We start from the raw sequence: 56,539 nt of genomic DNA, 5'->3' as shown, positions 1-56,539 counted from the left end.
CTCATCGAGGGTGAGATCCCCGACAACCAGCACCCGTGCTTGGGCAAAGTTATCCAGTAGCTGAATTAAGCGCTCAGATGAATTTTGCAGCTGAGCCAAGAAGGAAGCATCTAAAGCCATAGAGGAAGTCGCAAAAGTCCAAGGGTTTATTATCCTGCAAGAGGGCGCTTTTAATGAATCCAGATGGATTCCAACCACTAGCCGCTTACTCCCACGTGAGTTTTGAGTTTATTGAGAGTTGTAGGCTAGCTTGAAGAACGAACCTCAACACGCATAAGTATTGATTGGGGTTCGTTCCTCAACCCAACTGACTGTCTAATACTGTCTTCGCTTCTTGTGAACTATGTTCAGGGTGTCTGTTGAGAATTTTGAGAATCCGGAGATTCTTGTGGTTTTCTCGGCTCAGGTGAGTTTTGAGAATTTTGAGAATCTTGCGGTTTTTTGGACTCCGAGGATTCTTGAGATTCCCGTGGTTTTTGAGACTCAGAGGATTCTTGAGAATCTCGTGGTTTTCTAGAATCTTGAGCTTCTTGAGAATCTCGTGGTTTTCTCGGCTCAGGGGAGTTTTGGGAATTTTGAGAATCTCGTGGTTTTTGAGACTCAGAGGATTCTTGAGAATCTCGTGGTTTTCTAGAATCTTGAGCTTCTTGAGAATCTCGTGGTTTTCTCGGCTCAGGGGAGTTTTGGGAATTTTGAGAATCTCGTGGTTTTTGAGACTCAGAGGATTCTTGAGAATCTCGTGGTTTTCTAGAATCTTGAGCTTCTTGAGAATCTCGTGGTTTTCTCGGCTCAGGGGAGTTTTGGGAATTTTGAGAATCCCGTGGTTTTTGAGACTCAGAGGATTCTTGAGAATCTCGTGGTTTTCTCGGCTCAGGGGAGTTTTGGGAATTTTGAGAATCCCGTGGTTTTTGAGACTCAGAGGATTCTTGAGAATCTCGTGGTCTTCTAGAATCTTGAGCTTCTTGAGAATCTCGTGGTTTTCTCGGCTCAGGGGAGTTTTGGGAATTTTGAGAATCCCGCGGTTTTTGAGACTCAGAGGATTCTTGAGAATCTCGTGGTTTTCTAGAATCTTGAACTTCTTGAGAATTTCGAGCTTCTCGTGAAGCTGTCATCGGCGGACAATCTTTTTCGTTGTACGCAAACTTGACCTGAACAACATAAACTTGTTCCTTTGCACCAAAGGAATGAGCCTTAACGACTTCCTGCGCTTTCTCATTCAAAATGTTGTAACCAGAACTCCTAAGCAGTTCGGTCGTGACACTACCTTTAGCATCCACCTGCGCCCCAACTAAAGCAGTTACTTCCGGCTTCTTAATAAAGCACGCACGAAATTGAGAAGTCAGCGTAATTTCTTGTTCTTTCGATGGGACTTTGTTGAGTCTAGAACCCCAACCCGCTAACTTTTGTCTGTAATCGTCATCACGAGTGCCATTACCGTCATAGGCGTAGTTTCGACGTTGCTGCCGTATATCAGCAAGGACTTGCTGCCGTTGCAGTTCGCGCCGCGCCATTGCTATTTGTTGTGGAGAAAGAGGAGGCGTCTGTTGTCCGGAAGTCGCTGGAGGTTGTTGCTCAGAATTTTTAGACGTTTGTTGTTCGGAATTCGCTGCTATTTGTGATTCCGAATTTGGCGTCTGTTGTCCAAAATCAATCGACCTCTGTGGCTTGGGATTGCTAGGCGTCTGTTGTCCAAAATCGATAGGGGGCTGTTTTCCAGAAGATTCCTCAGAAGGGTTGAAAGGTGTCTGTTGATCGGAAGTGGGCGGTGGCGGCGGAAACAGACTGGAAATGTCGTCCTGCCCCGGCTGGACACCAGCGGGCAATCCCTGAAACAGGCGACGGCGAATCTCTTGCTGTGTCACCTTCCGAGAACCTGATTGGGGAACTTTGGGGGGATCGGGAAGCCGTCCTACGATAAAGTTTGGGTTGTTGGGATTGAAAGGATTTTGCCTAGCTCTTTGCTGACGGCGATCGCTCGATCTCTGAAAAATCTCCGGCAACCCAGCCCCCGTGTTAGGTTGCGGTGTGGAGTTCAGCGGAAATTTGTAGGGTGGGGAGCTAGGGATCGGCGGCAATACGGAAGACGGCGGCGGCAAAGGTGGCAACATCTGGGTTTGGTTGGGACTCGGTGGCAGCGACACGGGCGGCGGTGCAAGTTGCGGAATGCGGCTTTGCTCTGCCGGTGTTAACTCCACAACTTTGACAGTCCCTCGCGGCTTCTGCTCTTCCGGTTTGGAGGACGCGGATAAACTGGGAAGGGTCATCGCCAGCACTCCGTGGATGCCCACGGAAGCCAAAGCTGCAATCAGAGGCGGCTGAGTTAACTTTTCAGGCAGGTTTCTAATGAATGAGAGATAGGACATAGCAGGTAAGTTACACTCCTCAGCGACAGGACAGGCTGGGAATCAGGTCAGGTGGGTACGTGCGGCAAGCACGCGATCGCGATCAAAACAAGCACTCCGCTTTTATATTAGTTTCAGATTCTGAATTTTAATCTCAATTATTTCAGTCTAAAATGCTTAAAAGTTAATTTTCAGGTTCTCTAACCCAATCGCCAAGACTGGAAAAAAAGCCCAAAAGTTGCCACTCTCCTCAAGTTCCTGAAGAAATTAATCCACTGACTCGTTTACTTGCACAATTAATAAAGAAAAGTAAGGCAATTTCAGATTCGGGCGATCGCTTAACCCCGCATAAATTACCTGCTCTGGTAGCGTTGCCCGTTCCACAACCCAGCTACGTTCCAGCAACCCGCGCTGCTGCAACACTTTCCAAACTTGCTCGTAAACTGAACTCACTTTCATCAGCACCACCACATCTGCCCATTCTAAAACGGCTTCCAACTCTCCTACCGTGTAGATCGCTGGTAACACGACGAGGCGCTGAGCGCGAATTGTCAGTGGAATTCCTAACACCGCTGCCGCCGCCAAAGGGGAACAGATTCCCGGCACTGTCTGCACTATTACTTCAGGATGCAGTTGTTGCAGTGTCTGCGCCAAATAGGTAAACGTGCTATAGAAACTGACATCGCCTTCCGAGACAAAAGCAACATCTTGACCCAATTTTAGAGATTGCCAGACTTCTTGGGCTGCGACTTGCCACGCCTGAGTCAAAATCTCGCTTTCTTGTACGTAAGGAAAAGTTAAAGCTAATTGCACTTGGCGGGGATTCAACCATTGAGCCACCATCTGCTGAGCGATTCCTGGCTTACCGTGTAACCCAGCGGGAAAAGCCACCACTGGCACCCGTTGCAAAATGCCGAGTCCTTTCACTGTAATCAGTTCTGGGTCGCCGGGACCCACGCCAATGCCGTACAAGATACCTGATTGCACAATAAAATTTAAAATCTAAAAGCCAAAACCCAAAATCTCAAATGCCTTTACCGACTGTCATTTTGCCCGGATATCTCGAAGGCGCGATCGCCTACCGTCCACTCGAACAATCTCTACAAGAATCGGGTTTCCCCACTGTAACCGTACCCTTGCGAAGTCGGGATTGGGTGCCCACTGTAGGAGGACGGTCGATGATTCCGATTTTGCGGCAACTCGACCGCACGGTAAAACAAATGTTGCAGCAATACAACGTTTCTCAGCTTAACCTGATTGGTCACTCCGCTGGCGGCTGGATTTCCCGGATCTACCTGGGGGAAAAACCTTATTCTATTCACGGAGATGTCACAGAAGACGCTGGTTTGTGGCACGCTCACCCTTATGTTGCCACGCTTGTCACCTTGGGAACGCCCCATATCAGCGGGGAACGCTGGACGCGGAAAAATCTAGATTTTGTCAAAATGAACTATCCAGGAGCCTTCTACTCAACGGTGCGTTACATCTGCGTTGCCGGTAAATCTATCTTCGGGGCGAGGCGTCCGGGGCAGTGGCTAGCCTACAGCAGTTACAAACTTACCTGCGGGATTGGTAACACTTGGGGAGATGGGATTACGCCGATTGAAGCGGCTCATCTGGAGGGAGCAACCAATCTGGTTATCGAAGGTGTCAAGCACTCACCCAGAACTCCTGGCATTTGGTACGGTTCGCCAGTCGCTTTACCGTCTTGGGTGGAGTATTTGGCATGACATGGGTAATGCTGATGAGTCATTGACCCTTGGCGAATCACTCATGACTCATCACAACGATTCAGCCTTTAGGCATACGCTGTTAGGACAACGAAATTCCTTCTGTAACTGGCTAGCATTTGACTAATGTTAAGAAAAGTAAAGTTTAGCCATGAAAACCGAGCAGTATGAATTTGTCCTTCGGCGTCTGGCTACGATCCTGGCTGTTGGGATTCTAACCTTGAGCCTAATCGCTGCTGTGACTGGAATTCTGTTAGCTTTCTACTACGAACCGGCGGCGGGTGGTGCTTATGATTCCCTGCAAGCGATCGCAAATGAAGTTTCCAATGGCTGGGTGATTCTCCGCGTTCACGATCTCGCGGGAAATGGGTTAATTGCAGTGTCTTTAATCGAAATTGTCGTGATGTTTCTGGGGCGACAATTTACGAATAGTTGGCTAACTGCTTGGATTAGTGGCATTCTATTGACATTAACCGCGATCGCGCTCGGTTGGACGGCGATGATTCTCGACTGGACTCAACTCGGCTACTGGCGTCTGAGCATCGAATTGGGAACTATCGAAGCCATTCCTTTTATTGGCTCTCAACTGCGAGACATCGTTACAGGTGGTGGAGCCATTACTACTGCTACTGTCGAACACCTCTACACCCTACACAGCTACATTTTATCCGTGGGAGCGATCGCGATCGCTCTGATTCATCTAGGCGGGTTATTAGTCCAGGAAAGACAGCACAAGCGGCTTCAGATAAAATTAGCCGCCACTAACTTAGCCACCGAGTCAGAATCCGCGCAGGCAAAGAACGATCCAAAATCTCTCAGCCTCAGTAGTGCTGAGTCACAGAAATAGCAAATTTATAGTCGCAAATCTAGTTCCACTTAGTAGCCTGCTCCTGGCAGGTTTCGGTTGTGTGCTTGCTGTCGCTGTGCGGCTTCAACCGCCGATTGCAAGAATATGCGATCGCTTTTCTTGCTTTCCAGGCAGATTGGCATAGTCGCGACTGTCTTGTGTCACGCTTCTGTAGGTTCTGTTTGAGGTTCTGGTTTGAGTTCTTCTAAAAGGACACCCACACTTGCAGATGAGATGGGTACCTCTTCAACTTCCGGCAGTTTCTCTAGCGCCAAACGAGAAGATGGACTCGCACCCGATAAACGCTTCAAGAGTTTTGGTCGAGGGTCATGCAGCACATAAATAATCTGATCTCCCGCTTCCCAATCCTCTGTCGCAGGTACCACTTGGAAACGCCCCTCCCGTAAAAATAGTAAGGGTACTAGCTCCCCGGAACGAATCAAGGCTTGTAGATGAGCTTGTTGAAACGAAAAACCAGGCTCTTTGAGTGACGTTTTGCCTAACTTCACCTGTCCATCGTTCAGGTATTGATTCCAATTCTTAATTGATAAATTAGGAATGAAAGCTTGGTGAACCTTACTATTATTAGTCGGTGTGTTTGCTTGGGGAAATACTGCCAACACACGAGGAGGACGAAACTCCTCAGAAGCACGCTGCGCCAACACTAAATTCACCTCCCCATTATTGGTCATTGCCAGGAAGGTTCCCATCGAGTCGAGTCCCGCCTCTTCCAGAACTTCCGTATCCAAACCACTGCTTAAGAATACCCGCAGATTTTCCTGCTCTGCTTTTTGGCACGCTTCGGGGTCTGTGTCAATCAGCACTACAGACTCTCCTTGTTCTTGAAACAAACGGGCAATCAGGCGGCTTAAGGGATTACAACCAATAATCACAGCGCCCGTTGCTTCCTGGAGGTTAATTTGCAGCCAATGAGCGACCCAACGTGCTGTCAGTCCTTGCAAAAATACGGTCAGGATAATCGTGAGGAAGACCAACGCTTTGATAGAATCGCCGCCGTTGATGCCCCGCTGGGTCAGAAAAATGGCAAATAGAGAAGCAACCGACGCTGAAACAATTCCTCTAGGAGCAATCCAGCACAAAAACAGCTTCTGCCGCCAGTTCAGGTCGCTATTGAAGGTACATAAGCCGATGTTTATCGGTCGCACGATAAACATCAGTGCCAGAACTGTAAACAAACTTCCCCACCCCAGCGCAAATACACTTGCGATGGACAAGTCAGCTGCCAGCAGGATGAACAAGACCGAAACGCCAAGAATCGTTAATTGTCCTTTAAATCGCCGCAACATCCGTTCCTCTGGGATTGAGGAGGCACCCAGAACAATTCCCGCCATCACGGTTGCCATTAACCCCGACTCGCTGCGGATTGTTTGCGCCAAACCAAATAAGCCCCACAACCCAGCCAGAACGACCAGGTTATTTAAGTCTTCTGAAAGAAACTTGGCGCGTTTGATAATCCAACCCATCAACCAGCCACCGACAACGCCGATGCCGCCGCCGATGCCTAAGCGCAAGACGAGACCGATGAAAGCTTCGATGGGGTCGGTATCGGCGTTCAAAATGGTGTCTAGCACGACGACAGCCAAGATAGCCCCTACCGGGTCAATTAAGACGCCTTCTCCCTCCAGAAGTGCTGCCACTTGCCGATCTACTTGCACCTGTTTCAGCAGAGGACTGATCACGGTTGGTCCCGTTACGACCACTAAGGAAGCGTAGAGAAAAGCGATAGGCCAGGGAAATTCACCCAGCCAGTGAGCTGCCATACCGCCGCCCAGAAGCGTGATCAGCGTTCCCAGCGTCACTAAGTTTCGCAGGCTGCCGGAAACCTTTCCCAACTCTCTCAGCTCTAGGTTCAGCCCCCCCTCAAACAGAATCACTGCCACTGCCAGGGCAGTAATGACCTCTAAGCCAGTACCTAGAGAATGCGGGTGTAGCAGGCGCAAGCCATCAGGTCCCAGGAGAATGCCAAACAGCAGCAAAAAGACGATGCTAGGAACCTGAAGATATTGGGCTAAAACCTGGGCGCTGATACCTGCAACAACCGTGATAACGATTTGCAGGGTTAGTTCAAAGGATGTTTCCATGTTGTAGATTTTGATAAAACCAACGAAGTTTTATCAATATCAATATCTTTGGTAAAGGATAGTAAATATTAACCCTTCCTGGCTGCTATGCAATAGTCAACCTGTCTTTGCATCGGATATTTTGAGACAAATATCTGTAGTCTATGATACACGGTCGGTCTAAAAATCTACTGAAAAAGCAAAAATTTGTCTGTGATGCAAACAAGGTATATAGAGTAGATGCCAAAAGCGCACAGAAGAAAAGTGCGATCGCTCCTTTACTGAATTGCTTGCCCTTTCAACCACGCTTTTCAATCCGTTTGTTGAAAAAAATCCAGCAGCACCTTCCCTAAATCTTCTGACTGGACAACCGTTCCTGCACTCAGAACGCAAAGAACCTCTTCCTACTGTGCTGGTTCGATCCTAGCAAGCTGTTCTAAGAAACACTGCTTCTTGCTGGCATTCAACTGGAGTAAGGGTGTCAGTAAACCCGGTTAGCTGCACTTGTGTTACTTTTATCATTTCTACGGTATCTTTTCGGATATCACCACTTGCTCCAGACTTGTAAACTTGATCAGCACACGACTTGGATGCCTAAGACCATGAACGCATCTGCGAATTTTGACTTCGACGACGACAAGTTCAATGCACCACCTTCTCAAGTTATCCCTTGGTGCCAGATGATCAATCCTCGATATGGGAAAACTGGCATCCAGCCGCACGGATTGGCAATTAAGCTAGATAACGCTAATGCGGTTGGCTTTAAACCGGATGCCACTTGGGAACAGGTGCAGCATGAGTTTAGCACCGGAGTCGAAACGCTATTTATCACTAGCACCCCACGCTTAGTCATCGTGCGGCGGGGGCCATTGTCTGTGAAAGACCGTGAAACCGGAATGAAACTGGGTACGTTTAAAGAAAACTACGATGCTTTCTTGGCAGACAAGCTCAAGTTTAAGACTTTCACTCGTCACCTGATTTTTTTCGTCGGCGAGAAACAAAAGCTTTTGCATCAATTGCCACTGCAATTGACGGTGAATGGTGCAGCGGGTGCTAGTTTTGGAAAATCCTACTGCGAGATGAAACAAGGTCAAGTAGTTGGTGGGTTTATTGCTGAATTGGAAAAGGCTTATGCTCAGTACCGCAAGCAGCCTTTAACACCAAAAGGGCCATTGTTTCATGCTCATGGAATTTTTTGCCCGTTAATTGAAATGGAGGAAAGGGGCAGTGGCACAAATACGGCTCTAGTGGCTAGTACCGTAGATTATGAGCATCCCACTGCTAAGAATTTAACAGAATATCTAATTTCTTCCAGTTCTCAGGAGTCTGCGCTTATCTGCAAGACTTTTGAGGAGTACGAAGACTTCGGAAAGGAAAAACCGAAAGAGGAAATCCCCGCCCCCAAACTGGAGATGGCAGGGGTTTCTAGTTCATACGATTATCACGATGAATTTGAGTACGGCGAACCTCCTTATTAAATAGGGCAAAAGTTAAAAGTAAAAAGGCAAAAGTTTTTACTTTTGCCTTTTTACTTTTAATTTCTGGTTGGGATTGGGACGCGATCGCCTCAATTTCTTAGGTTGGGGGACGCTAAAAAATTTACTGTTTTAGCAGCAGGTAATACAGTTGCCCGTTGCCGCCGGTAACACCCGCGCGATCGCCCGCCCGTTTACCCGTTCCGATAAAATAATCTACGCGACCGGGACCTAGAATTGCACTTCCCTTATCCTGGTCGAGTACGTAGCGACTCACCAGACGCTGTTCGATCTTACCAGCACGATTAAAGTAGGGAACTCTTGTATGAATTAAAGCTAAGGCACCCGGAGGCATCAAAGATTTATCCGTCGCAATCGAACGCTCAGCTGTCACCGGCACCCCAACGCTTCCCATTGCTGGGGCACCATTGGTTTCGTTGAAGAAAACAAAGCGCTGATTGCGCGGGATATAGTTACTCAGCTCTAAAGGATTTTGCTGGAAGTATTTGATCAGCACAGGTAACGTCAGACCGGATAGGGGCAGTTTGCCATCTTTAGCGAGTTCTTTCCCAACACTGGTGTAGGGGTAATCGGTTCCACCCGCATAACCGACCGTCATCACGCTTCCATCGGTCATCTGGAGCTGAGCAGAACCTTGGATTTGTACCAAGAATGCTTCCAGGCGATCGCTCATCCAAGCGATTTCTAGCCCTTTTAGCGGACTGTTCGCTCCCAGCAAGCCATCCTCCCCTTCTAGCTGAACCCGTGTGGGGTGGGGTTTGGGCCAAGAGTTGAAGTTTGACGGCATCCCATAGAGAGGATAACGATGCTCTGCCGTCTGCTTGCGGCTGGCTGTATAGGTTGGTTCGTAGTAGGCGGTGTACTGAACGTTCCCCTTATTGTCCTTGCCTACAGACTGGTACAAGACAAACTCACGCTTGATTGCGGCTTGCAGTTCGGCAGCCGAACCAGAGTTGAGAACTAGCTGCCGAAAGCGAACCAAAGATCGGCGGACGCGATCGCGGGTGATTCCCGGCACCGGATACTGCTGGTAGGCTTGAGCGGCACTGTTTGTCTGTAAATATCGCAGACTGTTATCAATCGAGGCGATTAAAGCTTTTCGGTCTCCGGCTTGACCGTTTTGCCCCCAGATTTGCTCATCAAGTCCCAGTGCATCTGACCGGCAACAGACGAGATTTAAAAGGTTTGAGTTGACTGGTATCAGCGGAACGGACAGGGGATCTTTAGCGAGGGCAGGCAAAGTGACATTTCCCAGAGTTACACCAAAACTCAGGGACAGTAAAGCCAATGTCTTTCTCATTACTTACACCAAAAGGGAAAGTGATAGCTATTCGTAGTCACTTCTATCGACACTTCCGGCGAAGACAGGTTCCACTCGGATTGCCCTAATGCTGACGGGACGTATAACCATGTACTCGCCCTGGATATTTTTGATCGGCACACTGATAAAGTCCGTGGAGGCGGCTTTGGGCATCAGCTCGCCGCTGTACCACTTCTGAAACTCTTGAATGGTTGCAAAACGCACTTCTGCTTTGTGACCACCTTCTATCATCAGGTGTACAGCGTATTCGGTGGGAGTTCTCGGCATACAGTCGATTGATTTTCAATCCGTCCTGATTATTATGAGCTGAGAATGGTCGAAAATAACAGGCTATTTCTACAGAATTTTCTCAAAAGGTCATTCGTTATTAGTCTGTAGCAACCAACGAATGACGAATAGCACTGGCTTCAGAGCCTTGAATTAAAATTCAGGCTTCACGGCTAGAACCTGTTTTCACAGGTTGAAATTTATATACTGTAATGACCAGTGACGAATGACTAGGAAAACAGATTAAACCGATGCAGCAGGGTTTCTAGCAGGGGCGGTAAAGTCTGATGCAGTTCCGACGCACTGTTAAACAACAGTTGTTGATGGTTGGGAAGATCAAAGGGAAACTGTCCCGACATCTCCGAACGCTCCATTTGAGCTAGCAGAATTTGTTCAGAACGCTTACTTTGAAAGGCGTAGCCAATTTCTACACAAACATTCGGACTGGGAATGAGTAGGGGCGTTTCTTCCCTGGAAATGCTAGTGATAGGTGTCCCATCAGCAACAAATAGCAGACTCTTCCGAATTTTTCGCATCTGCGTGGTGTTGAGGCGATTTGAGGCACCTGTGGGGCGGTTGGATACTTCTAGCGTCAAAGGAAGACGCGATCGCGTGTTTAATACTTCTAGGGCGTTAGCCAGTCCCTCTCGCAGGGCTTCACTCGACGCCGCATATTCAGTCTGATGGCAGAGGAAGATAATCGGTTCCAGATTCGCCATCACCGTCTGTTTAGTGAAATAAATCTCGTGGCTTGTCAGGTCAATGTTGGAGATTATGTAGCCACCGCTGCCTTCGATGTAAAACTCTACCGATTCCCCTTCTAGATAACGACCAAACCAAGCTGAGCGCTTAACATCCTGGCTGTCTTCTAAAAAATCTGCCCGTAATCCAGACTTCAGCAAGCTATTTTTGCTCAATCGCAGATCGTGGGGACGTTTCTCTAATTCTTTAATCGGCTCATACTCTTGGAGATACCAGCCTCTCAGGGCAATGATAGCCATGATGTCTTATCAATAATGCACAGAATCTTCACGTCTTTAATTTAAGACGTCTGAGAAGGAATCTTAGCAGTATGCGGTGACATCTTCTCCACATTCATCTGCTAGATAGCATAGTGCCCGGAAACGCAGGCTTACGACTTCTTCGTAAAGCGGATTCAGCTTGCACATTGGAGGAATGTGAAACAGGGTGCGACCAAATACTTTGATATCGCGCTCAAAGGGGCACTGGGAGGGGATTGACTTGCACAGGCGATGAGCGAGTTCGCGATCGCGCACTTGTATGTTGTCAATCCACTCGCGCAGAGGTTGCAGAAAGTTCAACCGCGTCTGTGCTTTTGTGGGTTGTTGAATCGGGGCTACCTTTTGGGAAACCTCTTCTTGAGGCATCCAGAACCAGCTTGTCAGGGAAATATTTTTTACTGTATACTGGGATACATTCATGATGCTTCTCCTGTGTTACGTTTTCAAGTCTTCAAAAAGCTAAATTTAACTGTCTGTCCTTTATCTACAACTGCGACTCTGCTTTTACCGGATGCTGGCTGTGAGATTTGAGCGTTTCTAGAAACTTTGACCGTTAGACTTACTTAATCATTGACGCGCGATCGCTATTTTTTGTTCTTTGCTCGGTTAATCTCGGATGCCGACTTGACAGACAAAAGGCTTGTGAGAACTCTTCTGTTATCATCCTCCCTAATTTCCTGTCTATATTGCGTGAGGAACATCACTGAATATTTGTGAGTGTCCCTTCCAGGTTTCAGTGATTACACGCATATATTGCCACTGCACTCTCGCATAAACTTGTCTGCATAAAGGCTGTAAGGTCTGTGGTTGCTTTGGTTTCGGCAAAAATGCCCCTACACGCTTCGCGGCTCGCTCGCTTCCTAACTTTTCTTAGAATCAGAGCCATTTATTTTCCTTTAACGACGAGAAAATAATCACTCATTGAAAACTCTAAGGAGAAGTGAAAGACAGTGAAAGAACCTAGCCAAGTTGATAAAATCATTTCCCGTCTACCAATTTGAATTCAGCAATTTTGCTGATGAAATAAAAAATAAAAATTGGTAATAAATTACCTATTTCACTGAGGAATAAAAAAATAGAGATAGAAATCTTAAGCTACAGCTAGTTGATTCAGTTTTTGCCCTATTTTCAAAGAGCAATACTTAAAAATCATTAAAAATAAATTTCGTAAAAGTACTTGCAAAGTTATACTGCAAAGGTAAATTATGATCGCTCTACAAAATATATGTGAGTTCAAGGTAAAGATGAACACCCGAACTTTAAAAACAACTCCAATTAAGACAAATATATTGGGAATTGGAGTCAGTCGTACTAAATATAAAGACTGTACGGATTTGATTATTCAAAGTGCCCAATCACGCCAATCTTGTACCGTTGCAGCAGTGAATGTCCATAGCATTACCTCCGGTTATCTTGACCCAGACGGTCATGGTTATCAACTCAATCAATTTACTCTAGTTGCCCCTGATGGTCAGCCGGTGCGTTGGGCGCTCAATCTTCTTCGTAATCGTGATGAAGAGATACTCCCGGAGCGAGTGCGGGGTCCAGAGCTAATGTTAAATATTTGCGAACAAGCTGCTGCTAAAGAAATAAGTATTTTTCTATATGGCTCTACGGAAGCAGTTCTGGAAACTTTACAGAAGAATCTACAAGAAAAATTTCCCAGCTTGATAATTGCGGGAGCGGTTTCTCCTCCGTTTCGCCCTTTAACGCCGCAAGAAGATGCGGCATACACCAAACAAATTCGGGAATCAGGTGCGGGAATTGTCTTTGTTTCTTTGGGTTGTCCGCGCCAAGAAGCATGGGCTTTTAATCATCGCCATCAGCTAGATTGTCCGATCGTTGCTGTGGGTGCTGCTTTTGATTTTCATTCTGGCAACATTCCTGAAGCTCCGTTCTGGATGCAGAGCTTGGGTTTAGAATGGCTTTTCCGCTTTTTACAGGAACCCAAACGCCTGTGGAAGCGCTATTGGTTACTTAATCCTCTTTATTTGATTCTCTTGGGTTTACAGCTGCTCAAATTACTTCCTGTCGAGCAAGACTCAATAGAAGTAGAAACTAGCAGTGCCGAGCGGCACCCAGAAGCAATCAATCGCTAGTTACAAAGTTGTGTAGCTGTTACGGATTGAAGTCACTAGCGTTTTGGAAGGCTCATCTAGCTTAGTCACCCGCGATGTGAACAACAATTTCTCGATAATGACCGCGCTGCCGATGTTCCCAAATATAGATTCCCTGCCAAGTTCCCAATAGCAATTTACCGCCAGCGATGGGGATTTGTTCAGAAGTATGAGTCACAGCAGTGCGAATGTGAGCTGGCATATCATCAGGGCCTTCTGCATTGTGGAAGTAGCGATCGCTTTCCGGCGCGAGTTTTGTTAAAAAGTTCTCTAAATCTTTGAGAACATCTGGATCGGCATTTTCTTGAATCAGCAGACTGGCTGAGGTATGACGCAAAAACAGGGTGCAAAGTCCAGTCTGTATACGCGAATCTGCAACGATCGCTTGAACTTTGGGCGTAATTTTGTATAAAGATTTGCCAGGAGTTTGAACGGTCAGGATCTGTTGGTAATGAGTCATTGCGGCTCGAAAAAATTAACGGTTTTGGAAATAGCTGACGACAGCACGGGCGATCGCTTCGGTTCCATCTGTCGCCACCATCTGAGATTGATGGGGTGGAAGCATTGGTTGATGCAAAAACTCCCAGTTGCTTTGGAAGAACTCAGCAGGTTGTAGAATTTGATGATAGGTATGATTTTGGATGCCTTCAAGTAGCAGAGGCGCTTCGGCAAAGTCTTCTCGTGTTAGCGTCACAATGGGTACTCCCAATCGCAAAGCTTCGGCAAAAGTGCTGTATCCAGGTTTGGAAACGACGCGCCCGCATATTGGCATAAAATCGACTGGGCGGTAAGATTGGTCTGTAATTTTTATAAGATTCGGTAAATCGGGTGCATTCCGGTCAAAGGTGATAAATTGCCAATCGGAAAACTTCAGCAAATTGTTGTAGGGAATTTCTTGTAACCCTAAACCGCCGAAGGTGAGCAAGATGGTTTGCTCGGTTGGTGTGGTAATTCCCCATTGAGATCGTAGTGCGTCTTGGCTATGACGAGGAGTGCCGCCGGTTAAACCGACATCGACGATTTCTGGGAAAGCACTCATCGATTCGTGGAAGGGCAAGCGAAACAAGCGATCGCACTTTGCATAACATTCGCTTATCCAATCCGCAATTGCAATAAACTCTCCTCCCCACGCCCGATAGATAAAGTCCCAGCCAAAATTACTCAGCATCCAGCAAGGAATCCCAGCCGCTTTGCCAATTGGCGCTGCCAGCGGTGGAATATCTGCCAAAATCAAACCTACTCGGTTTTGACGGATAAAGTTTACTTCACTCGCAATCATCGATTTTTCTTGGGCGCGAATTTGTTGCACTTTTTCCAAAGTGGCAGCTTTATCCATTGCGAAACTATCAGCTTGCACAACGCCGATATCAAAAGCGCGGGGGCGATGAATAAAATCTCCTGGAATATAAGATTCTAGTAACCAGCGGGGTGCTGTTGTTACCAGAATTAGCAAAATTTCCGGATACATTTTCTGAACTGCCGCCGCGACGGATGCCGCCCGGACTGCATGACCAAAGCCATGATTGGTGATAGCGATGTATAAAATTGGGTGTTTAGCAGTCATTAGTCATTAGTCAGTAGTCAGTCGTGATTAGTCATTAATCTAGTTGCCAATTCCTAAGGTCTAATGACCCGTGACTACTGACTCAATTTTTGAATGGCTTCAACAAGTTGGTCAATGTCAGATGGCAGGGTGAAATAGTGAACGCAGGCGCGTACACAGTCGGGATTGCGGATTGTCCGAACCAGCAAGTTTTGATTTTCTAAAGATTGTACTAATTGCTGGTGATTGCCCCCGCCTGAAAGCTGGAAGGAGACAAGACCGGATTCTGGCGGTGCATTTCGCAGACATTTGATGTGAGGAAGTTCGGCTAAACGTTGCCAGAGGTATTGGCTCAACTCTAGGATTTGTTGGAAGCGAGATTCTGGGGTTCCCCATTGCTGATGAAGGGCGATCGCTGCCCTAAGCCCAGCATAGAGGGGATAGGCAGAAGTCGCGACTTCATATCTTCGCCCATCCGGTTGCCAGCCAATTGGTTGACCGGATGAATTGTAAAGAATGCTGCGCCAGCCGATAAACGTGGGATTCAGGCTTTCTAAAGCTTCCGGTCGCACGTACAGACCACCGACGCCTTCTGGCCCGCACCACCACTTGTGACCCGTGAAAGCATAAAAATCAATCCCCAATTCTGTCAAATTTAGCGGCATTGACCCCACAGATTGAGCTGCGTCCACCAAAATTCTGATGGGGGGATTCTCGGTGGAATGGTTGCGGCAGGCGGCAGCAATTTCAGCCAGCGGCAAGACTTGACCCGTGTTCCAGAGGATATGACTCAGCACGACCATTCTGGTCTTGGGGCGCAGATATTCTGCGATCGCTGCTACGGGATCGCCTTCATTCAAAGTTCCCATCAGCGGACAGCAGGATACTTCAATACCAAAGCGGCGTTGGAGTTCCTGCACGGTTGCTACAATGCCTGGATGTTCGCAGTCAGAAATTAGCAGATGGTCTCCGGCTTGCCAGTCCATGCCCCAGAGGGCGATATTGCAGCCGACGGTGACATCTTCAGTCAGGGTAATGGTTTCGGTGGGAACACCCAGGGAAGACGCGATCGCACCTCTCGTTTCCGTTGCCTCCCGTACTACCCAACTCCCTACCTCATTAGAAAACGGCCCCACACGCTGCACGTATTCATAGGATTGGAAAATCGCATCCAATGCTGCTTGAGGCATTGGGCCTTGACCGCCATAGTTGAAATAGGCTTTATTCGCGAGAGCTGGAAATTGCTGCCGATGGCGTTCTAGCAGCGTTTGTCCTGGAGAAATGCTCGTCATAGTATCAATATTAGACTTCACTGGAACAAGGAATTGTCACTTTGTAGCTTTGCTGGATACGGCAGCAGAGGCGTTGCAATTAGTTATTGCTGTGACCGTTGCTAGATAATGTTAACTTTTTTAAAAATTCGCATAAATCCGGTGTTTGGACTTGACAAGTTTACAAGAGTGTGAATTGAGTTTCACGAAGTCTCTGTCTCAGATTTCCCTTGTATGCAGGTTACAAAATGGCGCTGAGTGTCGGTTAAGTTGCTGTGCGTCTAATACCAAGTTTTCTTGTTGATGCTACACAACATTTAAAACCCAGTCATTTCCCTAGTCAATAACAAACAACAAGGGAGAATCAAAAATCAGTTCAAAGTTCATTTTAAGACGAGTAAAGGAACTCGCTATGAATCAGCCAATTGAATTATCTTTAGAGCAAAAATTCAGTATTAGAAGCTTCTCAGACCAAGTGCAAAATATGTCCCGCGAACAAGCACAGGAATTTTTGATTATGCTGTACGAGCAAATGATCGTCAAAGAAAATATGTACAAGTCCTTTCTGAAGCACGAGTGGGGACTTGATTCAGGCAAAATGTCTGCATGAATCTTATCCGTAGTGCCACATTCGGGATGAGAAGTTAATGCTGGGCGATCGCACTCTCTTAAGCGAGGGACGGCAATGGTGGTCAACCAGGTTAGGTAGTATGGGATAGCCTTGCTAAAATACGCTCTTGCGTCGCATCCCTCCAGTTGAACCATGACCACCACTACTGACTTCCTTAGCCACCTCAACCCCTCCCAGCGCCGCGCTGTTGAGCATTTCTGCGGGCCTTTGCTGGTTGTTGCCGGTGCTGGTTCCGGCAAAACGAGGGCGCTGACTTATCGAATTGCCAATCTCATTTTGAAGCACCGGGTCGATCCGGAAAATATCCTGGCGGTGACTTTTACCAACAAAGCCGCACGGGAGATGAAGCAGCGGATGGAAAAGCTGTTTGCTGAACAGCTCGCTGAAAAAGAATATGGGAAGCCACTGACAGCGTTACCAGCGGATGAACAGACAAGATTGCGATCGCGCGTTTATAAAATTTACATCAAAGACTTGTGGATTGGTACTTTCCACAGTCTCTTCTCTCGTATCCTTCGATACGATATCGAGAAATATCAAGACGAAAGAGGACGTAAGTGGAGCCGCAATTTTTCGATTTTTGACGAATCCGACGCTCAAAGTTTGGTGAAAGAGATTGTCACTAAACAAATGAACCTGGATGAGAAAAAGTTTGAGCCGCGTTCGGTTCGTTATGCCATCAGCAACGCCAAAAATCAGGGATTTTCCCCCAAAGAATTTGAGGCAGAACAGGCGAATTATCGCGGACGGGTAATCTCGGAAGTTTACAGCAAATACCAGGATAGACTGGCAGAAAATAACGCCCTTGACTTCGACGATCTAATTGCGATTCCGGTAAAGCTCTTTCAGCAAAATGAGCACGTTTTAGGTTACTGGCATCGAAAATTTGGTCACATTTTGGTGGATGAATATCAAGATACCAACCGGATTCAGTACGATCTGATTCGCCTGCTGACGACGAATGGAGAAACTAGGAAGAATGAGTGGGATTGGAAAAATCGCTCGGTTTTTGTCGTCGGTGATGCGGATCAATCCATCTACTCTTTCCGCATGGCAGATTTCACTATCTTGCTAGAATTTCAAGAAAATTTTGGGGATGGTTTGCCGGATGACGATACGCGAACGATGGTAAAGCTGGAGGAAAATTATCGCTCTAGGGAAAATATTCTCCAAGCGGCAAATAAACTCATTGAAAATAACACTCAGCGGATTGATAAAATTCTCAAAGCGACACGCGGGGCAGGCGAGCAAATTTTTTGTCACAAAGCCGACAACGAGATTACAGAAGCTGAGTTCGTCGTGCATCAAATTCGCAACCTGAAACATAAAGATCCAGAGTTAGACTGGGGGAGTTTTGCGATTCTCTACCGCACGAATGCTCAATCTCGTGCTTTTGAAGAGTGCTTGGTGCGTGCGGGTGTTCCCTACAACATTGTTGGGGGTTTAAAATTTTACGACCGCAAAGAAATTAAAGATGCGATCGCGTATCTGCGGCTCATTGTGAATCCAGCGGATGCGCTGAGTTTGTCGCGAATCATTAATACTCCACGACGCGGTATTGGCAAAGCGACCTTGGATGCGATCTCGGATGTCGCCCAAGAATTAGGCGTATCGATGTGGGAAATCCTCAAAGACGAAACCTCTGTGAAGACTTTAGCTGGACGGGCGGCGAAGTCTATTAACAGTTTTGTGCAGATGATTTGCCACTGGCAGCTACAATTGGACACGCTGCCAGCTTCGGAAATCGTGCAGGGAGTGATGCAAGATTCTGGTTATATTCAGGATTTGAAAAATCAAGGCACCGACGAATCGCAAAACCGATTGGAAAACGTCCTCGAACTCAAAAACGCTGTTCTGCAATTTGAGGAAGAAAACGAAGATTCAAGCTTAGAGGGTTTTCTCGCAAGTGCTTCCCTATCTTCTGATTTGGATGATGTGAAAGAAGAGCGATCGCGCTTGTCGCTGATGACGTTGCACTCTGCCAAAGGACTAGAATTTCCAGTCGTCTTTTTAGTAGGAATGGAGCAAGGATTGCTTCCTCATACTCGGACTCTCAACGATCCGGCGCAGCTGGAAGAAGAACGCCGCCTCTGTTATGTGGGCATCACCCGCGCTCAAGAACGACTCTATCTCACCCATGCCCGCGAACGTCGCCTCTGGGGTTCCCGCGAACCAGCCATTCATTCTCAGTTTCTCAAGGAGTTACCCGCAGATTTGCTGAGTAGTAATTTACCCAAGGCAACTGCTAATAGTCGCGCTGGTATGGCGTCAACATCTCCGAGACAAACATCCAATGGTGCCAGCAGTCTAGGGCAGAATTGGAGCGTGAGCGATCGCGTCCTCCACAAAGCCTTTGGTGTCGGTCAAATTACGAACATTTTCGGGCAAGGAAGCAAAATTACTCTCGCCGTGAGATTTCCTGGCATCGGTATAAAAATCATCGATCCTAAGATTGCTCAACTGCAACGAGCGGAATAAACAGTCAGGAGAGCTGATTCATTCAAAACTCAAAACAATTGATTGAGTCGTGAGTAAAATCGCCCCAAAGGAATACCACTCGAAAACTGGAGATGTTGTTACAGTCCGGAGTGCCTTGATTGAGGATGCAAAAGCTCTCGTCGATCTTCAATTTTCAGTCGCTCAGGAAGGCAAGTATATGGTGACTGAGGCTGAGGAATTTAACTTAACCAAATCGGAGGAAAAAGAAACAATTGAACAGCATTCTCAGCAACCAGGGCAACTTTACTTGGTGGCTGAGATTGACAACACAGTTGTAGGATTCGTTGAATTTGAGAACGGAAACCGAAGACGCACATCTCATAGCGGGATACTCTCCATTTTTGTTGACAGAGAATGGAGAGGAAAAGGCATCGGATCGTTTTTGCTGCAAGAACTGATTGATTGGGCAGCGAATGAGCCGCTGATAGAAAAGGTGACTCTAGCAGTGTTCTCTACAAATCGCAGCGCGATCGCTCTTTACAAAAAATTTGGCTTTGAAGAAGAAGGAAGATGTCCTAAAGATATGAAATTAGCAATAGGTAAGTATATCGATAGTGTATTGATGTACAAATTTGTAAAAAAAATGTAGAGACGCAATATATCGTGTCCCTGCATTAATAAAGGAAAGATTCTCACTTTATATCAAGTCCGCGCATAGCTAATAACGCCGAACCATACGCAGCGGCTGTGTGCATTGGCGGAACAATTGGCACTTGTAGATAACGACCACGAATTTTTGTCCAAGCGGGATTTTTCGCCCCACCTCCAGCCGTATAAATGCGAGTTAGAGGAGTGCTACCGAGTTGTTGTAAAAGTTGATATCCTCGTGCTTCAATACGGGCGATACTTTCGAGCAAACCGTGTAGAAATTCTACTGGGTTATCAGGACGGGGTTCCAGTCGCGGCGGTAGATGGGGGTCGTTAATCGGGAAGCGATCGCCTTCTTTTAACAACGGATAATAATCCAGTAAGCTCTCTTTTTCTGCATCAATCTGACTGCTGAGGCTTTCTAACTCAGCATCGGTGAAAAATTTTCGCAGCACTGCACCACCCGTATTAGAAGCACCACCAACTAACCACAAATCTCCCAGGCGATGACTGTAAATCCCGTATTTTGCATCATCTACGCGAGTGCGACTTAACAGCTTCAGCACTAGCGTTGAACCGAGGGAGGTACTCGCTTCACCGGGCGACTTGGCACCGCTAGCGAGAAAAGCCGCAATACTATCCGTGGTGCCAGCACACACTACGCAATCTTTGGGTAATCCCGAGTTAGTAGCAATTTCAGGTTTTAATTCAGCAATAGATGTGCCTGGGGCAATAACTTCAGGAAGATGAACGGGTAACTTGAGATTTACTAACCATTCTGGATAACATAAATTTTCGACATCGTAGCCTAATTTTAAACAATTGTGATAGTCACTTATGCCCAGTTTTCCATGTAATAAAAATGCCAGCCAATCTGCCTGATGAAGGAAGTAATAATTTTGAATTATAGGAGTAGACCCTTGTACCTGCTCTGAATTTTGAAGCAACCACAAAAGTTTGGCGAGGCTGGAGGTAGCGCTTAATACCGTGTGGTTTGGGGGCGCAATTTCCTGCAACTGCGCCATGACTTCCACCCCTCGCGCATCGTTATAGAGGATAGGTTCAGTAACAGGTTTACCAGCGTCATCGCACAGCAGCACTGTGGAAGAAGTTCCATCGATAGCGATCGCTTTAATTTCCCCGCGTACTTCCAAAGGGATTTGCTCAATCAAGGAAAACAAAGCTTTCTCCCAGCTTGCAGCCAATGCCACTCCCTCAAAGGGATATTCCGCCTCAGCTTGGATCGTCCCATCCGCGTGAATTGCGACGGCTCGTGCGCCAGAGGTGCCAAAATCAATGCCAAGGTAGAGGTTCATAATGAGATTATTGATTCAGGTTCTAGAGAGACTCAAGTTATTTTATTTGCTATCTCTAGTTAATTAAATTAAAAAATAGGTCTTTAGAGATAGGATTTTAAAATTTTAAAATTGCAAGTTAGTATTACATGAATCAGGTGATTAAATTTATGCCTTATAAACAAACTGACGAATTACCAGATTCGGTAAAAAATCACCTACCCAAGCACGCCCAAGAAATTTTTCTCGCTGCCTTTAACAATGCTAACGAAGAGTATAAAGAGGAAGAAACTGCCTTCAAGGTTGCTTGGAGTGCGGTAAAGCGCGATTACGAAAAGGGAGATGATGGGAACTGGCATAAAAAGCCGGAATAGATATGACAACAATAAAATCAGGTTTGCCTGAATGGAGCTTATAGGGAGCTTTTTCCAGGTAAATGGGCGCAATGCTCGATCGCTCTCTCATGTTTGCGAGCGCTGTGTAGAAAATAACATTAACTGGTTTATCGATGCGATCTCCTCCTGAAGAGCCAGCTGAAGCCGCTCAAGCGGAAGTGACAACAGCTCAAGCCGAAGCTGCTGCTCAAGAAGCAACGAACAGCACTTCATGCAAACGCGATCGCATCTCTTTCCACTGCGATCGCGCTTATTAACATCTGCAAACAACTCTGGAGTCTGGTTCCTCCAATAGGTAGACAATAGTGCTTCATACCCAAAGTACAGAGGTCACAATGTCTGAACCCACAAGAAGTCCCCAACCAATCATTTTAATTCGAGGTTTTGGTGGACTCGACGTTGCCGACGAGAAAAAAGACACCTACCAGAGATTTAATGTTGGTACCGTTTACCCTCAAAAACAAGGTGAAAACTACATCTACGAGGGGCTAATTCTGCGGTTTATGAAGTCGAACTGGAAGTACCAAGACACCACTAACGTCGTCGGGTACTACGGTAAAACTTATGCCTACGAACCGCTGCTACCGGAGAAACTGAAGCGCTCCACAGATAAGGATATCGTGGAAAAATTTATGCGCTTGAAGGAGTTGGGCTATTTTTCTGGCAATAAGATCATTATCGACCCCGGCATGGCGCTACATCTGCTGGAAACGGTTGAGCAACCCTGGCAAACTCTCTGGGTATTTCGTTACTACGACTTGGACGAGCGAAAATTCAACGTGTATGGTGAAGCACTGGTTCGCTTGATCGACTTTATTCGGGAACTTACAGTCCAAAAGGAAGGCTTTAAGCCCAAGGTGAATATCATTGCCCATTCAATGGGTGGACTCATCGCACGCGAGGCAGTTCAACGCACTTATCCAACCTCGAAGCAACAGAAGGCAGAGAATTACATTAACAAAATTGTCACCCTCGGTACGCCGCACCAAGGCATCAGTTTCCAAATTCTCAAAAATTGGATCAATATTAGTGCGGAAGATGAGTTAAAGCATTTTAATCCTGATTTTCAAAAAGACCCTAGAAATGATGCGGCTTTCGTTAATTTTCACAACTATTTTCCCGCAGAACGACTGCTGACAGTGGTTGGAACAAACTACCGTAGCTACGACGCCGCGATCGCATCCCGGTTAAATCGCGCCTTCTCCCTAGAAGGCGAGTATGGGGCAAACTACAATCGCAGCGATGGTTTAGTCAAACAAACTTCGGCGCAAATCCCCGGAACACCGCGCACTTTCGTTCACAAGTGCCACGGGGGTGACGACTCGCTGATTACTTCACGAGAAGCGTTTGAAGTGGCAACCCGCTTCTTTTTTGGGAACGTGCGATCGCGTCTGCGCTTGGTGAAGGGAAAAGTTACTCGTGGTAAGGATTTCTTCGGCAAGAGCGAATTTTTTCTGGGCGTTTCTATCAAGCCGCGGGGTGTAGACTTCGAGCTTTTCCATCAAAGTAAAGATGCCGAAAATTGCTATGGCCCGTTTAGTCAAGTTGATCCGCTTGACAAAAATGTTAACTTCTCGGAAGCCAATCAGAGTCTCGGCTTTCCTTGGGCAGATAATAACAAACTCATCTGGCAAGGATACCTCGACACGAAAAAGAGCCTCAGTTCCAAAGATATGGTGTTGCGCGTAGAATTTTATATTGGCGAACGCGATCTTTATGGCTTTGGGTTCTCGGACAACAAGATTTTCAACAAGCAGTACTACGTCCGTGCCTTGCTACCAACCAATCTACAGCCCAACCTGAAACTCTACCTCCATGCCGATGAGCAGTTTATGCGGGAAGGCTTCCAGCCTTCGCCGCAGGAGGAGATGCAGAAGGTGAACGGCGGCTGGCAGTTTGATGTCAGAGAAACCGGGTTTGAGGGGACTTTCCGGATCGAACTGGATAGAATTCCCGAAAATGGGCTGCCAATCCCGTTTGTATAGGTAATTCTTGTCACCTCTCCCCAACCTCTCTCCAGAATGGGAGAGCTTTCAATTGTCCTCCTTCCCTTGTAAGGAAGGGGATTAGGGGGTTAGATGTATCTTAAGTAGCGATCGCAGAGTGGGGGCTGAGGACAGTTTGCTTTTCTTTACGAAACTCACAACACTTTTGGTCGGATCTACCTCCAGAATGGTTTTGAGTAACAACGCCGATTACAGCAATCATCATGTCTCAGCCCACAATAGAATCCATCCTTCAAGAAAAACGCTTATTCCAGCCACCGGCTGAATTTTCACAAAAGGCACATATTAAAAGCCTGGAGGAATACCAGCAACTTTATGACCGCGCCAAAGCCGATCCGCAGAAGTTTTGGGCAGAACTTGCAGAACAAGAGTTGCACTGGTTCCAGAAGTGGGATACGGTGCTGGATTGGCAACCGCCTTTTGCCAAGTGGTTTGTGGGTGGTAAAACAAATATTTCCTACAATTGCCTGGATAGACACTTAACTACTTGGCGCAAGAACAAAGCCGCTTTGATTTGGGAAGGGGAACCGGGCGACTCGCGCACCCTGACTTATGCCCAGTTGCATCGGGAAGTTTGTCAATTTGCCAATGTCCTGAAGCAGCTGGGTGTGGAAAAAGGCGATCGCGTCGGGATTTATATGCCGATGATTCCGGAAGCCGCGATCGCGATGTTAGCTTGTGCCAGAATTGGTGCAGCCCACAGCGTTGTTTTTGGCGGTTTCAGTGCCGAAGCCTTGCGCGATCGCTTAATCGATGGACAAGCCAAAGTAGTTGTCACGGCTGATGGCGGTTGGCGCAAAGATGCGATCGTTCCCCTTAAAGATCAAGTTGATAAAGCTTTAGCTGATGGCGCTGTCCCCAGTGTGCAAAATGTTCTGGTTGTCAAGCGCACTGGACAAGAAATTTATATGCAGACAGGAGGACGCGACCACTGGTGGCATGAGATGCAAAAGACTATCTCCGCCGATTGTCCCGCCGAACCGATGGATAGCGAAGATTTGCTGTTCATCCTCTATACCAGCGGCAGTACCGGCAAACCGAAAGGCGTTGTGCATACCACTGCTGGTTACAACCTCTACACCCACATGACCACCAAGTGGATTTTTGACCTTCAGGATACGGATGTCTACTGGTGTACTGCTGATGTGGGCTGGATTACCGGACACAGCTACATTGTCTATGGTCCCCTATCCAACGGTGCCACCACCGTGATGTACGAAGGTGCGCCTCGTGCCTCGAATCCCGGCTGTTTTTGGGATGTGATTGAAAAACACGGTGTCAACGTTTTTTATACCGCACCGACGGCAATTCGCGCTTTCATCAAGATGGGCGAAGACTTACCCAACGCCAGAAATCTCTCTTCCCTACGATTGCTGGGAACCGTAGGCGAACCAATTAACCCGGAGGCGTGGATGTGGTATCACCGCGTTATTGGTGGCGAAAAGTGTCCGATTGTCGATACCTGGTGGCAAACTGAGACTGCTGGCATTATGATTACGCCGCTACCAGGGGCAATTCCCACTAAACCCGGTTCTGCTACCCTTCCCTTTCCTGGAATCCTCGCTGATATTGTGGATTTGGAAGGCAACCCAGTCCCCGCCAGCGAAGGTGGATATCTGGTCGTTAAGCATCCTTGGCCTGGGATGATGCGAACCGTCTACGGCGACCCCGATCGCTTTCGTCGCACCTACTGGGAACACATCCCCCCCAAAGATGGGCAGTATGTCTACTTTGCCGGAGATGGTGCCAGACGCGATGAGGATGGTTACTTCTGGGTGATGGGACGTGTGGACGATGTGCTAAATGTTTCAGGACACCGCTTAGGCACGATGGAAGTGGAATCCGCTTTAGTTTCTCATCCTGCGGTTGCTGAAGCTGCGGTTGTGGGTAAGCCGGATGAACTCAAAGGGGAAGAAGTAGTCGCCTTTGTTACTTTAGAAGGTACCCATAGTCCCAGTGAAGAACTGAGCAAAGAACTCAAAAAACACGTTGTCGCGGAGATAGGCGCGATCGCCCGTCCCGGCGAAATTCGCTTCACGGACTCGTTGCCCAAAACTCGTTCGGGTAAGATTATGCGGCGACTGTTGCGAAATCTCGCTTCCGGTCAAGAAGTCTCCGGCGACACCTCTACGCTAGAGGATCGTGGCGTCTTGGATAAACTCCGAGAAGAAGCGTAATTTTTTAACGCAAAGGTACGCAGTAGGGCAGGTTTTAAACCCGCCCCTACCCCAAACGTTCGCCAAGGAAATTCTCTGCGAACCTCTGCGATTTCCTTAGCGTACCTTTGCATTTAAAAAAGTGTTGGCAGACATTGCCCACTCTACAATTCAACTATTTTGAAAATAGGCTATTTTGGCATAGCTTCATAAGAAGCTAAAAAGCCACTGGAAGTCAGCATTTATTCAACCCCTTATCTGCATCAGTATCGGCATCCTTGCGGGAATGAGCATATCCCCTGTAGTGCTGGCTCAAACAAGTGTTATCTCTGAGAATGGTGATAGATATTTGTTGTCTTACCCATGTGCAACAGAAGATGCGATCGCTATCTTTAACTCCACTTCAGAGGGGAGAATTAGCGAAGTTAGCACAATGCGTTGTATCTGATTCTGACTCTAATTCAGGCAGAGATTTATGTCCAAAAAACTGGTACTCATGGATCATGATGGCGGTGTTGATGATTATCTCGCCACGATGCTGGTGATGACGATGGATGACGTTCAGCCACTCGGCATCGTTGTCACGCCAGCAGATTGCTATATTCAGCCAGCCGTGAGTGCTACGCGCAAAATTCTAGATTTGATGGGACGTTCAGAAGTGCCAGTGGCAGAAAGTACAGTGCGGGGGATTAATCCATTTCCGCGACTATTTCGCCGCGATTCGTTTGTTGTCGATCATCTCCCAATTCTTAACGAACGAGAAACAATTCAGACACCGCTAGTGCCAGAATCGGGTCAGAAATTTATGGTGCGATCGCTCCAAACTGCACCCTCACCCGTCACACTGATGGTAACTGGCCCTTTGACAACAGTAGCCACTGCACTGGATATGGCACCGGAGATTGAAGGGAAAATCGAGAAAATTGTTTGGATGGGAGGTGCATTAAATGTTCCGGGTAACGTTAGCCGCGATATCGAACCAGGACAAGATGGTTCGGCTGAATGGAATGTCTACTGGGACCCCATCTCAGCAAATCGAGTTTGGCAAACATCAATCCCCATCGTACTTTGCCCATTAGACCTGACTAACAATGTGCCGGTGACTTCAGAAGTAGTGCGCCAATTAGGTAAACAGCGGCGTTATCCTATTTCCGATTTAGCAGGGCAATGTTATGCGCTGGTGATTCCTCAAGATTATTATTTTTGGGATATTTTAGCGACGGCTTACCTTGCTCATCCGGAGTTTTATGAAGTGCGAGAAGAGGAGACAATAATTGTGGCTACTGGCATCAGTCAAGGACGAACCAAAGTGGAACCAGGTGCGAGGAAAATTCGGGTGATGCAAAAGGTAGATAAGGAGCGATTCTACGATTACATTTTGCAGCAATGGGCGCGTTAAGGAAAATCATTCAGAGTTTCTAAAAGTAAATAAAGATAGAGGGTTTCCGGAACGGGGGGTTCCTAAAGGGAATAGAAAATCTATATCAGATTCTCGTTCGGAAATATCTATGTTTACCTCTATTGATTTGGGTCAATCTACCTTACCTAATGGCGTTGCTTCTGGGGATACGACGCAAACTTCAACCGTTTTGTGGACGCGCAGCACTGCCAAAGGGACAGTTTTCTTTGAATACTCAATTCACCCGAACTTCTGCACCATTCTTGGCACTGCCAGTGGCTTAGTTACCGATTCCAACCAACCTGTAAAGGTAGAATTAACTAACTTAAAGCCTAGGACAACTTATTATTATCGAGTCACCGACGCTGCTGGAACGTGTGCTGGTGGTCAGTTCCGTACCGCCGCTGAGTTGGGGACTCCTGCTGGTTTGCGGTTCGGGGTGGCGGGGGACTGGCACGGCGATTTAGCACCCTACCCAGCGATCGCTAATGTACCAGAACGTCAACTAGAGTTCTTTGTTGCACATGGCGATACTGCTTATGCTGACCTGAAGACGCCGGATTTAGACAGACCCGCTTCTACCCTTGACGAGTTTCGCATCAAGTTCAACGAAGTTTATTCCGCCCGTCTCGGGTTAAATACATGGGCGGATCTTCGCGCCTCTACTTCCATCCTCGCTACAATTGATGACCACGAAGTTGATGATAATTTTGCAGGGGGCGCACCAGCATCCTCTCATCGGAATGTGCGCTTCGGCACAGGTGGCGAGTTAATTAACAATACCGAACTGTTTAAAAATGCTCTACAAGCATTTCAGGAATACCATCCTCTACGCGATGAATTTTATGGGGAAACGGGCGAAGAACGCACGACAAATAAGCGCAAGCTTTATCGCTACAACACCTATGGCAGCGACGCGGCTGTTTTCATCCTAGATACCCGCTCTTTCCGCGATGCTAATTTGCCGCTTTCTTTTAACCCTACTAAAGAACAAGAAAAAGAGTTTTTAACTCGTTCTTTTGAGCCAAATCGCACGTTCTTAGGTCAACAACAACTTACGGACTTACAACGGGATTTGCTAGATGCCCAAAATAACTGCATTACCTGGAAGTTTATTTTGATTCCCGAACCCATCCAAAATTTGGGCATCCCCGTTGCCAACGACCGCTATGAAGGTTTTGCAGCAGAACGCACCCAACTGCTGCGTTTTATTAAAGAAAATTGCATCAAAAATGTTGTGTTTATCTCTGCTGATTTTCATGGCACGGCGGTGAACAATCTCACCTATCAAGAGTCTGCGGATGGGGTTCAGATCCCGGTTGATGCCTTTGACATTATGACGAGTCCGGTGGCATTCTATCAGCCGTTCGGGCCTACTAGCGTAAGATTTTCCAGCCTCACGTCAGAGGAAAAAGCTGCTTATGAGGCTCTGCCAACTATCCACGAGAAGGATGAATTTGTCAAAAATTTAGTGGATGCCCGTCTTGTCCCCTTCGGCTACAATCCTCTAGGGCTGGAAGGTTCGGGAATTGATGCTACCCTGCTTAAAGGTAGCTATGTGGCGGCTCATGTGTATGGCTGGACTGAGTTTGAAGTAGATGCCTCCACCCAACAATTGCGCGTAATAACCTATGGAATTGAACCGTATTCCTTAGAGCAACTAACAGCAAATCCCAGCGCTATTATCAGCCGGACGCCCATTATTATTAGTGAGTTTATCGTTAATTCCAAGAATTAGGAAATAAGCGCGATCGCTTTCAGCATCTTTTTTTTGGGACTCACTCACTAGCTAAGGCACAGCGGTGAACAATCTCACCTATCAAGAGTCTGCGGATGGGGTTCAGATCCCGGTTGATGCCTTTGACATTATGACGAGTCCGGTGGCATTCTATGAGCCGTTTGGACCTACTAGCGTAAGATTTTCCAGCCTCACGTCAGAGGAAAAAGCTGCTTATGAGGCTCTGCCAACTATCCACGAGAAGGATGAATTTGTCAAAAATTTAGTGGATGCCCGTCTTGTCCCCTTCGGCTACAATCCTCTAGGGCTGGAAGGTTCGGGAATTGATGCTACCCTGCTTAAAGGTAGCTATGTGGCGGCTCATGTGTATGGCTGGACTGAGTTTGAAGTAGATGCCTCCACCCAACAATTGCGCGTAATAACCTATGGAATTGAACCGTATTCCTTAGAGCAACTAACAGCAAATCCCAGCGCTATTATCAGCCGGACGCCCATTATTATTAGTGAGTTTATCGTTAATTCCAAGAATTAGGAAATAAGCGCGATCGCTTTCAGCATCTTTTTTTTGGGACTCACTCACTAGCTAAACTTAAATCTTCTCAAAACGAATCATTACAGCAATATAAAACACTAGAGACGCGATTAATCGCGTCTCTACTCATAAATAGACGATTCGGTAACAAGCGGCTTAACTTAAAAAGTAATTCTTCCCTCATTGAGTAATTTGTAGCCGCCAGCCAAAGCCGCAAAGCCGACAAAGAAGTTCCAGAGGCTAGTTTGTCTTAAAATAACGCCACCGCTCATAAAAACTAGCACAATTCCTAAACCCAACAAAAATGCTCCAAAGTTGCCTGTTTCTCTTCTAAAAAACATTAAACAAATCACACCGCCCATAATGGCTAAAACGGAACCCATTGCCGGTAAGTTCCGCCAATAGTAAGGGAAGTAGTGACTAGCAAAAATAATATTTTTACCTAAAAAGTAAACTCCAGCCAGAAGCAGGATGAATCCTATTAATTTGATGAAGAGTCTAGTCATAATTTTGGCTATGGTTTCTAACTAAAGTTATTGTATGCAGCCGAGTCAGTACCGCAACCCTTAGTTTTACCGAACTCTTATCTCAGGTTGTAACTTCCGGTAGAGGAAATTACTTAAATGTAACACTACATAATAGCTAGCCAGAGTGAAGAAAGCGTGTAGAACCCTCCGCTGGACAAATAAATCAGCAAATTTATGAGAATCGTTGATTTAAGTTAACATTCGTAAATATTTGTTCTCCGATTGTCAGAAATCAGTAAAAATACTGAATACTCAATCTTAATTAAAGAATTTGTATAACTTTTGTAAAAAGTTGGTAAAATACAAAACCATTTTCAAGTTTTGTATTTTTGGCAACAGACCCGGATAACCCTACTGTGTGTTAGCTTGATTTTTCCAGATTGAGAAACCTTGGCTGAATTGCCTTGGATGGCTAAATTTCCCTTTTTTTAACAATTTTGGATTTTGTGATGACTCCCTCATTAGCATCTGCTCCGGCTAAAGTTCAGTCTCCTCACGTTGCAATCCGCAACTCATCAAAATCGAATGTTCATTCTCTGGCAGCACTGTGGGCACGAAAATACTATCGTGCAGTTACAGTGGACTATGATGCCGAGCATCTAAGACAAAATGAATTTTTAAAAGAAGTAACGTCCAAGGAAGGTCGAGCTTGCACAGCGAACAAGCTAATGCAAAACCTGACTTTGGCGAGTGCCAGAGCCTGGACTAAGACAGAAACGCTGTTATCGGAAGAGATTCGGCGTCACGGCATCAACCCAGACTTAATCAATCCATTAGAAATTGCTGCCGATACTCGCTACTTATTTCAAAAAGTTTTGAATGGTTATGCTGAGAGAGCTACAGCACAACGGGTATCAGTGATTGCAGGTAGTGACTTTGGGCAGGTACGCGACAAATACACTAACGTCGATCCCCGTGCCATCGGCTTTGTAAGTATGCAGTTTCATTACACAGGTCAGATGTTACTGGAGTGGCTTTCGCCGCCAGAGAAAGCGCTGTGGATGCCGTACTTAAAAATGATGGACGATCATATGTATATGCCGCTACGAGCTGCCTACTCAGCAGCGGCTAACTATAATTATGATTCTCCAGTTTTAGCCGCAGTTCAGCATCTTCTACCGATTAGTAGCAAAATTGCCGAAACGGTTTGTAATCAGGTTTGCCGCCTACATTCCAATCATCGCACTTACAGCGGATCTCTGAGCGAAGCAGTCGTCAGAACCGCTAGCATTCGCGATGCTGAGATGTTTCAGGTTTATCTTTGTTTATGCGTTTTGGAACATGATATCTGCTCCGTACAGCGAGAACTGTTTCCTTTATGCGTGATGTTATATCCTCGCTTAAATGTGAGCTGGAGATTGGTGCAAGATATGCTTCAGGCAATGGGTTGGGCAATGCACTCCCATCTGAGCGCTGATGATATGGCAATCTTGTTACCTTATTTACGGACGATGACGGAAATGTTTTCTTTGGAAGTGTTTCAGGGCGGCTGAGGTGATGAGTAATTAGTGAGTAGTCATTCTTAACGAATGACTACTCATAACCTTCTAAGCTTTCCGAAAAGCTTATGTATTACCGATAAGTTTCACAATCCTTTAGCTGCAACCCTGCCAGATTTCAAGAGATGTGGGTCATGCATAGACCGAAAAACGCTGAGGGAGAATATCGATACCCTTTCGCCTAAAGGTCGCCACAAATAAATTTTTGGAAGTGCCTACTGGCAGAGATGGAATAACTCTAAGGAGTTCACAATTTGGATTGCGAACTCGAAAATCTAAAACGCAGTTCCTTTATCAATTCACTTCAACTGAGCGAATAGAGGCAGCGTCTTTAAATTGCTTTGTCTCAGACAATCCGCCCGATCCTGATTTTGAAGAATAAACTCCTATCAAGCTTGCATCATTAGCATTTCCAAGACGGAAGGAGATACTCTTAGCTGGTTGATTGGCAAACCGGACGTATTCTCTGCCTTCATTGTCAAGGTTGTAAGACAAGGTAGCGTCTCCGTAGGCTGCCTCTGCTTGTTTGAGAGAGGTTCCGGGACCAACTCCTTTTTCAGTTTTATAGTTAGAATTTTCGGTTACTAAAGCATCGATTTTGCCCGAATCAGTGAGGGGGTTCCCGGCTGGGTAGAGGATGTAATATTGCACCTTTCCATTTTGGCTGACAGCGATCGCATCAAAATCCACGATGTAAGGCGACTGCACCTTAAATTCAGCTTTTGAACCCAGCTCTTTTTTGAGTTCGCCTAAAGTCATTCCCAGCTTAGCCGGGCCAATCCCTGTGGCTGAAATTTTTTGGCTTTCAGAAATTGTTTCCGAAACTGGGCTAGGGCTTGGAGATTCTGTAGCCGGGGTGGGACTAGGCGACCCTTGTACTGTCTGGGGTGTCGCTGTGCTGGTAGGTGAAACGGATGCTTGTGGAGTTGGCGGCGTCGCCGTGCTACAACCCACGAGTGTCATGAGTAAAAGCAAGGAACTAGACAGAAAAAATCGAGCTTTCACGGGCTAAACCTAACGCAATTATGTATCGAGTCTGTTATTGAGATGAGGTAATGAGTAATTGTCATTTTTCCTTAGCCCTTAGTGCTTATGTTGCTACTAACTAAGAACTAAAGGCTAATAACTAATTTTAGGGTTCATCTACTTCTTTCTCCTCAGTTAGAGCTTCAGCCGGAATTTCTAGCGCTAACTGATAGAGGTGGCGGCGGGAAAAAGAGGTGGCTTTTGCTAACTGGCGACTGGCTTGCGATCGCGAGATTCCTGCTTGCAGGAGATGTTGTAACTCGGCTTTTAGCGCCTCTTCCGACAGCATTGGCATCGTTAACTCGGCACCGGCAACGACGAGGGTAAATTCTCCTTGGGGTTCGCGGGTGGCATAGCGATCGCTTCCTTCCCTAATGGTGCCCCGCCAAAATTCCTCGTGCAACTTGGTTAACTCCCGCGCCAGTACAATTTGGCGGCTGAGTCCCAATACAGCCCCTAAGTCTTGCAGTGTTTGTCGCAACCGATGAGGAGCTTCGTAAAATACAATCGTACGGCTTTCGCTTTGTAAAGCTTCCAAACGTTCTTGCCGTTCTTGACCTTTTGCGGGTAAAAAGCCTTCAAACACAAATTTGTCTGGGGGGAGTCCGGCGGCACTTAAGGCAGTCGTGACGGCAGTACAACCAGGGACGGGAACGACGGAAATGGCTGCTTCGATACAAGCTTTCACCAGTTCGTAGCCCGGATCGGAGATTCCCGGCATCCCGGCATCAGTGACAAGCGCGATCGCTTTCCCGATTTTGAGTTGTTCCAACAACTCTGGAATCCGCTGCTGCTGGTTGTGTTCGTGGTAACTCCACTGGGGAGTTTTAATTTGAAAATGCTGCAACAGCTTCCCCGTGTGGCGCGTATCCTCGGCTGCGATCGCGTCCACCGTTTGCAAAATTCGCACTGCCCGAAAGGTCATATCTTCCAGGTTGCCTATCGGTGTCCCGACGATGTAAAGTGTCCCCAATTTTGGCTCAGTTTGCATCAAATCAATTAAAAATTAACAAGTAAAATTAAAAAAGAACAATTTCCTTTTTAATTTTACATTTTTAATTGAATTCTAGTGGCTGGGGTTTGGCAATGACATAACCTTGGGCATAATCTATTCCTAAAAATTTTACCTTCTCTAAAATCGAGTCATTCGTGACAAACTCAGCAATTGTTTTCAGACCCATGACGTGCCCAACGCGGTTAATCGCTTCCACCAGTGCCAAATGAATTGGGTCATCGGCAATATCTTTTACAAAACTTCCATCAATTTTTAAGTAATCTAGTGGCAGATATTTGAGATAAGCAAACGAGGACATCCCGCTGCCAAAATCATCTAAAGCAAAACGACACCCTAAAGCTTTAACTTCCTTAATTAACCCTGAGACTTTACTCAAATTTGCAATCGCAACACTTTCAGTAATCTCAAAGCAGATCATCTGTGGGGGGATTTTATAGACGGAAAACTGCTTTTTAAGGAATTCTATAAACTGGTCGTCATTAACGGTAGCACCAGAGAGATTGATAGTATACAGGGGAAAAGATGAAGGAGGAAGGATGTAGGGTGTTAGCGGAGGCGAAGTGGCAACATTGCTAGCACCAGCAACGAAGGAGTTGCGAATCCTTCCCCTAGGGTAAGATGCAAAATTCTGAAATTGGGGTTCTAAATTCTGAATTTCTGATTGGTGAAGCATCGCCAAGAAGGTACGGATCACCCAGCGGTCTATTGCAGGCATTAGGTTGTATCGCTCAGCGGCGGGGAGAAATGCCATTGGCGGGATCAACTCGCCTCTGTCATCCACGAAACGCAGCAGAACTTCGTAATGTTCGCCGGTGGTTAGTTCGGCATTCAAAGGGGCAATCGGTTGGTAGTACAAGCAGAATTGATTCTTGGCTGGTAACGTATTTTCAGGAGTAGCCAAAAGCTTCACAGACCCGCTTTGCGCGATCGCTTGATTCAATCGGCTCAACCATTGCACTTCATTGTGCTGCTGCGCCAGTTTTTGATCGTCAGCTTGGTAGACATACACGCGATTCCGTCCCCGATTTTTAGCTTCATAGCAAGCTGCATCAGCAGCACTAACAACGCCCGACAAACTGGAAGAATTGGCGTCAAATGTCACGACACCAATACTGACACCGACCGTAAAAGTTTTATCCTGCCACGCAAATCGAAACTCCTGAATGGTCTCCAAGAGCGACTGAGCAACTCGTAGTGCTTCATCTGTCGGACATTGGTACAGCAGCACGGCGAATTCATCACCGCCCAATCGTGCCAGAACATCAGTTCTCCGCACCCGGCTTTGTAACAAACTACTGATTTGACGCAATAATTCATCGCCAGCAACATGACCGCAAGTATCGTTAACAATCTTGAACCGATCGAGATCCAGATAGCAAAGCGTGTGTTCTTGGTTTTGCATTCTGGTATTTGACACCGCTTCCTGCAAACGTTGCTCAAATTCGTGACGGTTGGCGATTCCCGTCAGTGGATCGTGGTTTGCTTGCCAGGAGAGCTTTTCGTTGACTTTGGTGAGTTCGGCAGTTCGTTCTCCCACCACTTTTTCTAGATGTTCTTGGTACTGTTTGAGTGCTGCCTCTGCTTTCTTGCGGGCGGTGATATCTTCCACCAGGCGAATGCCAAATTGCGGTTTGCCCTCAGCGTCCCGCACTTGGGAAACAGTAATGTTGCACCACAACAGCTGCCCATTTTTTCCCAGGTAACGCTGCTCCATTTGATAGCAATCGCGACCCCAAATCAGATGTCCATCCTTTCCCAGATAACGCTTCGCCATCTGAGAATAGTCATATTTTCCGGCGAGTAAGTTAATGTAACGATCCCAACCCACTTCGTTCGGAGTGGTATCTTCTTGAATATATCCTGCTGGCAAATTATCCTCTTTGCAACCCAGCATCCGTTGGAGTGCCGGATTCGTTGTCACGACATGACCTTCCATGTCTACGATCGCGATTCCCATGCCTGCTCCCTCAAAAATTGAGCGAAAGCGAGCTTCGCTATGCCGCAATGCTGCTTCTGCTTGCTGGCGTTCGATGACTTCCTGACTGAGTTTTTGGTTCGTTGCTTCTAGTTGTGCCTGACTGGGAATTGCCAGTGCTTTGGGAATCAAACGAATCAGTTCGACAGCTGTGTAACCGGAAATGATAGCGGTAATCACTTTGACGGCACCCGAAAGCCAATAAGCTGGATGCCAGAGAGTCCAGATTTCCATCAGGTGGGTCGTGCCACAGGAAACAATGAAAGCTCCAAACAGGAAAAATATCCTTCGGAAGGGTAAATCCTGTCGTTGGTGGATGAAATAGAGCAAGGCGAGGGCAATCGAGTAATAGGCGATCGCAATCAACGCATCTGCCACAATATGCAGCGAGACTAACCCTGGTTGCCAGAGATAGCCGCGCCCGTGGGGAATAAACCAATTTGGAGAGATTAAATTTTTTAAAAATTGCAGCATTAGTCGTGAATCCTTAAGGATTAGCGGTAGGTTTGATTAATCTGCAAGGATGTTCAACAAAGGTTCCCGCTACTTTTAGGATGCCCAAAAAATTTGCTGCATTTCACAATTAATTGGCTTTCTAGATAAACTTTTGAGTTAATTTTTATGTGTTAATCGTTGTCGGTAATAATTTTAGCAACTAGCATTTAACCCACTTGTCCGTAGAGAATTGGGTCAGTCGGAACAGGAAAAATAATCAATGGCTTTTCAGGGACTTTTTGTAGGATTAGTTACCTTAGACCTGGTGTATTTAACGACGGGTCTACCCGAACAAAATCAGAAAATTGTTGCATCTGACTATACGGTGGCGGCAGGAGGCCCTGCGACCAATGCAGCCGTGACTTTTAGTTATTTGGGCAATCGAGCAAGTCTTTTAGGTATAGTTGGTATTCATCCAATTAATTGCCTGATCCGGACTGATTTGGACAGTCACTCAGTGACGCTGATAGACCTGTCACCTAGCCAATCTGAACCTCCGCCGGTATCTTCTATTATCACGACTCAGGCAACAGGCGAGCGCGCGGCAATCTCGATCAATGCAACGAAAACACAAGTTAGCGGTGAATGTCTGCCCCTCAATATTTTACAGGAAATTGATATTGTACTCATTGATGGGCACCAAATGGCAGTTGGGGAGAAAATTGCCCGATTAGCTAAAGAAAATCAGATCCCTGTTGTCATAGATGGCGGCAGTTGGAAGCCTGGATTTGAAAGAATATTGCCCTTTGTAGATTACGCCATTTGTTCGGAAAATTTTCATCCCCCAAGTTGCGATCGCGCACAGCAGGAAGTTCTTTCTTATCTATCCGCACTAGGGATTCCTCACATCGCTATCACTGGCGGAGAGAAACCTATCCAATATCTTTCGCAGGGTACAAGCGGCTCGATAGAAGTTCCCCAAATAAATCCCGTTGATACGATGGGTGCTGGGGACATTTTTCACGGTGCCTTTTGTAACTATATCCTACGGAAAAGTTTTGCCGATGCGATCGCATCGGCGGCGAAAATTGCCTCTCATTCCTGTCAATTTTTTGGCACTCGTCGATGGATGCAGAAAACAGCACCAAAGTAATCAGAATTAACCAATCTTAAACTTGGGAGAGGGAACCGGCAGCATATAATAAATCAACTGGCTTAAGACAGAAATTCTCAGAAATGGAAAGCACTTATCAAAAAAGCGGTTTGACCCGCAGACAACATCTTTGGATTGCTGGTAGCCTTTGGACGCTAGTCGGATTAGGGCTTTTTAGCATGGGGTTGGTATTCTGGTTTAAATTCCCTTATTTGGGATTGTTAGACGGACAACATTTGGGGTGGGGTGCAGCAGCTTTTAGTCTTGGTCTAATTAAAGGGAAACTGATTCTCGATCGCACTGCAAATCGCGTCATTAATCGGGTAGAAACACTACAGGAACCAAACCCGTTCAAGAGCATTTTCCAAATGTTTGGAGTCAAAACCATTGCTTTAATTGTGGCAATGATGACCATTGGTATCGGATTACGTCGTGCGGGTGTTAGTTTTGAAGTGAGGGGTTTAATTTACATAGCGGTTGGCGCTGCGCTGCTGTGGAGTTGTCGCCGCTACTGGATAGCCTCCACCCAAGTGCCGACAGCCGAGGAAGCTTAAAGTGACAGTATTAAAATCGTTGGGCGAAAACCGATATGAGGGGCTAGAAGAAATTGTCGCGATCGCTCGAAGTGTAGGTTGGGGTGCCGCCGATATCCTCCAGTCTTACTATCGCGGCGATCGTAGCACCGATGATTTGGAAGTTGAAAACAAAAAAGATGGTCCTGTCACGGCAGCAGATGTCGCCGTCAACGAATACATCCTCTATAACTTGCAGGCGTCTCTCAACAGCCCGGATTTCGGATATTTAAGCGAAGAAACCTATAAATCTCAGACACCAGCAGTAGAGCAACCTTGGGTTTGGATCGTTGACCCCCTCGATGGAACGCGAGACTTTATCGATCGGACGGGTGAATTTGCAATTCATATTGCCTTAACGCACCAAGGGCGTCCCATTCTGGCAGTGGTCGCGTTGCCAGAGGCAGGAAAATTGTATTACGCAACCAAAGGCGGCGGCACCTATATGGAAACTCGTGAAGGCCAACCCAAGCCAGTTCGCGTATCGGAACGCAACGCCCTTGAAGAACTCACCTTAGTCGTTAGTCGCACCCATCGAGATGAGCGTTTCAATCAGTTAGTGCAACACCTGCCGTTTAAAAATAAACACTATGTCGGCAGTGTCGGCTGCAAAATTGCCACCATCATCGACCACCAAGCAGACGTTTATATCTCTCTGTCTGGTAAATCTGCTCCCAAAGATTGGGATATGGCGGCTCCAGAGCTAATTTTGACGGAAGCAGGCGGACAATTCACCCACGCTGATGGCACTCCCCCCAAGTACAACCAGGGGGATGTGAATCAATGGGGTTGTCTAATTGGGAGTAATGGTCACTCTCACGACACGCTTTGCGCCCAAGCCTCAGAAATTCTGGCTCAATTGGACGTGCCCGCTTAGGTTGCACCGTGCGATCGCGTCTAAAACGCCATTAAAGCGCGCTCGCGTTTCCCACCAGTAAAACCATGAATATTTCTTAGCACCATCATCAATTAAAAATTAGAAATTAAAAATGCCAAGTTTTTAATTTTGCATTTTTAATTGATGATTGAGTAGTTTTACTAAGAATCAATTAGATTACCTAGGCGTTAGGTGTCTCCGGGGACCAATACCTGGATTGATAACGGCTGCCAACTCCTCCTCAGATAAATTCTCGATTTCATTATTCAGTTCTTGAACCGTGAAGTCATAGCCACGTTCACGGGCAATCTGAATGAAGGTTTCTGGGTTAGTGGTTGCTTTGAGTCTTGCTTGTAATGCTTGATCTTCTTTAACTGCTTTGAACAAACTGGCAGCGCTTTCCTGTGCCATGACAATACATCTCCATTAAATATGTGTGATTTAAATGCGTGATTCCGATGCACTAAAGATATTGAGATAGTGCATCGAGTCGGCATCACAGCTGAGGTGAAACAAGTCTCTACCCCGCATGTCATGTCGGCTGAACCTAGTTACCTTTTAGGATAAAGATTTCTGTGATACAAGTCACAAAATATTGACAAAAATTAAAGCTGCCAGTATCTGCAAATACCGGCAGCTAAATACACTTGTGCTAATACATACCAGTGCTAATACATACCAGCACGAAGATTTTAAATTTCGGCGGAGGCGCGTTCAATCAAGCGACGAGCCAAGGTTTGAGTGCCTGTGTGTTCGTAATAGTTTGTTGTCACATCTAGAAAGGCACCCAGATAGTCCAACTTGTCACCGGAAACTTCCACAAAATTTTGCAGGTTACTGACAACTTTTTGTGGGGTTAAATTGTGAGAGGTGACAAAACCACTCATCCAGCCTTTAACTGAATCAAAGCTTTGACCGATAAAGTTGAGCTTACCTTCCGGACTGCCGCCAGGAATCAAATCGTGGACACGCTGGTATGTCTGATTTCCTTCTAACTCTGCGGGACTCGCTTGATTCAATCCGGAGGTAGCTTTGAGGAGGAAGTCAGAGCCAAGGGGAACTAAACCATCAAAGCTAATTAAAGCCACCATCCGCATCAAAGATTCGCCACTATAATCAGCTAAAGAGGCGACAAAATCTCCAATGCTGTCTCCTGGGATGCCGTTGATTTGGCAAAAGGCAACCAACTCAACCACCAATTTTATACACAAATCAATCGTTTGAGCTTTGTCCGCTTTGGGAGTGATGTTGTTTAAAAAACCGAAAAGCGGAATTTTTTCGCCTACTTTGTTCGCCAAGGCGGCTGTACCGAGAGCTTTATCTGCACTATCAACAGTTTGATAGAGCCACATGGCTCGCTGATATCCCTGCGATTTGTCGTTGTACAGATAGACGGCGCGTTCGCCAATTTGCTGAATTAACGCTTCGTCAGTTTCGCCAGTGACAGCACGAATTGTGTTGTCAAAGCCAACAATATTTTGCCATTGCCCCGGAACGACAAAATCAAGCGATCGCAAAGCCATCGTGGTGATGTTATTGGTTGGTAGCTCATCAACCAGTTCAAAAATCGATTTGCTCACAGTCGTAGTCTCCTTGTTTTTTCAGTTGTCATTCATCAGTAGTCAGCAGTAATCAGTCATGAGTCATTAATTGCAAACGAATGACTCATGACTGATTTCTCAGGACTACTTACTTTAGTCGAGACAGACCATTGAGATTGAATTTTTGCAGCCAAGCTTCGCGATCGCTCTGAGTAAACGAAGCATCACGAGATTGAATTTTAACTTGGTAGCGATCGCCTACTAAAACAGCAGTGCCATTATTCCCCTGATTCACCGCTGGATAGCCAGCGATTGTTTTACTGCTGCTCTTAAATTTCGCTGCGGCTGTGGGGGTGCTAGTGGTATCAGAAATAGACAGTACGGCAACATCCTTGCCATCTTTTTTCAACTTATACTCAGCAAAGCCTTTTTTCTCTTGAGCTGGTACAGTTTGGAAGCCACTGCTACTTTTTGGAAAGAATTTATTAAAGCTGCTTCCCTGTTCAGCCTGTTTAGCAACTGCTGGAGGAGCATTCCTCTGAGTGCTTTCCTTTTGCGCTTGGTCATAACGAGAGGGAGTTTGGGTTGCACAAGAAGTTACTAGCAGCAACATCGAGAGCAACATCGCTGCGAAAATTCTCCGCCCATTTTGAAAAATCATTACCGCCTCCTGATAGCTTGAGGTTTCATTTTTATCACCATCTTCACATTTTTGGCATCTAGCTATGGAGAAACTTAAGCGATTCTCAAGCGGTTCACTCACTTAAGCTGTGACAAGTCTCAACCCCAATTCTTCTTCTCCCTACATTCTACTTGCGCGAGATTTTACATCAGAATTCCCCAAACCCTTTTTTCAGGGGGACACAGAAGTGAAGTGTAGCGCCAATCAAGCGGAGGGATTGGGTGCCTCGGAATCCCTGTGGAGAAAGGGGGAGGAGATTCTGCCGCTTAAGAGCGGTGAGCAATGACAGCGTAGAAAGGATCTCCCCCACTGGCACCCATCCACTGTAGGAACTTCGGGGCGGAGGATTGGTGAGTAATGACTTCTGGGGAGCTAAATCCGGGGATTGAGGTGAAGTAGCTTTTCACTAGCTCAACCCGGCTAGCTTCGGAACTATCCCGCCACGCAGCGATCGCTTTTTGATAGAACATCCGGTTGGAAAAGCTGATAATTGCGATTCCGCCGGGTTTGAGGATGCGGTAAATTTCCGCAAATACAGCATCCGGATATTGCAGATACTGCACCGAGACGCAGTTGAGAACGGCGTCGAAATCTTCATTCGGTAGGGGTAGCTTCGGATTTTTGTTGATATCTTGAACAAAATAACGATCGAAGCGGGGATTTTTCGCCAGTTCCTCTTCGTTCAGTCCGTGTCCTTCGATGTGAGAAAATTTCATCTCCTCTGGTAGATGGGAAACCCAGCTACTCATCATGTCCAAGATGCGGGTATTCGGCTTCAAGCGATCGCGGTATAGATCCGTCAGTTGTTGAATAAACCCTTCGTCTACGTGCGTCACAAAGCGCGGATAGGAGTAAAACTCTGTATCATCGGTATCGTCTAACTTAGTGCGTTGATTCGGTCGCAGCATCATCACCTAAAATTGAAGCTATCTTTACATCACCAGTTTAGAAAAATTACGAACTGTAAAGATATGCCCGTAGGCTAAAGCCACACTCTTGAGCGTGACGGCTGTTCACTTTAACTTGGCGTCCCGCTGCGCCCCCTTGGCGTTCTTTGCGTTAAAAAACCCTCTTTCAAATCCTGGCGGGGTTTCCCTTGCCAGCAACCGAGAAACAAAGCTAAATTAATATTACGTATGCTAAATAATTAACCAATGTCTTCTACATCTGCTGAGAGCAAGCCTTTTGAGCAATGGCACGAAGTAATGGCACCCTATAGTTTGGGCTACCGGATCAAACTGCTCTCCCAGGTGTTTAGCCGCAAGTTTCAGGAACGGCTGGAGCCTTTGGGACTGACTCCCTTTCACTGGGTTGTATTGTGCTGTTTGTGGGAAGAAGACGGCTTAGCCACTTGCAGTATTGGGGAAAAACTACAGCAAGTGGGAGGTACGATCACCGGGGTGCTAGATCGGATGGAAGAACGGGGGCTGATTCGTCGGGAACGCGATCTTCGCGATCGCCGGATTTGGCGCATTTGGTTGACGGAAGCAGGCAAGAACCTACAAGAAGTCCTGCCGCCAATCGCACTGGAAATTCGGGAACAGGCGATGAAGGGGATGCCGATGGCTGAACGCGAACATTTCTCTCAATTGGTAGATCAAGCGATCGCGAATCTCTCTTAAGGCTTGTAGAAGATAGGGGCAATCTTCATCCGGCTGAGTGAAGCAGGGCATTAAGGATTTATTTAAAAATATTACGTATACGAAGTAAACGCTGGCTAAGCATAACTTCACGAACATTACGTATTCGGAATGACCGCTTATTAAATACTTTGCCGAGCAGCTAAAAATTGATAACAACAAACTGAACCAAGGACAGATGCCTCTCTAGAGGATGTGCTGTTCCAGTAGCAATAAATCAACAGACAGTAGATAGGTAATCAGAACTACAAGCAACCCCTGATACTGATGTTGAAACCCAGGAAGCCACACGGCTTCCGCCCGCAGAGGGACACCCCCAATTTACCCCCAATTTAAACCCTGGCTGGGTCTTCCCTGCTAAGAAATAACTAACTTGTCCGCTATTTAAGCATTCGCTGAAAACCAAGAAATTATGAAGAAAAACGCCATCAAGTTTCTGCCAGTTTTACCGGCATTGAGATCGAGAAATTATCAGTTATTTTTTGCCGGTCAGGGGCTTTCACTCGTTGGAACTTGGATGACGCAAATCGCCACGATTTGGCTAGTTTATAGTCTCACGAATTCAGCCTTGTTACTGGGTGTAGTTGGGTTTGCAGGGCAATTTCCCAGTTTTATACTGACTCCATTTGGTGGGGTTGTAGTCGATCGAGTCTCTCGTCATCGGCTCTTAGTCATTACTCAAAGCCTCGCCATGCTCCAGTCCTTAGCGCTAGCTTTTGTAGCGCTAACCGGAATCGCCCAAGTCTGGCATCTAATTGTTTTGAGTATATTTCAAGGAATCATTAACGCCTTTGATGCCCCCACTCGTCAAGCTTTCGTACCAGAAATTATCGAACGAAAAGATGATTTAGCGAATGCGATCGCGCTGAATTCTTCCATGTTTAATGGGGCGCGATTGATTGGTCCTGCCATTGGAGGGTTGCTTGTTGCCTCAGTTGGAGCAGGTTACTGTTTTTTAATTGATGGTCTCAGCTATATTGCCGTCATTGCCGCTTTATTAGCAATGAAGGTAAAGCCCAGTAAAATAGCAGTCTCTCACGATCATCCTTGGCAAAGATTGAAAGAAGGATTTGTGTATACCTTTGGCTTTCCACCAATTCGTTCTATCATCTTGCTGCTAGCGTTAGTTAGTTTTATGGGAATGCAATATACCGTTCTCACACCAATATTTGCCACGCAAATTCTTCATGGGAATGCTGAAACTCTGGGCTTTCTGATGGCGGCGGCGGGAGTAGGAGCGTTAATTGGTGCAGTTCATTTAAGTACGCGGAAAAATGTTTTAGGCTTGGGCAGATTGATTGCTTATTCTCCGGCTTTCATGGGGATGGGATTGATTGGTTTTTCTTTGTCTCGCGTGCTGGGACTTTCTTTACTAATGATGTTACTAGTTGGCTTGAGTTTTACTTTGCAATTTACATCTAGTAATACAGTTCTCCAAACGATTGTTGAGGATGATAAGCGTGGCAGGGTAATGAGCATCTACACGATGGCTTTTTTTGGCGTCGTTCCCTTAGGAAATTTATTTGCGGGTTCTTTAGCAAGTCAAATCGGTGCGCCCAATACGTTAATGATTGGGGGAATCTTTTGTATTCTCGGTTCTTTCGTATTTACAAAACAGCTTCCTGGTATAAGACGCTTGGTTCGCCCTATTTATACGAAAATTGGCATTCTTCCCTAGCGTTCATAAAAAGAGTGGGATTGAACCGCAAAGGCGCGAAGTAAGAAGGGAAGAAAGAAAGAAAAAAGAAAAGTTTATGAATGAATTCAAATGGCTATATTGGTTGGCAATCCTTCAATTTAATCTGGAGGAAACCAGTGGCGGAACCTGATGCAGTTCGGAAGCAACGCCGGCAACGCAGCAGCGACTGGAACAGTTGACTCAGTTTTTTGTCAGTCGGGGTGCGGATCTGAGTACCGCTCAAAATCAAGCGATCGCTACGATTATGAATACCGTCCGCCGAGAAGCTTATGTGATGGCTTTCAATTAGCTCCAAGTGAATCGGAACGTTGCTCCAGCGCCTGCTGCGGACTCCACCCACACCCGTCCACCGCGACTTTCGACGATTTTCTTAACCACCGATAGACCGATGCCAGTGCCTTCAACTTTGTCCCTCGCTTCCAGTCTTTGGAAGATGCCCCAAATCTTCTGATGATATTCGGGTTCGATTCCTTGCCCGTTATCAGCGACCGAGAACTCGTAGTATTTTGGCAGCTCCCGAACACCAACTTGAATACACACATCCGAGCGTTTTGCGTACTTGATGGCGTTGCCGATCAAGTTCATAAACACCTGCTGTAGTGGCACCCGTTCGGTTTGCAACGTTGGCATAGACTCTGCAACAATCGCAACTTCCGGCGGTGGATCGAGCAGTTCGATGACTTCCGACAGCAAGGAGGAGACATTCACTGCCTCTATCTGTTGTTGCACCCTACCCGCCCGCGAATATTGCAGAATGCCGTTAATTAAAGCTTCCATACGGTGAACTCGTCCCCGCAATAAATTCAGATGTTCGCGCGAGTCGTCGGTCAGTTGATCTGCGAGGTCTTCCTCAATCCATTCTGAAAGCGTAGCGATCGCTCTTAGGGGTGCTTTTAAGTCATGGGATGCAATGTAAGCAAACTGGTCTAAATCCCGGTTACTGCGTTCTAGCGCCTGGGTCATTTGAACCAGTTCTTCCGCCTTTTTCTCAATTTCCTGACGCGATCGCACTTGTTCTGTCACTTCAACCGCGTGGGTCATAATGCCATTGACTTTACCATTAGCATCTACTAAGGGTTGGTAGACGAAATTCCAAAAACTCTCTTCTAGAATGCCATCGCTGTTGCGGTCGAACATCGCCCGCATCTCATTGCCGACAAAAGGTTCGCCACTGGTATAAACCTGGTCTAACAACTCGAAAAAGCCTTGCCCTTGCAAGTCCCAGAACGCCTCGCGCACGGGTTTACCGACGATATCCCGCTTTTCCACAATCTGCATATACAGTGGGTTCACCGTTTCCGTGACATGGTTCGAGCCACGGGTGATGGCAATTGCCGCCGGTGCTTGCATGAAGACTCGCTGTAGTTCAGCACGGGCTGCTTGGGCTTCGGCTAAAGCGCGATCGCGAATCTCCCGCTCTTGCTTGCGTTCGCTGATGTCGCGAGAAACCCCTACAATCTCCACAACGTTGCCATTGGTATCGAAAATTGGGGATTTAATCGTGTGGAAGAAGCGAGTTTCGCCGTCAGCGCGGACATTCGGCTCTTCCAGAACCTCGATTGGCTGACCTGTTGTGAAGACTTGCAGGTCGTCTTGCAGGTACTGCTGAGTGTAATCGAGTTGATTGTAAGGTACATCCGTGATGCCGTGAAGCTGCTCAAGAGTCATTCCATAATATTCGCAGGCAGCTTTGTTGGCATACACCACAACTGAGCCGGGAGCCTTACAAAACACCATATCCTGCACGGAATCGAGAATCTGGGCATAGCGGTGTTCGCTCTGTTTCAGGGCTTCCTCGGCACTTTTGCGATCGCTAATATCGGTGTGAACGCCAATCCATTCCCGAATGCTGCCGTCCGCTTCAAATACGGGGACGGCGCGCACGCTCATATATTTATAAATACCGTCGGAACGCCGCAGACGATGCTCGATTTGGTAAAGGGTGCCATTGGCAACCGCATTCAACCACTCTTGCACGGTATGCGCTTGGTCATCTGGGTGAACGGCATTGAGCCACCCCCAGCCTTTTAGCTGTTCGTAGGATTGCCCGGTAAACGCACTCCAACCCGGCTGTGGAGTGACAAATTCTCCCTCAGCTTTGGTGTCCCAGATAATTTGAGCTGTGGCTTCCACAAGCGAACGGTAGCGTTCTTCACTCTTGCGGAGTGCTTCTTGCACCGTTTCCACCTCGATTCGTGCTGCCTGTTCGCGCAATAGAAGCTGAGTTTTTTCCTCAGCTTCCTTCTCCTTGGTGATATCGACCATTACGCCGCGCAGCAACTTGGGGCAACCTTGTTCATCGCACACTACACGCACCACATCTTTGAGCCAGACAAGGCGACCATCCGATGCGATCGCCCGATACTGAAATTCGTGGTCTTTTGCTTGATTGGTTGCACTCACGCAAAAATTAACGCACCAGTCGCGGTCTTCCGGATGCAGCAAGCAATCCTGCCAGAACGTCGGCTCATTTAACCACTGACTGATAGGATAGCCGAGAATATCTTGAGCGCGATCGCTAACAAACGTGAATTTCCACGTCACGGCGTCCATTTCCCAGACAATCGCATCTAGTCCTTGCACTAGCTCGACAAAGCGCCGATGTGCCTCTGCTGCACTTCGTGCCGCTACTTCCTGCTCAGCCGCTTCGCTAATGCTAACAGCTAGCGCTGTTGTTGATGCCTCAGCGTCTCGCTGTGCCGCTTCTAACTCCGTCTCACTCATCCTCAAGTCTTCTTCTCAGTACGACCAGCTCAAGATGCCCGACTGTTTGCCCAGGCTGCAAACGTTTCAGCAGCTTACTTTTGAGTAAATGCCGGCGCAATCCGATCTGTCTTTGCCGCCATTATAAAGTCGTTCCGGTGCAAACCAGAAATCGCGTGAGTCCACCAACTTACCGTCACCTTACCCCACTCCGTCAGCAACGCCGGGTGATGCCCTTCCGCTTCCGCCGCTTCGCCCACTTTATTGGTGAACGCTAGCGCTGTCTGAAAATCTGCAAACTTGTAGGTGCGCTTCAGCCGCGATTCTCCCTCCTCTTCCACAATGTTCCAATCTGGAATCTCTGGTTTCAGTTCTGCGATATCCGCCTCAGTGACGCGTGGCGCATCCTTATGACAGGCAATACACTTTTCTTGTGTCAGATTTGCCATATTTCCCTATTTTCGGCACTTAAGTTGTCCGATTTTACCCAAGTGTTGTTTTTCCCACGTCTGCCATAATGCGGATTTTGCATGGGAAGGATGGGTGGGAGCGATCTCGCCTGGGTTACAGGGAGAGGAACGACGCGATCGCACTCTTCCACCTCCACAGCAAAACGCGATCGCATCTCCTCCAGCCAGCACTTGTAAAATAAGAAAATCTGATACCCATTACAGGTTAAAACCGTGACACCAAGTTCACAAGACACGGACGTAGAGATCAGAGAATTTCCGATTCGTTTGCGGGAAGGGGGGGAAATTACCGTTCCCCAGATGGTGCAAGATAAGCTCAACTTAACCGAAGGAGATATGCTGACGCTGTTGCAAGTAGGCAATATAGTCTTGCTTACCCCCAAACAGCCCCAAGTTCCCCAACTAGCCGATAAAATCATAGCCCTCATGGAAGATGAAGGCGTAGGCTTGACTGAATTGCTAGAAGGAATACACGCAGAACGGGAAGCAATCTGGCAAAAGCAACAAGATGCGTAGAGTCTTTGCTGACTCAAGTATTTTAATTGCTGGAGCAGGGTCTCGCAGTGGAGCCAGCCGTGCTGTACTAACAATGGCTGAAATAGGCTTATTTAAGCTGGTCATCTCCCAGCAAGTATTAGATGAGTGCGAGCGCAACCTTCGCAAAAAATTACCCGCTGCCCAACCAATTTTTGCACAACTTCTGACTGCTATCGCTCCTGAAATTCGACCTAACCCACCCTTACAAGAATCGGCTCAATGGACAGCTATTATCGAAGCAAAAGATGCACCAATTTTGGCTGCTGCTGTAGTGGCAAATAAAGCTTACCGCTAGCTATAATCAAACCATCAAAGTGTTTTTGAATCCAAATGACAATACCTCTTCCTCCACAACTTCGTAGCCTACCCAATAGCCTGCCAGTAGAAGGTGCTGTCCGAATCGAACTGGAAGAAGGAGTACCTATTTTTCGGGCTTCAAGTTTTGTGCAAACTCGAATAGAAGAGTTATTGTCTAAACAAAAAGATTCCCCTCTTAGTAAAGCAGAAGAACAAGAACTTGATAGCTACGAAGAAATTGATGATTATCTGAGTTTTCTTAATCGCACTGTTCGGAATCTTTTTCTAGCTCAAAATCAAGGATATCTATAAATTTGCCTCCTCATCGTAAAATAAGCGAAGTTGTTCGGCAGCAGGTACGTCAGCGAGCCAGTAGTTTGTGCGAATATTGTCACGCATCAGAACAATGGCAATACGTGCAATTCACAGTAGATCATGTAATTCCAATTGCTCAAGGCGGAGTGGATACTATCGAAAACTTGGCTTTAGCTTGTTTCCATTGCAATCGAAGAAAAGCCGATAAAATAACAGCGATAGATCCTCAGTTTGATGCACAAGTTCTGCTGTTTAACCCCAAACAAGATATCTGGAAGGAGCATTTCATTTGGTCTGGTGATGTACTCTCAATCGTCGGTATAACACCCACTGGTAAGGCTACAGTCCTTGCATTAGGATTAAATCGCGAATGGGTTATAAATATTCGTGCCGCCGATCGAGCAATTGGGCGGCATCCACCAATAGGCGATCCAATTCAGCAAGCTGAGTAAATGATAAACGCGATCGCATTCTTCCCAACATAATGAGCGCGATCGCATTCTTCTAATTTTTTCTCTAATTCCTTGACACTTTTAGATCGCAAACCCTAAAACAATATTTAAACTAAAGCGAATCTGTTCCCAGTATTCTTCCTCCAGGACACCCAATAAACCCAAAATGCGACGATGATCGACAGCACGAATTTGCCCGACATCAATAAAACGGTCTTGGTCTAATCCATTGGAGGGTGTTGCTTTGACATTTACAACGTAGGGGGCTTCTTTATTTCCCGGTCGAAATGGCATCACAATTGTCAGAAGTCCATACTGGTTCATAATGTCATTTTGCACAATCAAGCAAGCGCGGGTTTTTTGCGCCTCAGCCCCTACGGTTGGATCGAGTGTGACCCAACGGATTTCTCCCCGCCGATAAGTTAAATTACTCGCTGGCATTCATGCCATCCCCAGCTGCACTATCCCAAGCTGCAATTTCAGCTTGGTACTCTGGATCTTTAGCATCCTGTTGGAGGGCGGTAATCATTTGTGCCTCCCAAATACGACGGCGGTGTTCTGCCAGCAAATCGTTAATATAGGCGCTGCGGTTGCCTTTTGCCTGCCGATCTACAAATCGCAGGATGTCATCTTCTAAAGAGATTGTGACTTTCTGCATCAGTATGAGTTATGGGTATGGTAATTTCATCATACTCAAAATTCTCCCAGTTCATTTTAGGCATCGTGTGTGCAGCGAACAGATCAAACTCAGTAAATCGCATCCTTCCCCAAGACAAAGTGCGATCGCATTCTCCCCAACATCAAAAGCGTGATAGCTTGCGCTGACTTGTCAGTTCGCGCTTTTTATCGGGTCGGTTAACCATACTGGGGGATTCGCGAGTTCTATGAGCAAAGTAAGAATAAGGAGATCGAGTAGCAAGAGGTAAAAATGCAATCAACTATTGAGCGATCGGCAACCCAACTACCGCCGCTGATTCCCCGCGAGATTCTTTTCGGCAACCCAGAACGCACCAGTCCGCGACTTTCACCGGATGGTAAGTATCTGGCGTACATCGCCCCCGACGACAAGAATGTCTTGCAGGTGTGGTTGCGGACAGTCGGACAGGAAGACGACCGCCAACTCACCGCAGATAAGAAGCGCGGTATCCGGATTTTCTTCTGGACTTATAACGCCGACCAGCTGATGTATATGCAAGACTCAGATGGCGACGAAAACTTTCACCTCTATTCGGTCAATATTCACTCCAATATTGTCCGCGACTTAACGCCATTCCAAGGGGTAAAAGCACAGCCAGTGGATCTTGACCCCAAGTTCCCCGATCAAGTGCTGGTGGGGATGAACTTGAAGGACTTGCAAAAGTTTGACGTTTACCGCATCAACCTGGCTAACGGTGCGGTTGACTTATACGCCGAAAACCCAGGCAATGTCGTTAGCTGGACAGTAGACGCCCAATTCCAGGTACGTGCCGCAACTGCTGCCACGCCTGATGGGGGTTCCGATCTATTATTCCGGGAAACAACCCAAGGCGATTGGGAAACGCTGCGTCACTGGGGGCCAGATGATGAAGGCGGTGCCGTTAGCTTCTCAGAAGATGGCAAAACCCTTTATATCAGCGGCAGTCACGATGCCAACGCTAGCCGCCTGATTGCTTTCGATGTTACTAGCCGCGAAGAAACAGTAATTGCCGAAGATCCGCAATACGATCTAGGCGGCATCGTCATTCACCCAATTACCCGAGTTATCCAAGCAGTTTCCTTCTACAAAGAGAAACAAGAATGGCAGGTACTTGACCAAAGTATCGCCGCAGATTTTGAAGCGATCGCCCAAATTCGTCCCGGAGAGTTCGGCATCTCCTCCCGTGACCTTGCCGACAAAAATTGGCTAGTCGCTTTCCTCACCGATGACGGTCCGGTCTACTACTACGCCTATAATCGAGATTCCAAGACCAGCACCCTCCTGTTCAGCAACAAACCCACACTCGAAGGGTTGTCGCTGGCATCCATGCAACCGATTTCTTACCAAGCCCAAGACGGCTTGACGATTCACGGCTACCTGACAACACCTGTGGGAATCACCGCCCAAAATTTACCAACCGTGTTGCTGGTTCACGGTGGCCCTTGGGCGCGAGATACTTGGGGTTACGACCCGCAAGCGCAGTGGTTGGCAAACCGGGGTTACGCGGTGTTGCAAGTGAATTTCCGGGGTTCCACCGGCTACGGCAAAGCCTTTGTCAACGCTGGCAACCGGGAATGGGCGGCGAAAATGCACGACGATCTCATTGATGCCGTCAACTGGTTGGTGCAACAAGGCATCTCCGACCCGCAAAAGATTGCCATTATGGGCGGTTCTTACGGCGGTTACGCAACCCTAGTCGGATTAACTTTCACGCCGGATGTCTTTACCTGCGGTGTAGATATCGTGGGTCCGAGTAACCTGATTACGCTGATGCAAAGTATCCCACCCTACTGGGAACCGCTGAAGGCGAATTTCTACTATCGGGTTGGCAACTTGGAGACGGAAGAAGAATTTCTCAAGTCGCGATCGCCCTTATTTTTCGTTGACCACATTACCAAACCCTTGCTAATCGCCCAAGGTGCCAACGATCCACGGGTGAAGCAGGCGGAAAGCGAACAAATCGTCGAGGCGATGCAAAAGGCAAATAAGCCTGTAGAGTACGCCCTTTACACCGACGAAGGACACGGTTTCGCCCGTCCCGAAAACCGACTGCACTTTTACGCGATCGCAGAAGAGTTTCTCTCTAAATATTTGGGTGGACGTTGCGAACCGCTAGGAGACATCCCCGGACATTCCGGCGTACTAAATCCATAGTCCCCATTCTTACCAATAGAGGTACGCAAAGTCTAAACTTTGCGTACCTCTACGCTTACCTTTGCGTACCTTTGTGTTTAAAACCAAACCTTTTCCACGGAATAACAGTATTCTTAAAAAAACCTACTTGTTCAGGATTTAAACTGTTATGGACAACTTTATGACAGATGCGATCGCCGAAGCCAAACAGGGACTCAGCGAGGGGGGGATTCCGATTGGTTCAGTTCTGGTTAAAGATGGGCAAATTGTCGGTAGAGGACATAATAAGCGCGTCCAAGACAATGACCCCGTTACCCATGCAGAAATCGATTGCTTACGCAATGCTGGCAGAATCGGCAGTTACAAAGATACAACGCTTTATTCTACCTTGATGCCTTGTTACCTCTGTGCTGGTGCTGTTGTCCAATTTGGGATTAAAAAAGTCATTGCCGGTGAATCTGCAACTTTCTCCGGTGCCAAGGAATTCATGGAATCCCACGGTGTTGAAGTGATTGATTTAAACCTGGATGACTGCAAGCAGTTGATGACCAATTTCATCCAGAACAATCCCCATTTATGGAATGAGGATATTGGCAAGTAATTTCCCAGAAAATAGCTTTTAAATTTAAATAATCAGGGAAAACTTTTTGTTTTACCCTCTAGAAGTTATTTGTTTTTTTTGATATAATAAACTTAATAAGGAAGAACTAAACTTCAATATTTATTGAAAACGGATTTCTATTATTTAAATATACCTTAAAAAGGCGGAATTATCGTTACCAAATACGGGATTAATCATAAAAATCTACTGAATATCCTTCCCTTTTTCCACTCAACTATAGAATCCCTCTGTTTCTGAGAAATGTGTCGAACGTCTCTCTATCGGGCAGAGAAGGCTGGGCACCGGCAATGGTTGCCGAAATCGCTCCAGCGGCAGCACCCCAGATTACTGCCTCCCGGAGAGGACGCCCAGAAGCCAAAGCTGCTGCCAATCCCCCATTAAACGCATCCCCAGCCGCAACGGTGTCAACTGCCTGAACGGGGAAAGCGGGGACGAAGAATACTTCCTCCGGTGTGGCACAGAAGACACCGCGATCGCCTAGTTTCACAATTGCAGTACCGACACCCTGTTGACGTAAAGCTGCGGCTGCTTTGGCAGCGGTTTCTTGCCCATCCACCGCAAAACCCACCAATTGCCCCGCCTCAATTTCGTTGGGGGTGATAATGTCAACCAACGGATATAAAACAGACGCAAAATCTCCCATCTCGATAGCAGGTGCGGGATCGAGAATCACCTGGACACCGGCTTGTCGGGCTGCCCTAGCCGCGGCTACAACGGCTGGCATCGGAATCTCGAATTGAAGGAGCAATGCAGCAGCACCGGGTAACAAATCGCTAAGGCGTCCGACATCCTCCTGGTTCACGCGCCCATTGGCACCGGGGACGATGATAATGTGATTTTCTCCCCTCCCACCCACAGCGATCGCTGCGACGCCAGAATGAGCCGCCTCATCCACCAAGACAGCCCCAGTCTCGACCCCAGACGCTTGAAGATTGGCGAGGAGTTCGCGTCCAAAATTGTCGGCACCCAGACGCCCAACGAGCTGAGTCGGAATCCCCAGCCGCGCCACTGCTACCGCTTGATTCGCCCCTTTTCCACCCGCAGCCGTAAAAAAGTCATGACCCCGTAGCGTTTCACCAGCAACTGGCAATCGGGGCGATCGCGCCACGAGATCCATGTTAATGCTGCCGAAGACGATAACTTTGGTCATTGGTCGCTCTTGAAAGGGTTGAATTTTGAGTTTTGAAAGAAAGACATTCCTAACTCAGAACTCAACATTCATAACGCTTCCTACTGTCTTACTGCACCGTAACCGCCGATTCTAAACCCAGCGTCGCCATTAACCGCTCAATATCAAAGTTTTCAGCCATCATCTGGCGGATGCACTCGACCTTAATTGGTTCGTGTAGCCGCACTTGACCAAAGGCACGGTCGATAATTCCTACAGCCGTCAGCGTATCCAAGTCAACCGACAAAATCGGGATCTCTAAATCTTCAGCGCGGCTGAGGATAAAGTGTTGTGGTGGCAATTGTCCAGTCAAGATCAGGCACTGGGTGGAAGTTTCCAAGGCGGCTAGCTGGATATCCGTGCGATCACCTCCCGTCACCACCGCCATGTTCGTTCCCTTGCGGAAATACTTCAGCGCTGAATTTACATTCATTGCGCCAATTGTCAAGCTCTGTACCATTAAATCCAATCGATCTGGACGGCACAGAACTTCTGCTTTCAACTGGCTGACCAGTTCCCGAACGCTGACACTCCGCAGCAACTCGCTTCTTGGCAACATTCCCAACACAGGAATCCCCTGCCGCTCTAGAAAAGGTCGTACGAGCGTCTCAGCGGCTTCCAGATTAGCTGCGGGAATATCGTTTATCAAAACACCCGTTAAGCGATCGCCCAGCCGCTTTTTGGCTGACAACAGCGCATCCACCAATAGAACCGAGTGAAAACGAGCCACCAGTAAAACAGCCGCATCAACAGCGTCAGCAACCTGTCCCAGAGACAAGTCGAATAAGCTGCCTTCTTCCAAAGTTCCTGGCCCTTCTAATAAAACCATTGGGGCACCAGGCACCCGTCGATACTGCTCCAGAGACAGACGGTAATCCGTCTGGTCTTCTCCAGAAAGGCGTCTTTGAATCGTCTCTTCATCCAGAGACAGCAGAGTCGGTCTGATTCGGTTTTCTGGTAACTTCAATACTTGAGCGAGTAACCGAACATCCTCCTCCATCGCATCTGTTTGCGATTCACTTAAACAGGTGCCCAGCGGTTTCCCATAGGCGATATCCAGCCCCTTTTCTTTCAGCTGATGGGCAATCCCCAAGATCGTTGCTGACTTGCCACTGTAAGCTTCTGTTGACCCGATAAGCAAATATTTAGCCGCTTTTGGCACACCCTCACTCCTCATTTCTACAGTGTTCAACCATCTGCTCGTAGCAGCTTACGATAGAACGTGTGGGAAAAGTCGATTGTGCGAGTGCGCTTGAAATTCATAATTACGTCGATTAAAAAATCGACTAACTCTGAATTTGCCATCATCACTTCGTAACTCAGTTCCGCATTTCCATCAAACTGCAACCGACAACGGGTCAAATCCAATGGGAGCCTAGACACATACCAGGTGGCAACAAAAGGAATGCTATCGCCGCCTTCTATTTTGCGATTCCCTTCTAAAGACCCTTTTTGATACAGGCTAATTGCCAAGGGCAACATATTCCGCTTATTGCCCTGGTAGTAGGGCATGTAGACACTGACATCCCCTTGGTTTGCAGGCTGAAGTTGGTCAATTGACATTGTCTTAAATCTTCCTCAATTTCCGTCTGACTGGCAGTAGGGCGTTGTCCCTAATTTTCTGCGCTCTGACAGCCGATTGGGAACACAATAGCTTAGAGTTCTAGCCTTGGACGGTGGAGCTAATGGTGATTGTACCTTAATATACAGGTTCCCGCGTCCTCCCCAGGATAAATTCATTCATTAAAGGAATTAAGGACTATGTGGGAGGGAGAAAGAGCAGGAAAGAGTAGTAGAGAAATTTTCGTTTTCCTTCCCCTTTTTTCCCTTTGTAGCGAATTTTTTTCCCCTTTTCCCCGATTCCTGAGTAAAACTTCCTATCTGTTGCCGATTAGTTTACGCTGACTGAATAAAGTTAGGGAATTATTCACGCGAGAAATCTATGCCTCCTTTAGTTGCTAATTACTACTTAACTTATCGCTGCAACGCCCGATGTCATTTTTGTAACATCTGGGCATTAGAGCCACCCCAAGAAGCTGACTTTGCCACGATTCAACACAACTTAAAGGACTTGCGCCGGTTGGGTCTGAAGTATATAGACTTTACGGGTGGCGAACCCCTGCTACGTGCAGATGTTGGTCAGATTTACGCTGAAGCTAAAAAGCAGGGATTCTGGACCAGCATGACGACGAATACAATTCTTTACCCGAAAAAAGCCAAAGAAATTCAAGGATTAGTTGACTTCTTGAATTTCTCGCTAGATGGTGCAGATGCTGAAACCCACGACCATTCCCGAGGGGTGAAAATTTTTGACACCCTGGTTGAGTCGGTTGCTCTAGCACAAGAACTCGGCGAACAACCCGTTCTCAACCACACCGTCACCGCCCAAAATTATCAGCACATTAACGAAGTCGCAGAACTCGGTCTGCGCCTAGGCGTCAGGGTATGGCTCAACCCAGCTTTCACCGCCCACGACCACTACAATTCCAACAAGAATCCCACCCCAGACATGGTGGCAGCAATTCAAGCCGCCGCCAAGAAATATAAGAATGTCGGATACAATAAGGCTGCACTGGCGTTCATTGAAGCTGGGGGGAATGATACGAAAAATCCCCGCTGTAAAGCGGTAGATGCAGTAATTGCGATTTCTCCCGACGACAAGCTACTCCTACCTTGCTATCACTTTGCCCAAACCGGCGTTCCCATTAACGGTAAGCTTTACGACCTCTATCGCCAGTCAGAGGAAGTGGAATCCTACCGCCAATCTCAGGGCAAGCTGTCCGTGTGCGAAGGATGTACGGTATGGTGTTACCTGATCCCCAGCTTCTTTATGGGTGTAGATAAGTATTGGTGGTTGAATCAAGTAACCTATGCCGGAGAATTCCTGGCCCGAAAAAGATTCTTACAACGAGCTTGAACCGCTCGATTCTCTGTTGTCTGAATGTAGAGACGCAATCAATGAAGTTTCTACAGAAGAATTTGAGAGCGACTTTTTTCAGGGACTGGCAGGACGCCGACGCAAAGCGGCGTTCGCCTTAACGGTGATTTGGGGCAGCATCATTGCCCTAAATCTGTTTGTTTGGGGTTCGTGGTTAGTCCTAGGACTGACCGGACTGTTGGTGATTCAAGCGTTCCGCGTCGTATTCGCGCGACCCCGACCAGTCCCAGCGCCGTTGTCGGAAGCAACAAAAGACCAATGGCCTTCTGTTTCCCTACTGGTGGCAGCTAAAAATGAGGAAGCTGTTATTG

Annotated in this window: 57 protein-coding genes and 1 pseudogene (2 of these 58 only partly in view); 29 read left to right on the top strand and 29 right to left on the bottom strand. The window is 47.0% G+C overall.

Annotation, left to right across the window (positions count from 1 at the left end):
* The 3 genes from rfaE1 to NC994_RS03160 all read right to left on the bottom strand — a co-directional run.
* On the bottom strand, positions 1-120 hold the 5' portion of the coding sequence (rfaE1, locus tag NC994_RS03170; protein ID WP_190441212.1) for a D-glycero-beta-D-manno-heptose-7-phosphate kinase. 906 nt of this gene lie to the left of the window's left edge; the window shows 120 of its 1,026 coding nt (coding positions 1-120); it begins with the start codon at positions 118-120; its stop codon lies beyond the left edge, outside the window.
* 227 nt (positions 121-347) lie between these two features.
* The gene (locus tag NC994_RS03165) at positions 348-2,363 is read right to left on the bottom strand and encodes a hypothetical protein (RefSeq protein WP_190441209.1); all 2,016 of its coding nucleotides are present in this window, start codon (positions 2,361-2,363) and stop codon (positions 348-350) included.
* Between the two features lie 246 nt (positions 2,364-2,609).
* Complete coding sequence (locus NC994_RS03160; protein WP_190415225.1) at positions 2,610-3,329, bottom strand: precorrin-2 C(20)-methyltransferase; 720 nt, start codon at positions 3,327-3,329, stop codon at positions 2,610-2,612.
* A 41-nt stretch (positions 3,330-3,370) separates the two neighbouring features.
* Between NC994_RS03160 and NC994_RS03155 the strand changes: the two genes are divergently transcribed.
* Together NC994_RS03155 and NC994_RS03150 are read left to right on the top strand one after the other, a co-directional pair.
* Entirely contained in the window at positions 3,371-4,072 is a 702-nt protein-coding gene (locus tag NC994_RS03155) for an alpha/beta hydrolase (protein ID WP_190441206.1), read from the top strand.
* Between the two features lie 151 nt (positions 4,073-4,223).
* Positions 4,224-4,919 carry a cytochrome b N-terminal domain-containing protein gene (locus NC994_RS03150; RefSeq protein WP_190441204.1) on the top strand — a complete coding sequence of 232 codons (696 nt, stop codon included), beginning with the start codon at positions 4,224-4,226 and terminating at the stop codon, positions 4,917-4,919.
* 161 nt (positions 4,920-5,080) lie between these two features.
* Here NC994_RS03150 and NC994_RS03145 read toward each other — a convergent pair whose 3' ends face one another.
* The gene (locus NC994_RS03145; RefSeq protein ID WP_190441201.1) at positions 5,081-7,021 is read right to left on the bottom strand and encodes a cation:proton antiporter; all 1,941 of its coding nucleotides are present in this window, start codon (positions 7,019-7,021) and stop codon (positions 5,081-5,083) included.
* Between the two features lie 581 nt (positions 7,022-7,602).
* On the opposite strand from NC994_RS03145, the gene NC994_RS03140 reads away from it, so the two are divergent.
* Positions 7,603-8,478, top strand: a complete 876-nt coding sequence (locus tag NC994_RS03140) for a DUF5895 domain-containing protein (protein ID WP_190441197.1) — start codon at positions 7,603-7,605, stop codon at positions 8,476-8,478.
* Positions 8,479-8,599: 121 nt separating this feature from the next.
* On the opposite strand, the gene NC994_RS03135 is transcribed toward NC994_RS03140, so the two are convergent.
* The 4 genes from NC994_RS03135 to NC994_RS03120 all read right to left on the bottom strand — a co-directional run bounded on the left by NC994_RS03135 (position 8,600) and on the right by NC994_RS03120 (position 11,526).
* A complete protein-coding gene (locus tag NC994_RS03135; RefSeq protein ID WP_190415233.1) occupies positions 8,600-9,796 on the bottom strand; it encodes a murein transglycosylase A in 1,197 nt (398 codons plus the stop codon).
* A gap of 27 nt (positions 9,797-9,823) precedes the next feature.
* Positions 9,824-10,084 (bottom strand): hypothetical protein, encoded by a 261-nt coding sequence (locus tag NC994_RS03130; protein ID WP_190415235.1) that lies wholly within the window; start codon positions 10,082-10,084, stop codon positions 9,824-9,826.
* Between the two features lie 230 nt (positions 10,085-10,314).
* On the bottom strand, positions 10,315-11,085 hold the full coding sequence (locus NC994_RS03125; RefSeq protein WP_190429189.1) for a hypothetical protein: 771 nt from the start codon (positions 11,083-11,085) through the stop codon (positions 10,315-10,317).
* Positions 11,086-11,148: 63 nt separating this feature from the next.
* Positions 11,149-11,526 carry a Mo-dependent nitrogenase C-terminal domain-containing protein gene (locus NC994_RS03120; protein ID WP_190441194.1) on the bottom strand — a complete coding sequence of 126 codons (378 nt, stop codon included), beginning with the start codon at positions 11,524-11,526 and terminating at the stop codon, positions 11,149-11,151.
* An 824-nt stretch (positions 11,527-12,350) separates the two neighbouring features.
* On the opposite strand from NC994_RS03120, the gene NC994_RS03115 reads away from it, so the two are divergent.
* Entirely contained in the window at positions 12,351-13,205 is an 855-nt protein-coding gene (locus NC994_RS03115; RefSeq protein ID WP_190441192.1) for a WecB/TagA/CpsF family glycosyltransferase, read from the top strand.
* A 61-nt stretch (positions 13,206-13,266) separates the two neighbouring features.
* Here the strand turns inward: NC994_RS03115 and NC994_RS03110 are convergent, their stop codons facing one another.
* The 3 genes from NC994_RS03110 to NC994_RS03100 all read right to left on the bottom strand — a co-directional run bounded on the left by NC994_RS03110 (position 13,267) and on the right by NC994_RS03100 (position 16,058).
* Complete coding sequence (locus tag NC994_RS03110) at positions 13,267-13,683, bottom strand: secondary thiamine-phosphate synthase enzyme YjbQ (RefSeq protein WP_190415243.1); 417 nt, start codon at positions 13,681-13,683, stop codon at positions 13,267-13,269.
* Between the two features lie 15 nt (positions 13,684-13,698).
* Positions 13,699-14,787: a glycosyl transferase gene (locus NC994_RS03105; RefSeq protein ID WP_190441189.1), complete on the bottom strand. Its 1,089-nt coding sequence runs from the start codon at positions 14,785-14,787 to the stop codon at positions 13,699-13,701.
* A gap of 74 nt (positions 14,788-14,861) precedes the next feature.
* Positions 14,862-16,058, bottom strand: a complete 1,197-nt coding sequence (locus tag NC994_RS03100; protein WP_190441187.1) for an aminotransferase class V-fold PLP-dependent enzyme — start codon at positions 16,056-16,058, stop codon at positions 14,862-14,864.
* A gap of 391 nt (positions 16,059-16,449) precedes the next feature.
* Here NC994_RS03100 and NC994_RS03095 point away from each other — a divergent pair, with 391 nt between their 5' ends.
* From NC994_RS03095 to NC994_RS03085, 3 genes are all read left to right on the top strand, one after another.
* Positions 16,450-16,647 (top strand): NblA/ycf18 family protein, encoded by a 198-nt coding sequence (locus tag NC994_RS03095; RefSeq protein ID WP_190415249.1) that lies wholly within the window; start codon positions 16,450-16,452, stop codon positions 16,645-16,647.
* 153 nt (positions 16,648-16,800) lie between these two features.
* Entirely contained in the window at positions 16,801-19,146 is a 2,346-nt protein-coding gene (gene pcrA / locus NC994_RS03090) for a DNA helicase PcrA (RefSeq protein WP_190441185.1), read from the top strand.
* A 49-nt stretch (positions 19,147-19,195) separates the two neighbouring features.
* Complete coding sequence (locus tag NC994_RS03085; RefSeq protein ID WP_199299816.1) at positions 19,196-19,756, top strand: GNAT family N-acetyltransferase; 561 nt, start codon at positions 19,196-19,198, stop codon at positions 19,754-19,756.
* 43 nt (positions 19,757-19,799) lie between these two features.
* Here the strand turns inward: NC994_RS03085 and NC994_RS03080 are convergent, their stop codons facing one another.
* Entirely contained in the window at positions 19,800-21,071 is a 1,272-nt protein-coding gene (locus NC994_RS03080; RefSeq protein ID WP_190441183.1) for an FGGY-family carbohydrate kinase, read from the bottom strand.
* Between the two features lie 149 nt (positions 21,072-21,220).
* Here NC994_RS03080 and NC994_RS03075 point away from each other — a divergent pair, with 149 nt between their 5' ends.
* The 3 genes from NC994_RS03075 to NC994_RS03065 all read left to right on the top strand — a co-directional run bounded on the left by NC994_RS03075 (position 21,221) and on the right by NC994_RS03065 (position 23,430).
* Positions 21,221-21,424, top strand: a complete 204-nt coding sequence (locus NC994_RS03075) for a ChaB family protein (protein ID WP_190441181.1) — start codon at positions 21,221-21,223, stop codon at positions 21,422-21,424.
* A 134-nt stretch (positions 21,425-21,558) separates the two neighbouring features.
* Positions 21,559-21,702, top strand: a complete 144-nt coding sequence (locus NC994_RS03070; RefSeq protein ID WP_190441179.1) for a hypothetical protein — start codon at positions 21,559-21,561, stop codon at positions 21,700-21,702.
* Positions 21,703-21,780: 78 nt separating this feature from the next.
* Positions 21,781-23,430: an alpha/beta hydrolase gene (locus tag NC994_RS03065; protein ID WP_190441177.1), complete on the top strand. Its 1,650-nt coding sequence runs from the start codon at positions 21,781-21,783 to the stop codon at positions 23,428-23,430.
* A gap of 100 nt (positions 23,431-23,530) precedes the next feature.
* On the opposite strand, the gene NC994_RS03060 is transcribed toward NC994_RS03065, so the two are convergent.
* Complete coding sequence (locus tag NC994_RS03060) at positions 23,531-23,656, bottom strand: hypothetical protein (RefSeq protein WP_277877671.1); 126 nt, start codon at positions 23,654-23,656, stop codon at positions 23,531-23,533.
* Here NC994_RS03060 and acs point away from each other — a divergent pair.
* The 4 genes from acs (at position 23,655) to NC994_RS03040 (ending at position 29,276) form a co-directional block, all read left to right on the top strand.
* Positions 23,655-25,628, top strand: a complete 1,974-nt coding sequence (gene acs, locus NC994_RS03055) for an acetate--CoA ligase (RefSeq protein ID WP_190441175.1) — start codon at positions 23,655-23,657, stop codon at positions 25,626-25,628. The two genes, NC994_RS03060 and acs, sit on opposite strands and share 2 nt — an antisense overlap.
* A gap of 454 nt (positions 25,629-26,082) precedes the next feature.
* Positions 26,083-27,006: a nucleoside hydrolase gene (locus NC994_RS03050; protein ID WP_190441172.1), complete on the top strand. Its 924-nt coding sequence runs from the start codon at positions 26,083-26,085 to the stop codon at positions 27,004-27,006.
* 109 nt (positions 27,007-27,115) lie between these two features.
* Positions 27,116-28,744 (top strand): alkaline phosphatase D family protein, encoded by a 1,629-nt coding sequence (locus NC994_RS03045; RefSeq protein ID WP_190441170.1) that lies wholly within the window; start codon positions 27,116-27,118, stop codon positions 28,742-28,744.
* Between the two features lie 64 nt (positions 28,745-28,808).
* Positions 28,809-29,276, top strand: a complete 468-nt coding sequence (locus NC994_RS03040) for a hypothetical protein (protein ID WP_190441167.1) — start codon at positions 28,809-28,811, stop codon at positions 29,274-29,276.
* A 161-nt stretch (positions 29,277-29,437) separates the two neighbouring features.
* Here NC994_RS03040 and NC994_RS03035 read toward each other — a convergent pair whose 3' ends face one another.
* On the bottom strand, positions 29,438-29,782 hold the full coding sequence (locus tag NC994_RS03035; protein ID WP_190430370.1) for a hypothetical protein: 345 nt from the start codon (positions 29,780-29,782) through the stop codon (positions 29,438-29,440).
* Positions 29,783-30,252: 470 nt separating this feature from the next.
* Between NC994_RS03035 and NC994_RS03030 the strand changes: the two genes are divergently transcribed.
* A complete protein-coding gene (locus tag NC994_RS03030; protein ID WP_190441164.1) occupies positions 30,253-31,296 on the top strand; it encodes a hypothetical protein in 1,044 nt (347 codons plus the stop codon).
* A gap of 300 nt (positions 31,297-31,596) precedes the next feature.
* On the opposite strand, the gene NC994_RS03025 is transcribed toward NC994_RS03030, so the two are convergent.
* The 3 genes from NC994_RS03025 to NC994_RS03015 all read right to left on the bottom strand — a co-directional run bounded on the left by NC994_RS03025 (position 31,597) and on the right by NC994_RS03015 (position 35,792).
* Positions 31,597-32,307 (bottom strand): DUF3558 domain-containing protein, encoded by a 711-nt coding sequence (locus tag NC994_RS03025; protein ID WP_242030642.1) that lies wholly within the window; start codon positions 32,305-32,307, stop codon positions 31,597-31,599.
* Between the two features lie 127 nt (positions 32,308-32,434).
* Positions 32,435-33,319: a 16S rRNA (cytidine(1402)-2'-O)-methyltransferase gene (gene rsmI / locus NC994_RS03020; RefSeq protein ID WP_190430369.1), complete on the bottom strand. Its 885-nt coding sequence runs from the start codon at positions 33,317-33,319 to the stop codon at positions 32,435-32,437.
* Positions 33,320-33,383: 64 nt separating this feature from the next.
* Positions 33,384-35,792, bottom strand: a complete 2,409-nt coding sequence (locus NC994_RS03015; protein ID WP_242030641.1) for an EAL domain-containing protein — start codon at positions 35,790-35,792, stop codon at positions 33,384-33,386.
* 241 nt (positions 35,793-36,033) lie between these two features.
* Between NC994_RS03015 and NC994_RS03010 the strand changes: the two genes are divergently transcribed.
* The 3 genes from NC994_RS03010 to NC994_RS03000 all read left to right on the top strand — a co-directional run bounded on the left by NC994_RS03010 (position 36,034) and on the right by NC994_RS03000 (position 38,355).
* Positions 36,034-36,906: a sugar kinase gene (locus NC994_RS03010; protein WP_190441162.1), complete on the top strand. Its 873-nt coding sequence runs from the start codon at positions 36,034-36,036 to the stop codon at positions 36,904-36,906.
* 83 nt (positions 36,907-36,989) lie between these two features.
* Positions 36,990-37,460 carry a hypothetical protein gene (locus tag NC994_RS03005; protein WP_190441159.1) on the top strand — a complete coding sequence of 157 codons (471 nt, stop codon included), beginning with the start codon at positions 36,990-36,992 and terminating at the stop codon, positions 37,458-37,460.
* Between the two features lies 1 nt (position 37,461).
* Positions 37,462-38,355, top strand: a complete 894-nt coding sequence (locus NC994_RS03000) for a 3'(2'),5'-bisphosphate nucleotidase CysQ (protein ID WP_190441156.1) — start codon at positions 37,462-37,464, stop codon at positions 38,353-38,355.
* Between the two features lie 177 nt (positions 38,356-38,532).
* On the opposite strand, the gene NC994_RS02995 is transcribed toward NC994_RS03000, so the two are convergent.
* From NC994_RS02995 to NC994_RS02980, 4 genes are all read right to left on the bottom strand, one after another.
* A complete protein-coding gene (locus tag NC994_RS02995; protein WP_190415279.1) occupies positions 38,533-38,766 on the bottom strand; it encodes a Nif11-like leader peptide family natural product precursor in 234 nt (77 codons plus the stop codon).
* Positions 38,767-39,047: 281 nt separating this feature from the next.
* Entirely contained in the window at positions 39,048-39,935 is an 888-nt protein-coding gene (locus tag NC994_RS02990; RefSeq protein ID WP_190441153.1) for a hypothetical protein, read from the bottom strand.
* Positions 39,936-40,044: 109 nt separating this feature from the next.
* Positions 40,045-40,557 carry a hypothetical protein gene (locus NC994_RS02985; protein WP_190441150.1) on the bottom strand — a complete coding sequence of 171 codons (513 nt, stop codon included), beginning with the start codon at positions 40,555-40,557 and terminating at the stop codon, positions 40,045-40,047.
* A 287-nt stretch (positions 40,558-40,844) separates the two neighbouring features.
* Complete coding sequence (locus NC994_RS02980) at positions 40,845-41,489, bottom strand: class I SAM-dependent methyltransferase (protein WP_190441147.1); 645 nt, start codon at positions 41,487-41,489, stop codon at positions 40,845-40,847.
* Between the two features lie 243 nt (positions 41,490-41,732).
* Between NC994_RS02980 and NC994_RS02975 the strand changes: the two genes are divergently transcribed.
* From NC994_RS02975 to NC994_RS02965, 3 genes and pseudogenes are all read left to right on the top strand, one after another.
* Positions 41,733-42,200, top strand: coding sequence for a MarR family transcriptional regulator (locus NC994_RS02975; protein ID WP_190441144.1), 468 nt, complete (start codon positions 41,733-41,735; stop codon positions 42,198-42,200).
* 430 nt (positions 42,201-42,630) lie between these two features.
* Positions 42,631-43,896, top strand: a complete 1,266-nt coding sequence (locus NC994_RS02970) for an MFS transporter (RefSeq protein ID WP_190441141.1) — start codon at positions 42,631-42,633, stop codon at positions 43,894-43,896.
* A 169-nt stretch (positions 43,897-44,065) separates the two neighbouring features.
* Positions 44,066-44,203, top strand: a pseudogene (locus NC994_RS02965) (EmrB/QacA family drug resistance transporter); the annotation flags it as partial.
* Here the strand turns inward: NC994_RS02965 and NC994_RS02960 are convergent.
* From NC994_RS02960 to NC994_RS02950, 3 genes are all read right to left on the bottom strand, one after another.
* The gene (locus tag NC994_RS02960; protein ID WP_190441139.1) at positions 44,203-46,641 is read right to left on the bottom strand and encodes a PAS domain-containing sensor histidine kinase; all 2,439 of its coding nucleotides are present in this window, start codon (positions 46,639-46,641) and stop codon (positions 44,203-44,205) included. The pseudogene NC994_RS02965 and the gene NC994_RS02960 overlap by 1 nt on opposite strands.
* Before the next feature lie 74 nt (positions 46,642-46,715).
* Positions 46,716-47,069 carry a 4a-hydroxytetrahydrobiopterin dehydratase gene (locus NC994_RS02955; RefSeq protein WP_190441137.1) on the bottom strand — a complete coding sequence of 118 codons (354 nt, stop codon included), beginning with the start codon at positions 47,067-47,069 and terminating at the stop codon, positions 46,716-46,718.
* Entirely contained in the window at positions 47,057-47,245 is a 189-nt protein-coding gene (locus NC994_RS02950; protein WP_206753545.1) for a hypothetical protein, read from the bottom strand. Before NC994_RS02950 ends, NC994_RS02955 begins: the two co-directional genes overlap by 13 nt.
* Before the next feature lie 58 nt (positions 47,246-47,303).
* On the opposite strand from NC994_RS02950, the gene NC994_RS02945 reads away from it, so the two are divergent.
* From NC994_RS02945 to NC994_RS02930, 4 genes are read left to right on the top strand one after another with little or no spacing between them, the layout of a single operon-like run.
* Complete coding sequence (locus NC994_RS02945; RefSeq protein WP_199299815.1) at positions 47,304-47,606, top strand: hypothetical protein; 303 nt, start codon at positions 47,304-47,306, stop codon at positions 47,604-47,606.
* A complete protein-coding gene (locus NC994_RS02940) occupies positions 47,599-47,922 on the top strand; it encodes a PIN domain-containing protein (protein WP_190441133.1) in 324 nt (107 codons plus the stop codon). Before NC994_RS02945 ends, NC994_RS02940 begins: the two co-directional genes overlap by 8 nt.
* Positions 47,923-47,957: 35 nt before the next feature.
* On the top strand, positions 47,958-48,236 hold the full coding sequence (locus NC994_RS02935; protein WP_190415300.1) for a hypothetical protein: 279 nt from the start codon (positions 47,958-47,960) through the stop codon (positions 48,234-48,236).
* Between the two features lie 2 nt (positions 48,237-48,238).
* Positions 48,239-48,691 (top strand): HNH endonuclease signature motif containing protein, encoded by a 453-nt coding sequence (locus NC994_RS02930; protein ID WP_190441132.1) that lies wholly within the window; start codon positions 48,239-48,241, stop codon positions 48,689-48,691.
* Between the two features lie 81 nt (positions 48,692-48,772).
* Here NC994_RS02930 and NC994_RS02925 read toward each other — a convergent pair whose 3' ends face one another.
* Positions 48,773-49,132, bottom strand: a complete 360-nt coding sequence (locus NC994_RS02925) for a type II toxin-antitoxin system PemK/MazF family toxin (RefSeq protein WP_190441131.1) — start codon at positions 49,130-49,132, stop codon at positions 48,773-48,775.
* Positions 49,119-49,349 carry a CopG family transcriptional regulator gene (locus NC994_RS02920; protein ID WP_190441130.1) on the bottom strand — a complete coding sequence of 77 codons (231 nt, stop codon included), beginning with the start codon at positions 49,347-49,349 and terminating at the stop codon, positions 49,119-49,121. Before NC994_RS02920 ends, NC994_RS02925 begins: the two co-directional genes overlap by 14 nt.
* A gap of 270 nt (positions 49,350-49,619) precedes the next feature.
* Between NC994_RS02920 and NC994_RS02915 the strand changes: the two genes are divergently transcribed.
* Together NC994_RS02915 and NC994_RS02910 are read left to right on the top strand one after the other, a co-directional pair.
* The gene (locus NC994_RS02915; RefSeq protein WP_190441128.1) at positions 49,620-51,521 is read left to right on the top strand and encodes a S9 family peptidase; all 1,902 of its coding nucleotides are present in this window, start codon (positions 49,620-49,622) and stop codon (positions 51,519-51,521) included.
* Positions 51,522-51,669: 148 nt separating this feature from the next.
* Entirely contained in the window at positions 51,670-52,101 is a 432-nt protein-coding gene (locus NC994_RS02910) for a nucleoside deaminase (protein WP_190441126.1), read from the top strand.
* Positions 52,102-52,336: 235 nt separating this feature from the next.
* Here the strand turns inward: NC994_RS02910 and rbsK are convergent, their stop codons facing one another.
* From rbsK to ebsA, 3 genes are all read right to left on the bottom strand, one after another.
* Positions 52,337-53,272 carry a ribokinase gene (gene rbsK, locus NC994_RS02905; protein WP_190441124.1) on the bottom strand — a complete coding sequence of 312 codons (936 nt, stop codon included), beginning with the start codon at positions 53,270-53,272 and terminating at the stop codon, positions 52,337-52,339.
* Between the two features lie 88 nt (positions 53,273-53,360).
* Entirely contained in the window at positions 53,361-54,452 is a 1,092-nt protein-coding gene (locus NC994_RS02900) for a DRTGG domain-containing protein (protein ID WP_190441326.1), read from the bottom strand.
* A gap of 26 nt (positions 54,453-54,478) precedes the next feature.
* Positions 54,479-54,853, bottom strand: coding sequence for a type IV pilus biogenesis protein EbsA (gene ebsA / locus NC994_RS02895; RefSeq protein WP_190425538.1), 375 nt, complete (start codon positions 54,851-54,853; stop codon positions 54,479-54,481).
* A gap of 379 nt (positions 54,854-55,232) precedes the next feature.
* On the opposite strand from ebsA, the gene NC994_RS02890 reads away from it, so the two are divergent.
* Entirely contained in the window at positions 55,233-56,207 is a 975-nt protein-coding gene (locus NC994_RS02890; protein ID WP_190415319.1) for a radical SAM protein, read from the top strand.
* Positions 56,161-56,539, top strand: partial view of a glycosyltransferase family 2 protein gene (locus tag NC994_RS02885; RefSeq protein WP_190441121.1) — the start only. 1,058 nt of this gene lie beyond the right edge of the window; only the first 379 of its 1,437 coding nucleotides appear in the window; it begins with the start codon at positions 56,161-56,163; the stop codon falls past the right edge of the window. Before NC994_RS02890 ends, NC994_RS02885 begins: the two co-directional genes overlap by 47 nt.

The organism is Trichocoleus sp. AS-A1, from assembly GCF_039962015.1.
Classification (GTDB): Bacteria; Cyanobacteriota; Cyanobacteriia; order Cyanobacteriales; family FACHB-T130; genus FACHB-T130.
This window is presented reverse-complemented; position numbering and strand designations above follow the sequence as displayed.

What these genes read in the sequence shown, in the direction of transcription:
- NC994_RS03165 (WP_190441209.1), bottom strand. Translation starts at nt 2,363, where the DNA reads ATGTCCTATCTCTCATTCATTAGAAACCTGCCTGAAAAGTTAACTCAG.
- NC994_RS03155 (WP_190441206.1), top strand. Translation starts at nt 3,371, where the DNA reads ATGCCTTTACCGACTGTCATTTTGCCCGGATATCTCGAAGGCGCGATC.
- NC994_RS03150 (WP_190441204.1), top strand. Translation starts at nt 4,224, where the DNA reads ATGAAAACCGAGCAGTATGAATTTGTCCTTCGGCGTCTGGCTACGATC.
- NC994_RS03145 (WP_190441201.1), bottom strand. Translation starts at nt 7,021, where the DNA reads ATGGAAACATCCTTTGAACTAACCCTGCAAATCGTTATCACGGTTGTT.
- NC994_RS03140 (WP_190441197.1), top strand. Translation starts at nt 7,603, where the DNA reads ATGAACGCATCTGCGAATTTTGACTTCGACGACGACAAGTTCAATGCA.
- NC994_RS03135 (WP_190415233.1), bottom strand. Translation starts at nt 9,796, where the DNA reads ATGAGAAAGACATTGGCTTTACTGTCCCTGAGTTTTGGTGTAACTCTG.
- NC994_RS03130 (WP_190415235.1), bottom strand. Translation starts at nt 10,084, where the DNA reads ATGCCGAGAACTCCCACCGAATACGCTGTACACCTGATGATAGAAGGT.
- NC994_RS03125 (WP_190429189.1), bottom strand. Translation starts at nt 11,085, where the DNA reads ATGGCTATCATTGCCCTGAGAGGCTGGTATCTCCAAGAGTATGAGCCG.
- NC994_RS03120 (WP_190441194.1), bottom strand. Translation starts at nt 11,526, where the DNA reads ATGAATGTATCCCAGTATACAGTAAAAAATATTTCCCTGACAAGCTGG.
- NC994_RS03115 (WP_190441192.1), top strand. Translation starts at nt 12,351, where the DNA reads ATGAACACCCGAACTTTAAAAACAACTCCAATTAAGACAAATATATTG.
- NC994_RS03110 (WP_190415243.1), bottom strand. Translation starts at nt 13,683, where the DNA reads ATGACTCATTACCAACAGATCCTGACCGTTCAAACTCCTGGCAAATCT.
- NC994_RS03105 (WP_190441189.1), bottom strand. Translation starts at nt 14,787, where the DNA reads ATGACTGCTAAACACCCAATTTTATACATCGCTATCACCAATCATGGC.
- NC994_RS03100 (WP_190441187.1), bottom strand. Translation starts at nt 16,058, where the DNA reads ATGACGAGCATTTCTCCAGGACAAACGCTGCTAGAACGCCATCGGCAG.
- NC994_RS03095 (WP_190415249.1), top strand. Translation starts at nt 16,450, where the DNA reads ATGAATCAGCCAATTGAATTATCTTTAGAGCAAAAATTCAGTATTAGA.
- pcrA (WP_190441185.1), top strand. Translation starts at nt 16,801, where the DNA reads ATGACCACCACTACTGACTTCCTTAGCCACCTCAACCCCTCCCAGCGC.
- NC994_RS03080 (WP_190441183.1), bottom strand. Translation starts at nt 21,071, where the DNA reads ATGAACCTCTACCTTGGCATTGATTTTGGCACCTCTGGCGCACGAGCC.
- NC994_RS03075 (WP_190441181.1), top strand. Translation starts at nt 21,221, where the DNA reads ATGCCTTATAAACAAACTGACGAATTACCAGATTCGGTAAAAAATCAC.
- NC994_RS03070 (WP_190441179.1), top strand. Translation starts at nt 21,559, where the DNA reads ATGCGATCTCCTCCTGAAGAGCCAGCTGAAGCCGCTCAAGCGGAAGTG.
- NC994_RS03065 (WP_190441177.1), top strand. Translation starts at nt 21,781, where the DNA reads ATGTCTGAACCCACAAGAAGTCCCCAACCAATCATTTTAATTCGAGGT.
- acs (WP_190441175.1), top strand. Translation starts at nt 23,655, where the DNA reads ATGTCTCAGCCCACAATAGAATCCATCCTTCAAGAAAAACGCTTATTC.
- NC994_RS03060 (WP_277877671.1), bottom strand. Translation starts at nt 23,656, where the DNA reads ATGATGATTGCTGTAATCGGCGTTGTTACTCAAAACCATTCTGGAGGT.
- NC994_RS03050 (WP_190441172.1), top strand. Translation starts at nt 26,083, where the DNA reads ATGTCCAAAAAACTGGTACTCATGGATCATGATGGCGGTGTTGATGAT.
- NC994_RS03045 (WP_190441170.1), top strand. Translation starts at nt 27,116, where the DNA reads ATGTTTACCTCTATTGATTTGGGTCAATCTACCTTACCTAATGGCGTT.
- NC994_RS03035 (WP_190430370.1), bottom strand. Translation starts at nt 29,782, where the DNA reads ATGACTAGACTCTTCATCAAATTAATAGGATTCATCCTGCTTCTGGCT.
- NC994_RS03030 (WP_190441164.1), top strand. Translation starts at nt 30,253, where the DNA reads ATGACTCCCTCATTAGCATCTGCTCCGGCTAAAGTTCAGTCTCCTCAC.
- rsmI (WP_190430369.1), bottom strand. Translation starts at nt 33,319, where the DNA reads ATGCAAACTGAGCCAAAATTGGGGACACTTTACATCGTCGGGACACCG.
- NC994_RS03015 (WP_242030641.1), bottom strand. Translation starts at nt 35,792, where the DNA reads ATGCTGCAATTTTTAAAAAATTTAATCTCTCCAAATTGGTTTATTCCC.
- NC994_RS03010 (WP_190441162.1), top strand. Translation starts at nt 36,034, where the DNA reads ATGGCTTTTCAGGGACTTTTTGTAGGATTAGTTACCTTAGACCTGGTG.
- NC994_RS03005 (WP_190441159.1), top strand. Translation starts at nt 36,990, where the DNA reads ATGGAAAGCACTTATCAAAAAAGCGGTTTGACCCGCAGACAACATCTT.
- NC994_RS02995 (WP_190415279.1), bottom strand. Translation starts at nt 38,766, where the DNA reads ATGGCACAGGAAAGCGCTGCCAGTTTGTTCAAAGCAGTTAAAGAAGAT.
- NC994_RS02985 (WP_190441150.1), bottom strand. Translation starts at nt 40,557, where the DNA reads ATGATTTTTCAAAATGGGCGGAGAATTTTCGCAGCGATGTTGCTCTCG.
- NC994_RS02980 (WP_190441147.1), bottom strand. Translation starts at nt 41,489, where the DNA reads ATGATGCTGCGACCGAATCAACGCACTAAGTTAGACGATACCGATGAT.
- NC994_RS02975 (WP_190441144.1), top strand. Translation starts at nt 41,733, where the DNA reads ATGTCTTCTACATCTGCTGAGAGCAAGCCTTTTGAGCAATGGCACGAA.
- NC994_RS02970 (WP_190441141.1), top strand. Translation starts at nt 42,631, where the DNA reads ATGAAGAAAAACGCCATCAAGTTTCTGCCAGTTTTACCGGCATTGAGA.
- NC994_RS02960 (WP_190441139.1), bottom strand. Translation starts at nt 46,641, where the DNA reads ATGAGTGAGACGGAGTTAGAAGCGGCACAGCGAGACGCTGAGGCATCA.
- NC994_RS02955 (WP_190441137.1), bottom strand. Translation starts at nt 47,069, where the DNA reads ATGGCAAATCTGACACAAGAAAAGTGTATTGCCTGTCATAAGGATGCG.
- NC994_RS02950 (WP_206753545.1), bottom strand. Translation starts at nt 47,245, where the DNA reads ATGCGATCGCGTTTTGCTGTGGAGGTGGAAGAGTGCGATCGCGTCGTT.
- NC994_RS02940 (WP_190441133.1), top strand. Translation starts at nt 47,599, where the DNA reads ATGCGTAGAGTCTTTGCTGACTCAAGTATTTTAATTGCTGGAGCAGGG.
- NC994_RS02935 (WP_190415300.1), top strand. Translation starts at nt 47,958, where the DNA reads ATGACAATACCTCTTCCTCCACAACTTCGTAGCCTACCCAATAGCCTG.
- NC994_RS02925 (WP_190441131.1), bottom strand. Translation starts at nt 49,132, where the DNA reads ATGCCAGCGAGTAATTTAACTTATCGGCGGGGAGAAATCCGTTGGGTC.
- NC994_RS02920 (WP_190441130.1), bottom strand. Translation starts at nt 49,349, where the DNA reads ATGCAGAAAGTCACAATCTCTTTAGAAGATGACATCCTGCGATTTGTA.
- NC994_RS02915 (WP_190441128.1), top strand. Translation starts at nt 49,620, where the DNA reads ATGCAATCAACTATTGAGCGATCGGCAACCCAACTACCGCCGCTGATT.
- NC994_RS02910 (WP_190441126.1), top strand. Translation starts at nt 51,670, where the DNA reads ATGGACAACTTTATGACAGATGCGATCGCCGAAGCCAAACAGGGACTC.
- rbsK (WP_190441124.1), bottom strand. Translation starts at nt 53,272, where the DNA reads ATGACCAAAGTTATCGTCTTCGGCAGCATTAACATGGATCTCGTGGCG.
- ebsA (WP_190425538.1), bottom strand. Translation starts at nt 54,853, where the DNA reads ATGTCAATTGACCAACTTCAGCCTGCAAACCAAGGGGATGTCAGTGTC.
- NC994_RS02890 (WP_190415319.1), top strand. Translation starts at nt 55,233, where the DNA reads ATGCCTCCTTTAGTTGCTAATTACTACTTAACTTATCGCTGCAACGCC.